This window comes from Proteus penneri, assembly GCF_003144535.1.
Lineage (GTDB): Bacteria > Pseudomonadota > Gammaproteobacteria > Enterobacterales > Enterobacteriaceae > Proteus > Proteus penneri.
The window spans coordinates 57,672-115,342 of the sequence record NZ_PHFJ01000009.1 but is presented as its reverse complement, the minus strand read 5'-3'; the positions used below and the strand labels follow the sequence as shown (position 1 = coordinate 115,342).

Annotated in this window: 51 protein-coding genes, 1 tRNA gene, 1 pseudogene and 1 riboswitch (2 of these 54 cut by a window edge); of the genes and pseudogenes, 31 read left to right on the top strand and 22 right to left on the bottom strand. The window is 38.4% G+C overall.

Going from position 1 to position 57,671, the window contains the following annotated elements; translation table 11 throughout:
• The 6 genes and pseudogenes from CUB63_RS17990 to nudF all read right to left on the bottom strand — a co-directional run.
• Positions 1 to 226 carry the 5' portion of a DNA gyrase C-terminal beta-propeller domain-containing protein gene (locus CUB63_RS17990; RefSeq protein ID WP_228766790.1) on the bottom strand. 224 nt of this gene lie to the left of the window's left edge, so only the first 226 of its 450 coding nucleotides appear in the window; the start codon lies at positions 224 to 226; its stop codon lies off the left edge, out of view.
• 327 nt (positions 227 to 553) lie between these two features.
• A pseudogene (gene parC, locus CUB63_RS11695) lies at positions 554 to 2,734 on the bottom strand (DNA topoisomerase IV subunit A); the annotation flags it as partial.
• Between the two features lie 31 nt (positions 2,735 to 2,765).
• Positions 2,766 to 4,661, bottom strand: a complete 1,896-nt coding sequence (parE, locus tag CUB63_RS11690; RefSeq protein ID WP_072064300.1) for a DNA topoisomerase IV subunit B — start codon at positions 4,659 to 4,661, stop codon at positions 2,766 to 2,768.
• A gap of 123 nt (positions 4,662 to 4,784) precedes the next feature.
• Positions 4,785 to 5,360 carry an esterase YqiA gene (gene yqiA, locus CUB63_RS11685; protein WP_006535999.1) on the bottom strand — a complete coding sequence of 192 codons (576 nt, stop codon included), beginning with the start codon at positions 5,358 to 5,360 and terminating at the stop codon, positions 4,785 to 4,787.
• Between the two features lie 3 nt (positions 5,361 to 5,363).
• Positions 5,364 to 6,203, bottom strand: coding sequence for a 3',5'-cyclic-AMP phosphodiesterase (gene cpdA / locus CUB63_RS11680; RefSeq protein ID WP_072064302.1), 840 nt, complete (start codon positions 6,201 to 6,203; stop codon positions 5,364 to 5,366).
• Between the two features lie 226 nt (positions 6,204 to 6,429).
• Positions 6,430 to 7,065, bottom strand: coding sequence for an ADP-ribose diphosphatase (gene nudF, locus CUB63_RS11675; RefSeq protein WP_109848094.1), 636 nt, complete (start codon positions 7,063 to 7,065; stop codon positions 6,430 to 6,432).
• Positions 7,066 to 7,278: 213 nt separating this feature from the next.
• Between nudF and tolC the strand changes: the two genes are divergently transcribed.
• From tolC to CUB63_RS11660, 3 genes are all read left to right on the top strand, one after another.
• Complete coding sequence (gene tolC / locus CUB63_RS11670; RefSeq protein WP_072064304.1) at positions 7,279 to 8,676, top strand: outer membrane channel protein TolC; 1,398 nt, start codon at positions 7,279 to 7,281, stop codon at positions 8,674 to 8,676.
• A 329-nt stretch (positions 8,677 to 9,005) separates the two neighbouring features.
• The gene (locus CUB63_RS11665; protein WP_072064305.1) at positions 9,006 to 9,734 is read left to right on the top strand and encodes a DUF1190 family protein; all 729 of its coding nucleotides are present in this window, start codon (positions 9,006 to 9,008) and stop codon (positions 9,732 to 9,734) included.
• 8 nt (positions 9,735 to 9,742) lie between these two features.
• Positions 9,743 to 10,906, top strand: coding sequence for a glutathionylspermidine synthase family protein (locus tag CUB63_RS11660; RefSeq protein WP_072064306.1), 1,164 nt, complete (start codon positions 9,743 to 9,745; stop codon positions 10,904 to 10,906).
• Between the two features lie 151 nt (positions 10,907 to 11,057).
• Here the strand turns inward: CUB63_RS11660 and ygiD are convergent, their stop codons facing one another.
• On the bottom strand, positions 11,058 to 11,843 hold the full coding sequence (gene ygiD / locus CUB63_RS11655) for a 4,5-DOPA-extradiol-dioxygenase (protein WP_109848093.1): 786 nt from the start codon (positions 11,841 to 11,843) through the stop codon (positions 11,058 to 11,060).
• Positions 11,844 to 12,018: 175 nt separating this feature from the next.
• The gene (ribB, locus tag CUB63_RS11650; protein WP_006536009.1) at positions 12,019 to 12,672 is read right to left on the bottom strand and encodes a 3,4-dihydroxy-2-butanone-4-phosphate synthase; all 654 of its coding nucleotides are present in this window, start codon (positions 12,670 to 12,672) and stop codon (positions 12,019 to 12,021) included.
• Positions 12,673 to 12,796: 124 nt separating this feature from the next.
• Positions 12,797 to 12,956: riboswitch (FMN riboswitch) on the bottom strand.
• Positions 12,957 to 13,157: 201 nt separating this feature from the next.
• Here ribB and ubiK point away from each other — a divergent pair.
• Positions 13,158 to 13,478, top strand: coding sequence for a ubiquinone biosynthesis accessory factor UbiK (gene ubiK, locus CUB63_RS11645; RefSeq protein ID WP_072064308.1), 321 nt, complete (start codon positions 13,158 to 13,160; stop codon positions 13,476 to 13,478).
• 98 nt (positions 13,479 to 13,576) lie between these two features.
• Here the strand turns inward: ubiK and CUB63_RS11640 are convergent, their stop codons facing one another.
• Positions 13,577 to 14,899 carry a 6-phospho-alpha-glucosidase gene (locus CUB63_RS11640; protein ID WP_109848092.1) on the bottom strand — a complete coding sequence of 441 codons (1,323 nt, stop codon included), beginning with the start codon at positions 14,897 to 14,899 and terminating at the stop codon, positions 13,577 to 13,579.
• Positions 14,899 to 16,527 carry an alpha-glucoside-specific PTS transporter subunit IIBC gene (locus CUB63_RS11635; RefSeq protein WP_109848091.1) on the bottom strand — a complete coding sequence of 543 codons (1,629 nt, stop codon included), beginning with the start codon at positions 16,525 to 16,527 and terminating at the stop codon, positions 14,899 to 14,901. Before CUB63_RS11635 ends, CUB63_RS11640 begins: the two co-directional genes overlap by 1 nt.
• Positions 16,528 to 16,828: 301 nt before the next feature.
• On the opposite strand from CUB63_RS11635, the gene CUB63_RS11630 reads away from it, so the two are divergent.
• Positions 16,829 to 17,533: a GntR family transcriptional regulator gene (locus tag CUB63_RS11630; protein ID WP_109399982.1), complete on the top strand. Its 705-nt coding sequence runs from the start codon at positions 16,829 to 16,831 to the stop codon at positions 17,531 to 17,533.
• Between the two features lie 74 nt (positions 17,534 to 17,607).
• Here the strand turns inward: CUB63_RS11630 and hldE are convergent, their stop codons facing one another.
• The 3 genes from hldE to CUB63_RS11615 form a co-directional block, all read right to left on the bottom strand.
• The gene (gene hldE / locus CUB63_RS11625) at positions 17,608 to 19,032 is read right to left on the bottom strand and encodes a bifunctional D-glycero-beta-D-manno-heptose-7-phosphate kinase/D-glycero-beta-D-manno-heptose 1-phosphate adenylyltransferase HldE (RefSeq protein WP_072064312.1); all 1,425 of its coding nucleotides are present in this window, start codon (positions 19,030 to 19,032) and stop codon (positions 17,608 to 17,610) included.
• A gap of 96 nt (positions 19,033 to 19,128) precedes the next feature.
• The gene (gene glnE, locus CUB63_RS11620) at positions 19,129 to 21,969 is read right to left on the bottom strand and encodes a bifunctional [glutamate--ammonia ligase]-adenylyl-L-tyrosine phosphorylase/[glutamate--ammonia-ligase] adenylyltransferase (protein WP_109848090.1); all 2,841 of its coding nucleotides are present in this window, start codon (positions 21,967 to 21,969) and stop codon (positions 19,129 to 19,131) included.
• Positions 21,970 to 21,995: 26 nt separating this feature from the next.
• Positions 21,996 to 22,919, bottom strand: a complete 924-nt coding sequence (locus CUB63_RS11615; RefSeq protein WP_109848089.1) for a CYTH domain-containing protein — start codon at positions 22,917 to 22,919, stop codon at positions 21,996 to 21,998.
• 219 nt (positions 22,920 to 23,138) lie between these two features.
• Here CUB63_RS11615 and CUB63_RS11610 point away from each other — a divergent pair, with 219 nt between their 5' ends.
• Together CUB63_RS11610 and CUB63_RS11605 are read left to right on the top strand one after the other, a co-directional pair.
• Positions 23,139 to 23,759 (top strand): TIGR04211 family SH3 domain-containing protein, encoded by a 621-nt coding sequence (locus CUB63_RS11610; RefSeq protein ID WP_072064315.1) that lies wholly within the window; start codon positions 23,139 to 23,141, stop codon positions 23,757 to 23,759.
• A gap of 27 nt (positions 23,760 to 23,786) precedes the next feature.
• Positions 23,787 to 25,025 (top strand): multifunctional CCA addition/repair protein, encoded by a 1,239-nt coding sequence (locus tag CUB63_RS11605; RefSeq protein ID WP_109848088.1) that lies wholly within the window; start codon positions 23,787 to 23,789, stop codon positions 25,023 to 25,025.
• On the opposite strand, the gene folB is transcribed toward CUB63_RS11605, so the two are convergent.
• Entirely contained in the window at positions 25,026 to 25,376 is a 351-nt protein-coding gene (folB, locus tag CUB63_RS11600; RefSeq protein ID WP_072064317.1) for a bifunctional dihydroneopterin aldolase/7,8-dihydroneopterin epimerase, read from the bottom strand.
• A 104-nt stretch (positions 25,377 to 25,480) separates the two neighbouring features.
• On the opposite strand from folB, the gene plsY reads away from it, so the two are divergent.
• Positions 25,481 to 26,137 carry a glycerol-3-phosphate 1-O-acyltransferase PlsY gene (gene plsY / locus CUB63_RS11595; protein ID WP_006536028.1) on the top strand — a complete coding sequence of 219 codons (657 nt, stop codon included), beginning with the start codon at positions 25,481 to 25,483 and terminating at the stop codon, positions 26,135 to 26,137.
• 101 nt (positions 26,138 to 26,238) lie between these two features.
• On the opposite strand, the gene tsaD is transcribed toward plsY, so the two are convergent.
• Positions 26,239 to 27,261, bottom strand: coding sequence for a tRNA (adenosine(37)-N6)-threonylcarbamoyltransferase complex transferase subunit TsaD (gene tsaD, locus CUB63_RS11590; protein ID WP_109396238.1), 1,023 nt, complete (start codon positions 27,259 to 27,261; stop codon positions 26,239 to 26,241).
• Between the two features lie 340 nt (positions 27,262 to 27,601).
• Between tsaD and rpsU the strand changes: the two genes are divergently transcribed.
• The 11 genes from rpsU (at position 27,602) to CUB63_RS11535 (ending at position 38,823) form a co-directional block, all read left to right on the top strand.
• Positions 27,602 to 27,817, top strand: coding sequence for a 30S ribosomal protein S21 (gene rpsU, locus CUB63_RS11585; RefSeq protein ID WP_001144069.1), 216 nt, complete (start codon positions 27,602 to 27,604; stop codon positions 27,815 to 27,817).
• A gap of 112 nt (positions 27,818 to 27,929) precedes the next feature.
• Complete coding sequence (gene dnaG, locus CUB63_RS11580) at positions 27,930 to 29,678, top strand: DNA primase (protein WP_109848087.1); 1,749 nt, start codon at positions 27,930 to 27,932, stop codon at positions 29,676 to 29,678.
• Between the two features lie 187 nt (positions 29,679 to 29,865).
• Complete coding sequence (rpoD, locus tag CUB63_RS11575; protein ID WP_072064321.1) at positions 29,866 to 31,722, top strand: RNA polymerase sigma factor RpoD; 1,857 nt, start codon at positions 29,866 to 29,868, stop codon at positions 31,720 to 31,722.
• 319 nt (positions 31,723 to 32,041) lie between these two features.
• A tRNA-Ile gene (locus CUB63_RS11570) sits at positions 32,042 to 32,118 on the top strand.
• Positions 32,119 to 32,323: 205 nt separating this feature from the next.
• Positions 32,324 to 32,875: a fimbrial protein gene (locus tag CUB63_RS11565; protein ID WP_109848086.1), complete on the top strand. Its 552-nt coding sequence runs from the start codon at positions 32,324 to 32,326 to the stop codon at positions 32,873 to 32,875.
• Positions 32,876 to 32,935: 60 nt separating this feature from the next.
• Positions 32,936 to 33,460 carry a fimbrial protein gene (locus CUB63_RS11560; RefSeq protein WP_109848085.1) on the top strand — a complete coding sequence of 175 codons (525 nt, stop codon included), beginning with the start codon at positions 32,936 to 32,938 and terminating at the stop codon, positions 33,458 to 33,460.
• 23 nt (positions 33,461 to 33,483) lie between these two features.
• Positions 33,484 to 35,994 (top strand): outer membrane usher protein, encoded by a 2,511-nt coding sequence (locus CUB63_RS11555; protein WP_109848084.1) that lies wholly within the window; start codon positions 33,484 to 33,486, stop codon positions 35,992 to 35,994.
• 27 nt (positions 35,995 to 36,021) lie between these two features.
• Positions 36,022 to 36,762 (top strand): fimbria/pilus periplasmic chaperone, encoded by a 741-nt coding sequence (locus CUB63_RS11550; protein WP_109848083.1) that lies wholly within the window; start codon positions 36,022 to 36,024, stop codon positions 36,760 to 36,762.
• Positions 36,762 to 37,391 (top strand): fimbrial protein, encoded by a 630-nt coding sequence (locus tag CUB63_RS11545; RefSeq protein WP_157955983.1) that lies wholly within the window; start codon positions 36,762 to 36,764, stop codon positions 37,389 to 37,391. Before CUB63_RS11550 ends, CUB63_RS11545 begins: the two co-directional genes overlap by 1 nt.
• Before the next feature lie 11 nt (positions 37,392 to 37,402).
• Positions 37,403 to 37,951, top strand: coding sequence for a fimbrial protein (locus tag CUB63_RS11540; protein ID WP_109848081.1), 549 nt, complete (start codon positions 37,403 to 37,405; stop codon positions 37,949 to 37,951).
• Positions 37,952 to 37,962: 11 nt separating this feature from the next.
• Positions 37,963 to 38,823, top strand: coding sequence for an MrpH family fimbial adhesin (locus tag CUB63_RS11535; RefSeq protein WP_109848080.1), 861 nt, complete (start codon positions 37,963 to 37,965; stop codon positions 38,821 to 38,823).
• Positions 38,824 to 39,087: 264 nt separating this feature from the next.
• Here the strand turns inward: CUB63_RS11535 and CUB63_RS11530 are convergent, their stop codons facing one another.
• On the bottom strand, positions 39,088 to 40,611 hold the full coding sequence (locus tag CUB63_RS11530) for a methyl-accepting chemotaxis protein (RefSeq protein WP_109848079.1): 1,524 nt from the start codon (positions 40,609 to 40,611) through the stop codon (positions 39,088 to 39,090).
• A gap of 547 nt (positions 40,612 to 41,158) precedes the next feature.
• Between CUB63_RS11530 and CUB63_RS11525 the strand changes: the two genes are divergently transcribed.
• Positions 41,159 to 41,839, top strand: coding sequence for an HAD family hydrolase (locus CUB63_RS11525; RefSeq protein WP_109848078.1), 681 nt, complete (start codon positions 41,159 to 41,161; stop codon positions 41,837 to 41,839).
• Between the two features lie 67 nt (positions 41,840 to 41,906).
• On the opposite strand, the gene CUB63_RS11520 is transcribed toward CUB63_RS11525, so the two are convergent.
• The 6 genes from CUB63_RS11520 to CUB63_RS11495 form a co-directional block, all read right to left on the bottom strand.
• Entirely contained in the window at positions 41,907 to 42,482 is a 576-nt protein-coding gene (locus tag CUB63_RS11520; protein WP_006536042.1) for a TerD family protein, read from the bottom strand.
• Positions 42,483 to 42,563: 81 nt separating this feature from the next.
• Positions 42,564 to 43,142, bottom strand: coding sequence for a TerD family protein (locus CUB63_RS11515; protein WP_006536043.1), 579 nt, complete (start codon positions 43,140 to 43,142; stop codon positions 42,564 to 42,566).
• A 53-nt stretch (positions 43,143 to 43,195) separates the two neighbouring features.
• Positions 43,196 to 44,236, bottom strand: coding sequence for a TerC/Alx family metal homeostasis membrane protein (locus CUB63_RS11510; protein WP_109399997.1), 1,041 nt, complete (start codon positions 44,234 to 44,236; stop codon positions 43,196 to 43,198).
• A gap of 34 nt (positions 44,237 to 44,270) precedes the next feature.
• Complete coding sequence (locus tag CUB63_RS11505) at positions 44,271 to 44,726, bottom strand: tellurite resistance TerB family protein (RefSeq protein ID WP_072064327.1); 456 nt, start codon at positions 44,724 to 44,726, stop codon at positions 44,271 to 44,273.
• A gap of 25 nt (positions 44,727 to 44,751) precedes the next feature.
• On the bottom strand, positions 44,752 to 45,930 hold the full coding sequence (locus CUB63_RS11500) for a TerD family protein (protein WP_109848077.1): 1,179 nt from the start codon (positions 45,928 to 45,930) through the stop codon (positions 44,752 to 44,754).
• Positions 45,931 to 46,515 (bottom strand): TerD family protein, encoded by a 585-nt coding sequence (locus tag CUB63_RS11495; RefSeq protein ID WP_072064329.1) that lies wholly within the window; start codon positions 46,513 to 46,515, stop codon positions 45,931 to 45,933.
• Positions 46,516 to 46,838: 323 nt separating this feature from the next.
• Between CUB63_RS11495 and CUB63_RS11490 the strand changes: the two genes are divergently transcribed.
• From CUB63_RS11490 to CUB63_RS11440, 11 genes are all read left to right on the top strand, one after another.
• Positions 46,839 to 47,906 (top strand): ATP-grasp domain-containing protein, encoded by a 1,068-nt coding sequence (locus tag CUB63_RS11490; RefSeq protein WP_109848076.1) that lies wholly within the window; start codon positions 46,839 to 46,841, stop codon positions 47,904 to 47,906.
• 2 nt (positions 47,907 to 47,908) lie between these two features.
• Positions 47,909 to 49,057, top strand: a complete 1,149-nt coding sequence (locus CUB63_RS11485) for a phosphoribosyltransferase domain-containing protein (protein ID WP_109848075.1) — start codon at positions 47,909 to 47,911, stop codon at positions 49,055 to 49,057.
• Positions 49,050 to 49,820: an HAD family hydrolase gene (locus CUB63_RS11480; RefSeq protein WP_109848074.1), complete on the top strand. Its 771-nt coding sequence runs from the start codon at positions 49,050 to 49,052 to the stop codon at positions 49,818 to 49,820. The genes CUB63_RS11485 and CUB63_RS11480 overlap by 8 nt, the downstream gene beginning before the upstream one ends.
• A 2-nt stretch (positions 49,821 to 49,822) precedes the next feature.
• Entirely contained in the window at positions 49,823 to 50,899 is a 1,077-nt protein-coding gene (locus tag CUB63_RS11475) for a cysteine protease StiP family protein (protein WP_109848073.1), read from the top strand.
• Entirely contained in the window at positions 50,899 to 51,843 is a 945-nt protein-coding gene (locus CUB63_RS11470) for an HpcH/HpaI aldolase/citrate lyase family protein (RefSeq protein WP_006536055.1), read from the top strand. The genes CUB63_RS11475 and CUB63_RS11470 overlap by 1 nt, the downstream gene beginning before the upstream one ends.
• 282 nt (positions 51,844 to 52,125) lie before the next feature.
• Positions 52,126 to 52,617, top strand: coding sequence for a hypothetical protein (locus tag CUB63_RS11465; RefSeq protein ID WP_006536056.1), 492 nt, complete (start codon positions 52,126 to 52,128; stop codon positions 52,615 to 52,617).
• 524 nt (positions 52,618 to 53,141) lie between these two features.
• The gene (locus CUB63_RS11460) at positions 53,142 to 53,780 is read left to right on the top strand and encodes a vWA domain-containing protein (protein ID WP_109848072.1); all 639 of its coding nucleotides are present in this window, start codon (positions 53,142 to 53,144) and stop codon (positions 53,778 to 53,780) included.
• 17 nt (positions 53,781 to 53,797) lie between these two features.
• The gene (locus CUB63_RS11455; protein ID WP_109848071.1) at positions 53,798 to 54,439 is read left to right on the top strand and encodes a TerD family protein; all 642 of its coding nucleotides are present in this window, start codon (positions 53,798 to 53,800) and stop codon (positions 54,437 to 54,439) included.
• Entirely contained in the window at positions 54,439 to 55,077 is a 639-nt protein-coding gene (locus CUB63_RS11450) for a vWA domain-containing protein (protein ID WP_072064336.1), read from the top strand. The genes CUB63_RS11455 and CUB63_RS11450 overlap by 1 nt, the downstream gene beginning before the upstream one ends.
• A gap of 105 nt (positions 55,078 to 55,182) precedes the next feature.
• Positions 55,183 to 56,223: a TerY-C metal binding domain-containing protein gene (locus CUB63_RS11445; RefSeq protein ID WP_109848070.1), complete on the top strand. Its 1,041-nt coding sequence runs from the start codon at positions 55,183 to 55,185 to the stop codon at positions 56,221 to 56,223.
• Positions 56,223 to 57,671: the 5' portion of a PP2C family serine/threonine-protein phosphatase gene (locus CUB63_RS11440; protein ID WP_109848069.1), read on the top strand. It continues 48 nt past the right edge of the window; the window shows 1,449 of its 1,497 coding nt (coding positions 1–1,449); its start codon is at positions 56,223 to 56,225; its stop codon lies off the right edge, out of view. The genes CUB63_RS11445 and CUB63_RS11440 overlap by 1 nt, the downstream gene beginning before the upstream one ends.

The following is a 57,671-nucleotide window of genomic DNA, read 5'->3' as shown; positions in this document are numbered from 1 at the left end:
GATTTCCTTTTCCTTTTACCATAGTTGGTAATTCCGATGCTTCAAAAATCAGCATTCTACCACCTTTAGTAATGATCATAATGAGATCAGTGAGCTCATTGTTCAAGCGCTGTGGTGGTAATGGTAATGCATTTTCAGGTAAAGTCAGTAATGATTTTCCTGCTTTATTTTTAGAAGTTAAATCATCAACCTGACAGATAAAACCATAACCGGCATCAGATGCCATGACGATCTTATCGGTATTTTCGCCCATAACAACATGACGCAATTGCGCACCTTTCTGAACTTTTAATCGTTCAGTTAGCGCATCACCTTTGCTACGACCAGAAGGTAATGCATCAACATCAACAGTATAACTTTGACCTGTGGTATCAATTAAGTGTACTGGTTGATTACTCATCCCTCCAACAGCATCAAAATAATCATCACCAGATTTAAAACCAACCGATTTAGCATCAATACTATGTCCTTTTTGACAACGAATAAGCCCTTTTTCAGACATAATGACGGTAACTGCTTCAGGATGCAGATGTTTTAACGGAATAGGTTCATCACCCGCATTACCGCTAAAATAGTTGATCTCTTCTGCTTTAAGCACTTCTTGCTGACCATCAACAGTAAAGATTAATGCTTCATCTTTTGGTGCAAACAACATTTGTTCAATCACATCACCTTGCTCTTTCCCTAAAGCAACAAGACGTGTACCACGCCCTTTTTTATTCATTTCATTTAGTTGTTCTGCTGAAATGGCTAAAATACGTGTTTTATCAGTGATGATAATAAACCAGTGTTGCTCATTTTTCTTTTGAGGATCAACTAAGAGCGGTGCTAATAATTCAGTCTCTTCAGAAACAGTTAGTAGACCTTTACCTGTCTTATTCTTCGTTTCCATCTCATCGTAAGAGAGAACCGTGCCATAACCTTCTTTTGTTGCCAGTAAATATTCTTGTCCAGCACTTCCCGCTAACATGTATTTCACACTAGCTTCTGGTGGGAAAGTTAACTTACCGGTTAATGGTTCGCCTTGGCTACGTCCTGAAGGCATATCATTTGGGCTTAGAGTATAGCTTCGGCCAGTGGAATCAAGGAACAGAACAGGCTGATTACTCATGCCTCGAACTGCACTGTGATAACTATCTCCAGCGCGATAACTCATACCGCTAGGATCAATATCATGCCCTTTTGCATTACGTACCCAGCCCATTTCAGAAAGCACAATGGTGACAGACTCTGATGGCAACATATCTTGTTCATTAACCACTTTCGCCTCTTCTTGAGGGCGAATAGGAGAACGTCTGTCATCACCAAATTCTTTTGCGTCGGCTTCAATTTCTTTTTTCAGTAAAGTATTTAAGCGTCGTGGTGAACTTAATAATTTCTCAATACTATCGCGTTCTTTTTCAAGCTCATCACTTTCACCTTTTAGTTTCATCTCTTCAAGTTTGGCTAAATGACGCAAACGTAACTCTAAAATTGCTTCAGCTTGAATATCAGATAACTCAAAGCGACGCATTAATTCTGCTTTTGGCTCATCTTCATGACGAATGATCTCAATCACTTCATCAATATTGAGATAAGCAATTAATAAACCTTTGAGGATCTCTAAGCGACGTAAAACTTTTTCTAAACGATGATTTAGACGATTTGTGACTGTTTGGCGACGATAAACTAACCATTCGTTTAAAATAGTCAGTAATCCTTTTACTGCTGGGCGGTTATCTAACCCAATCATATTTAGGTTAACGCGATAACTTTTTTCTAAATCGGTATTTACGAACAAGTAGTACATCACTTGCTCTAAATCAACACGATTACTACGAGGAACAATCACAAGTCTGGTTGGATTTTCATGATCGGATTCATCACGCAAATCTTCAACTAAAGGCAGTTTTTTTGCTCGCATCAAGGCTGCAATTTGCTCAAGTACTTTGGCACCAGAGACTTGATGAGGTAATGCAGTGATCACCGCACATCCTTCTTCTTTCTGCCAAACAGCTCGCATTCTGACCGAACCACGACCCGTTTTATAGATTTTTTTGATATCGTCTTGAGCCGTAATAATTTCAGCTTCAGTTGGATAATCAGGGCCTTGGACATATTGCATCACGTCAGATAACCCCGCATCAGGATTATCTAAAAGCATCACTAAAGCTTGTCCTATTTCACGTGCATTATGCGGTGGAATGTCCGTTGCCATCCCAACAGCAATACCCGTTGTGCCATTAAGCACGATATTAGGTAAGCGTGCTGGCAACATTTTCGGCTCTTGCATCGTGCCGTCAAAGTTAGGGATCCAATCTACCGTACCATGTCCTAATTCACTCAATAATGTTTGTGAATATTTGGAAAGGCGTGATTCGGTATAACGCATTGCGGCGAAAGATTTTGGATCATCCGGCGCCCCCCAGTTACCTTGTCCATCAATTAACGGATAACGATAAGAGAACGGCTGAGCCATCAGTACCATTGCTTCATAACATGCACTATCACCATGCGGGTGATATTTACCGAGCACGTCACCAACAGTACGGGCTGATTTTTTAAATTTAGCGGTATTACTTAAACCTAGCTCTGACATCGCATAAACAATACGACGTTGCACAGGTTTTAGCCCATCTCCAATAAAAGGCAATGCACGATCCATAATGACGTACATGGAATAGTTGAGATAGGCATTCTCTGTAAATAAGTGGAGCGGTTGGCGCTCTACACCATCATGAGTCAATTCACTCATTCAATTTTTCCTCAGACTCTTGTGGTATCCATTACACTTCGATGTCAACTTCATCGCCCTTCTCTTGTAACCAATTTCGGCGATCTTCAGAGCGTTTCTTCGCTAACAACATATCCATCATGCCTAGGGTTTCTTGATAATTTTCATCATCAATCACCAATTGCACTAAACGACGCGTATTAGGATCAAGCGTTGTTTCACGCAGTTGAAGCGGGTTCATCTCACCTAAACCTTTAAAGCGCTGTACGTTAGGCTTTCCTTTTTTACGACTTAAACGTTGTAAAATGGCATTTTTTTCTGATTCATCAAGGGCATAATGAACTTCTTTACCTAAGTCGATACGGTAAAGTGGTGGCATCGCCATATAAACGTGCCCTTCCTTAACAAGAGCTGGAAAATGGCGCACAAATAAAGCACACAATAAAGTTGCGATATGTAAACCATCCGAGTCCGCATCCGCAAGAATACAAATTTTACCGTAACGCAGTTGGCTTAAATCATCGCTATCAGGATCCATACCAATTGCAACCGAAATATCATGGACTTCTTGTGACGCTAACACTTCATCTGAAGAGACTTCCCATGTATTTAGGATCTTACCGCGCAAAGGCATAATCGCTTGATATTCACGATCTCGAGCTTGTTTAGCAGAACCTCCTGCAGAGTCCCCTTCGACCAAAAATAGCTCGGTGTAACGTAAATCTTGAGAAGTACAATCAGCCAATTTACCCGGCAATGCTGGCCCTGAAGTGAGTTTCTTTCTCACCACTTTTTTAGCTGCTCGCATACGACGTTGCGCGCTACTAATCGCCATTTCAGCGAGTAATTCGCCGACTTGAACGTTTTGATTTAGCCATAAGCTAAAAGCGTTTTTTACCGCATTTGCAACAAATGCACTGGTTTGTCTTGAAGAAAGTCGCTCTTTGGTTTGCCCTGCAAATTGAGGATCTTGCATTTTCACTGATAATACATAAGCGCAACGCTCCCATGTATCATCCGCGGTTAACTTAAGACCTCTTGGTAGCAAATTACGGAATTCACAAAATTCGCGCATTGCATCTAACACACCTTGGCGTAAACCATTTACGTGTGTACCACCTTGAACCGTCGGAATTAAGTTAACATAGCTTTCAGTGAGTAGATCGCCACCTTCAGGTAGCCATAACATAGACCATTCAACGGCTTCATTATCCCCTTCAAATTTGCCTGTAAACGGCTCTTCAGGAAGGCGAACAAATTCAGCAACAGCTTCACTTAAATAATCGGTTAAACCATCAGCGTAGCACCAATTTTCTTGAGTATTGTTTACTTTATCGACAAAAGAAACATTCACGCCCGGGCATAATACCGCTTTAGCTTTTAATACATGAGATAAGCTTTTAGAAGAAAAACGAGGAACATCAAAATAGGCGCCATCAGGCCAAAAATGCACACTCGTTCCTGTATCTCGTTTTGCACAGGTGCCAATCTCATGCAACTCTTCAACTTTATCGCCATTTTCAAAGGCAATTTGGTAAATTTTACCATCACGACGAACAGTTACTTCAATACGCTTTGAGAGGGCGTTAACAACCGAGATCCCCACACCATGCAACCCGCCAGAAAATTGATAGTTTTTATTAGAGAATTTTCCTCCGGCGTGAAGGTGAGCAAGGATTAACTCGATAGCAGAGACCTTAAGTTCTGGGTGAATATCGACAGGCATTCCTCGCCCATTATCGATAACTTCGATAGATTGATCTGCATATAAAATGACATCGACCTTCGATGCGTGTCCCGCAAGCGCCTCGTCCACGCTATTATCGATCACTTCCTGTGCCAAATGGTTCGGTCTTGTTGTATCTGTATACATCCCTGGACGGCGACGTACAGGCTCTAGACCATTAAGAACCTCAATATCCTTTGCGTTATAACTTGATTGAGTCATTGTTTTAATCTGCGGTTCGCTGTTAGAAAATACTGTTTATAATAACAGGTGTTTGCGGCAATATGATATTAATTTTCGGATAGATACATCAACCTACGTTTTACAGGTTAATTAACCGAAAGACTAAATTATCTTTAAAAATTGAATAATTTTCGGAAAAAAACGTTCAAAACCCACAAATGCGTGATTTCCATCCGATTCTACGGTTTGCCTACACGCGCCAAGATATGAGACAGCTTGACGATAATCAAGTATTTCATCTCCAGTTTGTTGAAGCAACCAAATAAGTTCGGGTGATGTAATTACGGGAATACGCAAGGCAAGTAACTCATCCATATGATGAGGTTCTAATCTATACTTTTGATGTGTATAGGGATTTTCGTTTTCGCCCAAGAAATTTTGTAAGAGATCAAAAGGACGGATCGCAGGATTAACAACAACAGCGGGTAAATTAAAACGTTGAGATAGCCAGATCGATAAGTAGCCACCTAATGATGAGCCAATTAATCCAAGCTTGTCATCTACGCACTCTTTAGCTAACGATTCAATTAACTGAGCGGCTTCTTGAGGGTAAGGTGGCAATTGAGGTACTAACAATTCAATTTCAGGATGTGTTACTTCAAGCCATTGACGAAAAGCCTGTGCCTTTGCTGATTTTGGTGAGCTATTAAAGCCATGTAAATAGAGAATACGAGGCATAACTTAATAGCCATCCGAATCAAGGTCAGGACAAAATTCAGTCCCCTCTAAACGGTAAACTTGTGTTTCAATTCTGCCCTTCTCATCAGATAAAAGTGACATTTCCAAATAACGCCAGCCCGGAGAAACAGTATCTAATGTAAAATTAGTACAATGAGGGCGAAATTGAATGCACGTAGAAGGTGTTGCCAACAAACGAATACCATTCCACATTTCATCCATTTCTTGATGAATGTGACCACAAAGCATCATTTTTACTTGAGAGTGCTCTCTTAAACGCTCAGCCAATTCTTGAGAATTTCTTAAGCTGTGTTGATCTAACCATGTACACCCTGACGGCATAGGATGATGATGCAACAAAATAATCGTATCTCTGTGCTTTTGACTTTCGAGACAGCGTGTTAGCCAATCTAATTGACAATCTGATAATTCACCATGAGGAACACCTTGAATTTGGCTATCTAATAACAGCATTTGCCAATTATCACCAATCAACACTTGTTTAGCTGACAAAACGCCTGCCTGATTTAAAGCATCAATCATCGCAGGTTGATAGTCATGATTACCTGGCAACCAAACACAAGGTGGTGTTAACGTTGCAATGCCATCTGCAAAATGCTGATAAGCTTCAAAGGTTTGATCTTGAACTAAATCACCTGTTGCTACAATCAAGTCAACATCAAGACCCTGCTCTCTAATCGCATTTAATACCGCATGGTAGCTACGATAAGTATTTATGCCCAGCAAAGTGTCTTCCACATTAGCAAAGAGGTGGGTGTCTGTGATTTGTAATATTCTTACGGTGTTTTTGTGTTTCACCGATAATTCAAGCTGGCTTTCCAAAAGGTTTCCTTGTTTCACTCTCATTAGCCGTTATGTTAACGTATTTTCGTAGTAAAGATCTGCCAACCAATACACATTTCAAAAGATTAGTGAGAAATATTCTCGCTTTCAATCACGTTTTTTTCACTTCTTTTTACAATTTAATTCATTTGATATCGTACACTTAGAGATAGTTACTCTACTTGATAATATTACTAAAAACACCCTTTAAAGATTGATTAATATATTAAATTACCGACCAACGCTTTCTTAACTCAATATGATGAAGTTGTAACCATTGAAGTGCAATGACCGATGCAGCATTGTCAATCACGCCCTCTTCAACCCAACGATAAGCTTGTTCTCTGCTAACAACATGAACACGAATATCTTCATTTTCACACGCTAATCCATGAATACCTTTTGCTGTTGTTGTATCAACTTCACCGACATAAACATGCATTCTTTCGCTGGTGCCACCAGGACTAGAAAGATAACTAATAATTGACTCGCATCGCCCAACAACAACGCCCGCTTCTTCTTGGGCTTCGCGTCTAACAACGTCTTCTGGGCTTTCGCCTTGTTCAACCATACCCGCAATCACTTCTAGCAACCAAGGTGTCTCACTGGTTTCATACGCAGGAATACGAATTTGCTCAATTAATACCACTTCATCACGTTTAGCATCATAAGCTAACAAAACACTCGCATTGCCTCGCTCAAAGACTTCACGTTTGACTTCTTCACTCCATCCGCCTTCAAAAAGGCGATGTTTAAAGCGGTACTCAGTCATACGGAAAAAGCCTTTATATAAATCTTTTTGATTGAGCAATTTCACGTCTTCACGGCCGTATAAAAATGGTGTATTTTCCCTTTTCTTCATACAATGTTCCTTAAGTTATATTTAAGAGTCTTTTTATTGCTTATGTTTAATACAGATTTAAAGAAATTTGCCAACAATTCATGTAAAGTTAATCTAAAATAAAAGGATATGGCACAAATGGCTACCCCTACTTAGGGAAACAATCTGCTAGAATTATCCCCAATCAAGATTAACAGAGGCAACTCAGCGAAACTGTTGCAACAAGGAATTAAAATGAAAAAACTGCTCTCTCTTTTGGTCACGATGAGTTTGGCAGGATTCAGCACTGCAAGTCAGGCTGAGGATCTGCTTCAAGTTTATCAAAAAGCAAAGGACAGTAACCCTGAGTTACGCAAGTCATTAGCTGAAAGAAATCAAGCTTTTGAAAAAATTAATGAAGCTCGTGGCTCATTATTACCCCAATTAGGATTAGGTGCCTCTGCCGATTATAAAAGCGGCTACCGCGATAATAACAACACCGAATCCAATTCTATTGGTGCAAGTTTAACGCTAACTCAAAGTGTGTTTAACATGTCATTATGGCGCCAGTTAAACATTCAAGAAAAAACTGCGGGTATGAGCGATGTGACTTATCAAACAAGTCAGCAAAAGCTGATTTTAGACACCGCGACCGCTTACTTTGATGTTTTACGTGCTATTGATTCATTATCATTTATTGAAGCGCAAAAAGAACAAGTTTACCGTCAGTTAGATCAAACAACTCAACGTTTTAACGTAGGTTTAGTGGCTATTACTGACGTACAAAATGCGCGTGCAAATTATGATAGCGTACTGGCACAAGAAGTGGTTGGCCGTAACCAATTAGATAACGCATTAGAGAAACTACGCCAAGTCAGTGGTATTTATTACATTAATCTGGCATCACTCAATATCAGCCGTTTTTCAACAACATCACCAGACTCTATTGAGAAACTGTTAAAAGATGCCGAAGAACGTAACTTAAGTTTATTAAGTGCACGTTTAGGCCAAGATTTAGCGCGCGAAAATATTCGTTTAGCGCAATCTGGTCACTTACCAACCGTAGATTTAAATGCATCAACTGGCGTATCCAATAGCCATAGTCACGGTAGCGCATTACCTCCTGTAACGCCTAACACTAGTCGCAATAGTTACAGTGGTCAAAATAGTATTGGTCTGTCTGTTAGTATTCCTCTGTATACAGGTGGCAGAACAAGCTCACAAGTTGAACAAGCACAATATGGTTTTACGAGTGCAAGCGAACAATTAGAATCGGTTTATCGTTCTATTGTCCAAATCGCACGTTCTTCTTATAACAATATTTCTGCATCAATCAGTAGCATCAAAGCGTATCAACAAGTTGTTGTTTCTGCACAAAGTTCATTAGATGCAACTGAAGCGGGTTATCAAGTGGGTACTCGTACTATTGTTGATGTGTTAAATGCCACAACAACACTTTATGATGCAAAACAAAAATTATCCAACGCACGTTATGACTATTTAATTAACCAACTAAATATTGAATATGCACGTGGCACATTAAATGAAAATGACTTAATTCAGTTAAATAACACACTGGGTGCAGAAGTTTCTACTTCACCAGATAGTATTATTCGCTCGTTAACAAGCCCTGCTCTTAACGTTGCTCCGTGATCGTGAATTAAGAATTTAGCCACTTATAAAAAACCGCTTTCAGCAATAAACTGATAAGCGGTTTTTTTATGCTTATTCTTAACATTACAATATCATGTTATGGCTTAAATTAAGATCTCAACAATATCTATATTCTTGTATTAACAAATAGCTTAATCACAATTAGGTTAAAAAGAGAAGATTCACCTAATTTCATTATTCTTAACCTTATAAAGATCACAAATTTCTGGTTATCCCTGATGATTAGGCGTTTCTTATTTATTTTCTAGACTATTTAACCTATCCTAGCTTTTATTTTGAACGTGTTACCTTTTATGGATCTTACCAATATGCCAATGAAACGTACCAAATCGATTAATCGAGATGCTTTCCGTAAAGCATTCCGTCCTTATCGTCTGGCGCCTGTTGCAATCGCCATCACTGCTGTATTCGCGCTTTCAGGATGTGAAGAGAGCGATGAGACAGTTTCACTGTATATGAATGCACAAGAATGTGCTCAAGCGAATCCTTCACAAGCAGCACAGTGTGAAGACTCTTATCGTACTGCATTACAAGAGGCACAACGTACAGCACCTAAATACGCAACATTAGAAGATTGTGTAGCTGAATTCGGTGACGCTCAATGTACACAAACAGCGTCGATTGATGGACAAGCTGTGAGTACTGAAAATGCCAATAATTTAAACCCAGACAGCTCACAAATGGCCCAAGCTAACTCCGGTGGTAGCTTCTTTATGCCATTAATGGCGGGTTATATGATGGGTCGCTTAATGGGGGGTGGCGCACCAGCACAACCACTGTTTAGTTCGCGTAATCCAACAAGCCCTGCAAACGGTAAATTTGTGGATGCGACAGGTCGTAACTATGGTCCTGCGGTTGGTGGGCGTCAAATGAACGTACCAAAAACAGCCATGACACCAAAACCATCAACAACCTCAACAATAACACGTGGTGGCTTTGGTAATACGGTTTCAAGACAAGCTGCGGCTCAACGTACCAATGCTACGAATAATAACCGTAGCTCAACCGGTTCATCTTCTTATCGTTCAGGTGGTTAATTAAAACCATGAAACGCGAAAATATCATTGAACGCCCGGATTGGCGTGAAAAAGCAACTGAATTTGGCTTTAACTTTCATACAATGTATGGCGAACCTTATTGGTCTGAAGATGCTTATTATCAATTCTCAATGGAAGAGGTTGAAACGTTAGAAGAAACGACAGAAGAGCTGCATCAGATGTGTTTACAAGTCGCTGATAAAGTGGCTAATAGTGAAGAGTTGCTGACTCGTTTTCAAATCCCTCGTCACTGTTGGGATTTTGTACGTGATTCATGGAAATCGTCTCAACCTTCGCTCTATTCACGTCTTGATTTAGCGTATGACGGTAAAAGTCCCGCAAAACTGTTAGAAAATAATGCAGATACACCAACTTCACTATATGAATCTGCTTTTTTTCAATGGATCTGGCTTGAAGATCAAGTCAATGCAGGTCGTTTACCGCAAAATGCCGATCAATTTAATAGCATACAAGAAAAGTTGATTGATCGTTTTGCAGAGCTTCGTGATCAATACGGAATGCGTTATCTGCATATGTCTTGTTGCCAAGATACGCAAGAAGATCGTGGTACCGTTCAATACTTACAAGATTGTGCTGAAGAAGCAGAAGTCACAACTGACTTTGTCTTTATTGAAGATCTAGGTTTAGGTGAACGTGGTGAATTAACTGATCTGCAAGATCAGATAATCAGCAACATGTTTAAGCTTTACCCTTGGGAATTTATGTTCCGCGAAGACTTCTCAACTAAACTGGCTGATGCGGGTATTCGTTGGTTAGAGCCTTCTTGGAAGAGCATTATCTCAAATAAAGCATTATTACCCATGCTTTGGGAAATGTTCCCTAATCACCCCAATCTGCTACCTGCTTATTTTTATGAGGGTAAAGCGCCTGATTCATTATCACGTTATGTTATCAAGCCACTGTTTTCACGCGAAGGTGCAAATATTCGCATTGTTGAAAACGGCAAAGATATTGCTGTCGCAGATGGTCCTTACGGTGAAGAAGGCTTTATTGTTCAGGATTTCCACCCACTGCCAAAATTTGGCGATAGCTATACATTAATTGGTAGCTGGCTGGTTAACGACCAATCTGCAGGTATTTGCATCAGAGAAGATAGAGAGCTTATCACGCAAGATCTTTCACGCTTCTATCCACATATTATTTTAGATTAATAGAAATCTTAAAATTATATTGAGCACCTTATTGCTGATAAGCAGTAAGGTGTTTTTTATTCAAAATAGGTTTCGTTATTAGTAAAAAAGGCTAAATCCCATAAAATGAATTTAGCCTTTTACTTATATCAATAGGTTTTATTGGATGGTTTTATCCAATTTGAAACGTCATCATACTTAATGATTTATTCACAATATCATTATTCAACACTGTTACCTTTTCACCCGCTTGTTTTAAACCTAATAGATACAAAGCAGGCAAAAAATGATCGGGAGTAGGATGTGACAATCGCCCTTCTTCTGTTGATAAAATCGTAAATAACGCTTCTGGTACCTTATCGCTTTGTAAACTATTTTCGACTACCTCATTAAAAGCCAATGCCCAAGGATAAGGCGTTGCGTCGCTGTTTTGCCAATCCATCATTCTTAAATTATGAACGATATTACCGCTACCAATAATTAAGACACCTTCTTTACGCAATTCAACCAGCTTTTGCCCTAATTCATAGTGCCATTGTGCCGATTGACGTGCATCAATGCTTAACTGAACAACTGGAATATTTGCGTTGGGATACATTTTTTCAAGTATTCCCCAACTTCCATGATCTAATCCCCATTGATCCATATCGAGTTTTAATTTAATCGGATCAATCAGATCTTCAATCAGTGCGGCTAAACCTATCGAGCCTCGCGCTGGATATTCTATTGCATACAATTCTGGTGGAAATCCATAAAAATCATGAATTGTCTTTGGTTGCGACATTGCCGTTACATACGTTCCATCGGTATACCAATGGGCTGAAATCACTAAAATCGCTTTAGGTTGAGGAAGCGTTTCCCCTAATTCTGACCAGAGGCGAGTATATGTATTATCTTCTAATACATTCATTGGGCTACCATGCCCAATAAACAGTGCTGGCATCATTTTTGTTTCCATAACCACCTCTATGGCAAGTGTTCTTATCGTATAAGCATACTGCCTTATTACTTGAAATATAGTCAAAGAAGTATGAAATAGTTATTCAAAAAATATGAAAAAAGCCACCTAAGTTTCCTTAAGTGGCTTAAATAAGTGTGTGTGTGTTTTCAGTGTCGGTTATAACATGTTAATTTCAGCCAGCTTTTTTCTCCTTACGAAGACGATAAGCCACTAAATCTTCAATAGTTAACACTGGCATATTGTGCTTTTTAGCAAAAGTAATCACTTCTGGTGCTCTTGCCATTGTGCCATCGTCATTGGTTAATTCACATAACACTGCAACAGGTTTAAAACCAGCTAAAGTTGCTAAATCAATTGATGCTTCTGTGTGTCCGCCACGCGTTAACACACCACCAGGTTGAGCACGTAATGGGAATACATGACCTGGGCGATTTAAATCACTTGGTTTTGCATTGTCAGCGGCGGCTGCACGTACTGTGGTTAAACGATCAGATGCTGAAACACCTGTTGTTACGCCTTGTGCTGCTTCAATCGTTACTGTAAATGCCGTATGAAAATGACTGGTGTTATTCTCCACCATCATAGGCAAATCAAGTTGTTGACGACGTTCTTCTGTAATGCATAAACAAACAATACCACTACCATGACGAATAGACATCGCCATTTGTTCTGTAGTCATTGTTTCTGCGGCGAAAACCATATCGCCTTCATTTTCGCGATTCTCGTCGTCGAGCACCATCACGCCTTTACCCGCACGAAGGGCTTCTAGAGCAAGTTCAACACGCTCAAATGGATTACCGAATTCGGAAAGTAGCGTCTGATTCATGGTAAAAAAACCTCAATAATTAATGAAAGTTACCAGAATCAGGGCAGTCTTAGGAGTGGATCTCTGCTTAATAAAAACACAAGCAGAAACAGCAGGAATGGATACAATGATCCTACTGATGCTATTTTATTCTCTCCCATCCAGACTTTAACTGTCGGCTCCAGAATTACACTGGATCTGCTGACCTTTGCATTACAATAGCAACACAAAGCGCTCGCGGGCTTTACCTATGTATTCAGGTATCTACCGCCGGTGGGGACTTTCACCCCGCCCTGAGATTAACGGTGAAACTATACGCTTTAAAATTATAAGAGGCAATCATCAATCGGCGACAATCTTTGTTTCATCACATAATCATTTTATGACATACGGTTATTTAACGATTTATAATAAAAAGTAACAATAATCTTGATATCTAGTTTTATTCCCTCTGTCCTCATATTACACTTAACCTCAGCTTTCTATTTTATTTGTGAGGATTTCCCATGTTGGACCCGAAAAAACTTGAACAAGTCGCGCGCCAAATCCAAAACGTACTGCCACAAGGCGTTAAAGATTTTGGTGATGATATTGATAAAAAAATCCGCACTGTTCTGCAATCTCAATTAAACAAATTGGATTTAGTCAATCGCGAAGAGTTTGATGTACAAACTCAAGTCTTATTACGCACTCGTGAAAAACTTAATCGTTTAGAACAACGTTTAAATGAGCTAGAAGCGAGTCTGCAGGCAAAACCTCAAGCTGAAGTTGCCCAAGTTGAAGAGGTTGAAATTGTGGTAGAAACTCCAGCAGAAAATAAAGCTTAGCCAATGACTTTATTGCTTATTTAAGCCATAAAGCAAAAACCCTGTATCTCATAAAGACACAGGGTTATTTTTTATCTACTAAATATCGTTATTAACAACTATTTTAATTCTGGCCAATAGTCTTTATTCGCTTCAATTAAATCATCTAAAATTGCTTTTGCAACAGTCGCACTAGGTACTGTTTTAGACATTGTAATCGCCTGCCAAAGTTTCAAATAAGATTTTTCAATCCATGCTTCTACTACTAATTTTTCAACTGCAACTTGTTGGCCCATCATCCCTTTTTGGAATAATGGAATTTTACCCATGACTAAAGGCTCTGGCCCATGGCTTCCGACAATACAAGGGATCTCCACCATTGCTTCAGGATCAAAGTTAATAATTGAACCGTTATTAGGAACGATCAGCAACATTCTTTCTTGAGTATTAAACGCGATAGCCGTTGCAAGATCGACAATATAAGAGGCATGTTCATCTATTTCAAGATGACCTGCTGATGATTTACCAGCGGCTGTAATGGCTCGACAAGCGCTAAATACATTCTTTTCTCTGTGCTCCATCACTTCATTCGCACGAGTATGATGAGGATCAGAATGCGCAACGACATAATCTGGGAATAGATAATACTTCAAGTAAGTGTTTGGCATCGTTGATGGATCTAACGCCCACACATCTTTTGCTTTACCGAATGTATCATTCCAACTTGCTTCAACCGGCTCACCTGCCACTTTTGGAATATATCCATGTTCGGCAACATGTTTACGAATAACCGGCAGTAAATCATTACCTTGCAAATCTTCGACCTGAGTCCACCAACCAAAGTGATTTAAACCGTAGTAACGGACTCGCATCTCTTTGCGTGATTTTAATCCTGCAATTTGTGCCATACGTGATTCAATGCCAATTGGCATATCACAAATATTTAAGATCTTCGCATTAGGTTTTAAACGGCGAGTAGCTTCAGCGACAATTGCTGCTGGGTTAGAATAATTTAGCATCCATGCATTTGGTGAATATTTTTCCATATATTCAACCAATTCCAATACTCCACCAATAGAGCGCATACCATAAGCGATACCACCAGGCCCACAGGTTTCTTGTCCTAATACGCCATGGCGTAAAGGAATTTTTTCATCTTTTTCACGCATTGGATATTTACCAACACGAATATGAGCCATAACAAAATCAACATCCGTGAAAGCAGTTTTAGGATCTGTGGTATAGCAAAATTCAATTTCAGGTGCTTTTTCAGTAAGAATTATTTCACAAGCTTTAGCAATGGTTTCTTGCCGCTCGGCATCATTGTCATAAAATTTGATGGCTCTTAATGGAAAACGTTTTAAATTTTCCAGTAGCATCAAAATAATACCGGGTGTAAATGTACTACCGCCACCTGCAATTACGACTGAGAACTTCTTCATTATATAGCCTCCGACAAGGTGATATTTTGTGTATCTTCTTTCATAAGTTGTTCAATTTTGTCTCTCACTTGAGAAACGTGTAGCCCGATAATGATTTGTAATGCATGACCTTTACGCACCACACCATGTACACCGAGCCCTTTAAAATAGGCATCCGTTTCAACTATCTCGTTATCTATCACTTCAATACGTAAACGTGTTGCACAGTTATTTAAAGATTTGATATTTTTACTTCCCCCTAGGCCTTCAAGAATGCCTTTAGGAAGGGCGAGTTTGCGGTCTTCTTTTTCTGTTTTTGAACTATCTGAAGTTTGTGACTTTTTATTTTTATAATCTTGTTTGCTATAAAGCTTGATCTCTTCATCATCTTCTTCACGACCTGGTGTTTTTAAATTAAGTTTGATAATTAATGTTCTAAACACCACAAACCAAATCATTGTAAAAATAAGGCCTATGACTATTTGTGTAATAATCATCCCGTAATGGTTATGGAACATAGGGATCCAATTCATAGGCAGGAAATTATCGATGATCCCCCCACCCATATTTCCGACAACACCAAAGTGATAAAGCGTTGTCGCTAATGTGGCGGCTAACACGGCATGAATGGCAAACAATAACGGAGAGATAAATAAGAATGTAAACTCTAACGGTTCTGTTATTCCCACAAATACCGCGGTCAATGCAGAGGGTATAAGTAAACCTGCAATTTTGGCTCTATTTTTAGGTGCAGCAGTAAAATAAAGAGCAAGTGCTATACCAATAGAACCAAAGACTTTGCTGTTGCCATGTAAAGCAAAGCCACCTTCAGGAAATAACTCTTTTAAAGATTGGGTGCTTTGACTGAAATATTGCATATTTTGAGCCCAATCAACTTGAATACCATGTTCAGTGACAGCGGGACCAAAAATAAAAGGACCATAAATAAAGTGATGCAAGCCAGTAGGAATTAAAATACGTTCAAGAAAGGTATATATCCAAACACCTAAAGAGCCAGATTCAACCATAAATACTTGCAAAGATTGAATACCAATTTGCACTTTAGGCCAGAAAAATAATGTTATCCACGCTAAAGGTAACATCACAAAAAAACTAATTAATACAACATAAGATGTTCCTTGAAATATACCTAAAAAGACAGGAAGTTGTTTATCGAAATAACGATTATGAATACCGGTAACTATACCCGCAATAATAATTGCTCCAATAATACTGGTATCTAATGTTTTAATTCCAGCTATCATTGTTAAGCCACTATTTCCGCCGATTTCATTTGTAAAATCTACGCCGAAATAACTGCCCCAAACTATTCCCATTGCATTAATAAAATAATTCCAAGTGAGAAAACTTACCATTACAGCAAGACAAGCTCTTGCTTGTGCAGTTTTAGCTAAACCAATTGGTAAGCCAATTGCAAAAATAAGAGGCATATTACGAAAAACAGTCCATCCCCCTTCTTCAATAATATGAACAATTTGGGAAAATAAACTATCGGGTCTTAATAAATCTTCACTAATAAATAATGGATTCTGTAATAGAATTGCAATGCCTACAACAATACCTGCAAATGGAAATAGCAGGACAGGAGTAAACATGGCTCCACCAAATCGTTGTATTTGACTGAGCATAAAAATATCCTCTTATTTACTGCTACTGAAACGATATGCTATTTAATTCATTTTTTTTCTGTAAATTCAGATTAGATTCTTTTCTCTTTATTCTCTCATCTGAAATGAGTTATTCGTGATCTGATTCATACTAATCTTTCAGTCAAAGTGATCTCATTTTTAGTCAAAAGGCAGATCACTTTTTATTTTTTGATAACGTTCACATTTTAGAGTTATAAATGATTTTCTTATATATCAAAAAATTATATTCAGATAGATTAAATAAAAAGAGCCGATTTTAAGAGTGAAAAGAGGTATAAAAGTGATCTACAAAGACATTGCAAAAAGCCTAAGAATTCAAATAAATTCGGCTGGATACCAAATTGGTGACCCTTTACCAGCAGAAAAATCATTAGCACAACAATACAACGTATCGAGAATGACAATACGTAAAGCGGTGGATTTATTAGTGACCGCAGGATTATTAGAACGAAAACATGGCTCTGGTACTTATATTAAAGAAAAAGATGTTCATCATGAAAATGCTAGCCTAAAAGGCTTTGTCGAATTAATGGCAAATACAGGCCACAATGTAAGAAGTGAAGTGATAGAATTTAGCGTTATTCCCTGTCCTTTATCTATCGCCAGTAAACTACGAATTAATTCAAATGAACGTATTTTTTATTCAAGGAGAATACGTTACGTTGATAATAAACCACTTATTGTTGAAGATAGTTATATGCCTGTTAAATATTTTCGTAATTTAACCTTAACCCATTTAGAAGGTTCTAAATTTGATTTTATTGAAAATATTTGCCAAATAAAAATAGCGGGAAGTTACGAGACATTTCACCCTATAATACCAGACAACAATATTTGTCAATTATTAAAAATAGAGAATAACATTCCAATATTAAGACTCAGCACATTATCATACAGCACCAATGGTGATTATATAAATTATTCAATAATGTATAGAAATACCCAAGATTATATTGTTGAGTATCATTTAAAACGAGAGCAATAGTTATTAATAATAAATAATCGCTATAGCAAAAAGCACCCCGTAGAGTGCTTTTTAAACTTAATAAAAGAGCTTAATTATTTCTTTTTAATCGCATTAATAATATTTGTTGTAGAAATGCCATCTTCAAAGTTTAGCACTTTTACTTCACCGCCTGCAGCCCAAACTTCTTTACTACCCGCGATATCTTCAGGTTTATAATCACCACCTTTCACTAAGATATCCGGTAAGACAGAAGCGATTAAACGCTGTGGTGTATCTTCTTCAAATGCAACAACCCAGTCTACTGCACCTAAAGCGCCAAGCACTGTCATACGTTGCTCTAATGGATTAACAGGACGAGTTTCACCTTTTAAACGCTTTGTTGAAGCATCGCTATTTACAGCAACAATCAAACGATCACCTAATTTTCGTGCATTGGCTAAATAACTAACATGGCCTGCGTGAAGAATATCAAAACATCCATTAGTCATCACAATACGCTCACCGCGCTGACGTGCTAATTCAACTGCTTGTTTTAATTGTTCTTCTTCCATTATACCAAAACCGTTGTCAGCACGACCACGAATGGCGTTTTCCAGTTCAATAGGTGATACTGTCGATGTTCCTAATTTACCGACAACAACACCCGCTGCTGCATTAGCCAGGAAACAAGCTTCACTTAAAGGTTTGCCAGCAGCTAAAGAGGTGGCTAATACACCAATTACCGTATCACCAGCCCCAGTAACATCATAGACTTCTTGTGCTTGGGTTGGTAAATGCAATGGCGCTTCATTTGCACGAAGTAAGCTCATTCCACGTTCTGAACGAGTGATCAGCAACGCTTCAAGATCTAAATCTCGAACTAATTGAGTCCCTTTTTCCACCAGCTCATCATCGGTTTTACATACCCCAACGACTTGTTCAAATTCAGACATATTTGGCGTTAATAGCGTCGCACCACGATAGCGTTCAAAATCAGATCCCTTAGGATCAATTAATACAGGTACACCCGCTTTTTTTGCCAGTTGGATCATCTCTTGAACATGAGAAAGTGCGCCTTTCGCGTAATCTGATAAAATCAGAGCGCCAATAGAAGGCAACGCTTGTTGAATTCGTTCATAGATAGGTTGAGGATCAACGTTGCTAAACCCTTCTTCAAAATCAAGGCGAATTAATTGCTGATTACGAGAAAGAACACGTAATTTTGTGATCGTTGGGTGTGTCGCAACAGAGACAAAATCACAACGCACATTGACCTGATTTAATGTATTACTCAATGCTTTTGCGGCTTCATCAATACCTGTTAAACCCACTAAACGCGAATTAGCACCAAGAGACGCAATATTCATTGCAACGTTTGCGGCACCGCCTGGTCGCTCTTCTGTGGTATCGACTTTAACCACTGGCACTGGGGCTTCTGGTGAAATTCGACTTGTTGGGCCATACCAATAGCGGTCTAACATGACGTCACCGACAACCAACACATTGGCCTTATTAAAATCCGGCAGCGTTACTTTCATCCCATACTCCACATTTATTTTCAAAATAAGCCGAAATAATACCATAACTTGTTAGGCAAAAAGAGATACACATAAAGACTTCATGCTAACAAACCATTACTCTTGTTCACCAAGCCACTTCAGTTTGCTTTTTAATACACACTCTCGCTCTGCGATAAAACAATGATTATCCACAATGGCAGGTAATGCTTGTAACGCCAGATGATGTAATTCATTACGCAAAGTGACATAAGCATGTGTTAAAGCGAGAGCTTCATCTTCATCCATTACTTGATGCTTTGCCATTAGCTCAAAAATACGCACATTATCAGACCAACGAGTTAAAGCAGGGTATTGATGAGAAAAACGCAATACTAAATATTGCGCGATAAATTCAATATCGGTAATGCCGCCAGATGAGTTTTTTAAATCAAACTTGTCTGCTTGTGTTGGTGCAAGATGTTGCACCATTTTTTTACGCATATCGCGGACTTCATTTTGTAACACATCAGCATCACGAGAAAGGCACAACGTTTCATGACGAATACGTGAAAACATCTGTTGTAGTTGCTCGTCTCCGTAAATCATTCTGGCGCGAATTAAGGCTTGATGTTCCCATGTCCAAGCTTCATTTTTCTGATATTCATCGAAAGCTTGGATCGTACTTACTAACATTCCTGATTCACCCGAAGGGCGTAAACGCGCATCGACTTCATACAATACGCCAGAGGAGGTTCGGGTACTAAATAAATGGATAATACGCTGTGCTAAACGAAGATAAAATTGGCGGGCATCAATCTGTTTTGCTCCAGTTGTCATGATATTCATTGGACAATCTAATAAAAAAACCAAGTCCAAATCTGAGCTATAGCCTAATTCCCATCCCCCCAATTTACCGTATCCAATCACCGCAAAGCCCAATCCATCACGATGAGATAAATGTTCAGGCTCACCATAACGTTTCACCATATATGACCAAGCTTGATGCACAACCGCATGAATAATAGCTTCAGCTAAATAGGTTAAATGATCGCTAACTTTCATCACCGGTAATACACCTGTGATATCTTCCGCAGCAATGCGCAACAGTTGGGCTTGCTTAAATTGGCGCAGTGCTTCTAATCGTTGCTCTTCATCTTCTTCTGGTACACGTAATAAATATTGACGTAATTCATCACGATAGGCATCTAAAGGTAGTGGCTGATAGAGTGAATTAGGATCAAGTAATTCATCTAACAATAAAGGATGAAGCGCTAATTGTTCTGCGATCATCGGAGATGCTGCACATAATCGAATAACGTGTGTTAAAACTTCATCAGACTCTTGCATCAACTCTAAATATGTCGTGCGACTGACAATGCTTAATAGTAATGGAGTGATCCGTTTTAACGTGACTAATGTTTGAGGTTGCTGGCAAATTTTAGCCAATAGTTTTGGCATTAAGGCGTCAAGAACATCGCGTCCTCTCGGCCCAATAGTTCGCTTGCCAATATCTTGGCGAAAAATCTGCAACGTCTGATTTATAGCCTCAAGCGCTTCAATGGTTAATGTTTCATGAAATAATGACGACGTTTCAGGTAAGCGTCCAAGTAACCAAAGACGTTTAAATTCAGAGATATCATCTTCATCATCGTTCTCGTCTTCTTCACCAATTAATTGCGTGAAAATCACGGAAACAGCCTGCATCTTGTGGTTAATCTCTTGATAAAGCGTATCCCAATGATCAAATCCCATTGCGAAAGTTAACCGTGCTTTATCTTCTTCACTTTCAGGTAAAGTTTGGGTTTGTTGATCGCCAATAGATTGCAGTAAGTTTTCTAATCGACGAAGGAAAAGATAACTATCAGACAATTGGGCGGTTTCTTGTGACGTTAACAGTTCAAGTTTGGTAATAACATTAAGCACTGTTAATAATGAATTGTTTTGTAACTCAGGCTCCCTTCCTCCACGAATTAACTGGAAAACCTGAGTAATAAATTCGATTTCACGAATACCACCAGAGCCTAATTTTATATTATCAATCATGCCACGACGACGAACTTCACGACTTATCATGGATTTCATATTTCTAAGTGATTGAATAACACTAAAATCAATATAACGACGATAAACGAAAGGACGCAACATTTGCCGTAAAACTTGGCAATACTCTCTCTTTTCTGCACCTAAAACACGCGCTTTGATCATTGCATAGCGCTCCCAGTCTCGCCCTTGCTCTTGGTAATAATCTTCCAGCGCCGCAAAGCTCATCACCAAAGGCCCACTTTCACCAAAAGGGCGTAGTCGCATATCAACACGATAGACAAAACCATCAATGGTATGCTGATCCAGCGCTTTAATAAGCTTTTGACCTAAGCGAGTAAAAAACTGTGCGTTATCTAATTCTCGACGTCCACCTTGCGTAAATCCATTTTCAGGATAGGCAAAAATTAAGTCGATATCAGAAGAAAAATTAAGTTCAAATCCACCTAATTTCCCCATGCCTAAAATCAGTAATGGCTGAGGTTTACCTTCACTATCACAAGGCGTCCCCCATTGTTGGCAACATTGCTGATAAAGCGTATCTCTCGCGACACAAATTAATGTTTCAGCCAATACACTCAAATGTTTTAGCACACAAGGAATATCGCCTAATTGAAAAAATTGTAACCATGCAATTCGCACTAATTGTTGATGACGAAATTGGCGTAAGATCCGCATCACATCATCTTCATTATCAATATTGGCTAATTTTGCCGTTAATTGAGATTCATAACTCTGCCATTCGACACAAGTTGGTGGATTTTGCCTGATATCAGTCAACCATTGAGGATTAACCCGAAAATGCTCGGTTGCAAAGGGACTAAATGCAAGAAATTGTTGTTCTTGTTCACTAAAAGGTGCCAGCGCATTAAGTTGAGAAGAAAAACCACACTGTGCTTTATCCCACAATGATTGAAGTACACTGATAACAGACATAAATAGATTCTCACGTTGTCAGGAAATTAAGCAATAGACAGTAACCACGACGTAGAAGATAACTTAAAGTTCAACCATAAAACATGATAATAGTCGGTTGCAGTTGTAAATGTTAACGGTGAAATTGCATTGAGTGACTGTTGCATAAATTCAGGCAGATCTGACTGTTTTTTACACCAATCTGAAAATAATGCCAACATCGCTGGCATAGTTATTGTCGGAGGTGTTGGATTAGCAAAAATAGCTTCTTCTAATGCCTGTATTGCACTTAACCATTTTGTCAGTTGTTGTGCCGTTGTATCACTAGGAGAAAGATTTACGACACTCAACGATAACGCAGGCTTATCTTTTGCCAGATAATAACCTCGAGCCGCTTTACTGCGAGAGGCAAGACGTAATCCGCCTTTTTCACCTAAATACGTCGCTAATGCAATAACGTCTGACACCTTACCTTTTTTAAGTTCTAGCTCAAACTCTTCGATGGGTAATTCATATTGCTCAGTACGAATAGCACCTTGATCTAAGACCACTTCTATTTGACTGTCTTGATACTCAACAAGCCAGATTTCACGATAAAAATCGGTATGAAATAACACATTAAGCTGGGATTCTAATAAAGTGAGATCCGTTTTTTCTGGCCAGATTTCCGCAGGAAAGCGAGCCAAATCTAATTTAGGTTGTATTAATTCAACGTTATATTCTGGACGTTGATGCAAACCTGCAACAACTTTACCCGCTGTTTTAATTGTCATTTCATAACGTTCATCAACACCACGAATACGCAACCCCATATCCCAACGACGAATTTGATTATCTGTCGTCTCAAAGTAAAGATTAGTCAGCTTTTTGGGGGCAGCGTGCTGATGTGGTAGAGTCAGAATGCGCTGAATAATGTGAGGAATAGCGGCAGGTATGGCACTCATTTTGAGTTCGGTTTCTAATTGGCTCATTCTATTTCCCTTAAGTAAATCAATTGATTAGTAAAATATTTAACGCATTTTCATTTAGCAAGTGATAGCCTAATAACAATAATGAATAAAAGGCAGATTATCCCTATATTCTACCAGTTAAGAGTGTTCTCATTCTGGTTTACTATTTGCTTACGCAAACTTTACTCTTTAGTATCAGTAAAAATATTCTCTTGTATAGATAAAAAAGTTGAAAACATAATGCGAAAATTACCCTTACTTTTTCTTTCCTTACTTGGCTTAGGTGTTTCTCTGAGCTCACACGCAGAAACTCGCTATGTTTCCGATGAATTATCCACTTATGTACACAGTGGACCTGGAAATCAGTATCGAATTGTTGGCTCTTTAAATTCGGGCTCAACCGTGACTGTACTTTCTCGTAATGCAGCAACGGGTTATGTACAGGTTAAAGATGATAAAGATCGTACCGTTTGGTTACCAGAAAACCAACTCAGCACACAGCCAAGTATGCGTACTCGCATCCCTGCTATGGAAAAAGAGATCCAAACACTGCGTGATAAACTGGCAAATATCGACCAAAGCTGGAACCAACGCACCATTGATATGCAAAATAAAGTTTCAAACAGCGATGACATCATCAATGGTTTGAAAAAAGAAAATGAGCAAATGAGAACAAAGCTCGCTGTCGCAGAGAAAAAACTCGATTTTGCTAATCAACAGTTAGATGACCGACAACGTGACATCATTTTACAGTGGTTTATGTATGGTGGTGGTGTTGCTGGTGCAGGTCTGATTTTTGGTCTGATCCTTCCGCATATCATTCCTCGTCGTCGTAAACGCAACGATCGTTGGATGAACTAATATTCAGCCAAAAGGAATCATGATCCCGTGAATATATACCTTGTTGGTGGCGCTGTGCGTGATCAATTATTACAGATACCTGTAAAAGACAGAGATTGGGTTGTTGTTGGCGCAACACCCGAAGAACTGTTACAACAAGGCTATCAACAAGTCGGCAAAGATTTTCCTGTTTTTCTTCATCCTGATACACATGAAGAATATGCACTTGCACGTACGGAACGAAAATCTGGATCAGGTTACACGGGATTTACTTGTTATGCCGCTCCTGATGTCACATTAGAAGACGATCTTGCACGTCGCGATCTCACTATAAATGCCATAGCGCATTCTGCAAATAGTGAATACATTGACCCTTACCAAGGTATAGATGACATCAATGCACGATTGCTTCGCCACGTCTCCGATGCCTTTTCAGAAGATCCTTTAAGAGTTTTGCGGGTTGCACGTTTTGCGGCTCGATTTGCGCCTTTAGGTTTTAGCGTAGCACCAGAAACACTGCAATTAATGAAGACAATGGCACAAAGTGGCGAACTAAATGCACTAACGGCAGAACGCGTTTGGAAAGAGACTGAAAAAGCCCTTGAGAGCCATGCCCCTCAGGTTTACTTTGAAGTTTTACGCCAGTGCGGTGCTTTAAAAGTTCTTTTCCCCGAAATTGATGCCTTATTTGGCGTACCAGCTCCTGAAAAATGGCACCCAGAAATCGATACGGGTATTCATGCCATGATGGTACTGAATATCGCCAGTCAATTAACAGACGATATTGCGGTACGCTTTAGTGCCTTATGTCATGATCTAGGAAAAGGATTAACGCCTCCTGAAAATTGGCCTCATCATCACGGTCATGGCCCTGCTGGTGTACCTTTAGTTGAAGCATTGTGTCAACGATATCGTATTCCAAATCACATTCGTGATTTGGCTCGTTTAACAGCAAAATTTCACGATCATATCCATCGTATCGATAGAATGCGCCCTTCTAAAATTATCCGCTTATTTGATGCTATTGATGCATGGCGAAAGCCTGAACGTGTTGAACAATTAGCAATGGTCAGTGAAGCGGATGCTAGAGGACGTCTCGGGTTAGAAAACCGAGCTTATCCACAACACGCATTTTTTTGCCAAGCTTTCGCCGTTGCAAATAATGTGGATATTAAGCCAATCATTGAAAGTGGATTAAAAGGAAGTGCAATACGAGATGCGCTAACCAAGCAACGAGAAGTTGCGATTATTAAATGGAAATCGCAACTTAATCGAGAAAGTGAGTAATTAAGCTTTACGCTCAATAATCACACCCACATTTGTCGCTTGTGCAATAGCTCCCGGTTTCGCTAATTTAATTTTTACTCTTGGTACAGCAAATTGCGTTATCAATAGCTGTGCCACTTCTTCAGCTACTCGTTCAACTAATTCAAAACGTCGACTCTCGACATAATCAATGATTGCATTGCTCACACTGGCATAATCTAAACAATGAACAACATCATCAGTTTGGGATGCGCGTTTGTTATCCCATTCCATTTCGATATCGAACACTAATTTTTGTTTTATGGTTTTTTCCCAATCATAAACACCGATTGTAGTTATTACTGATAATTGCTCAATAAATACGATATCCATCACGTCATCTCTTATTTTTTCTGTTCATCGGATACCACTTCCGATGAAATATGCGTATTATCCATACATGCCTAACGAACTTACATAAACATTGGAGAATACAAATGAGTGCTAACGCACTTGGAATGATCATCTTCGCCTACTTGTGCGGCTCAATCTCCAGCGCGATATTGATTTGCCGACTGGCAAGATTACCTGATCCAAGAAAATTTGGCTCTGGCAATCCCGGAGCGACCAACGTCCTACGTATTGGTGGAAAAGTAGCCGCAGCAGCCGTTCTTATCTGTGACGTCCTAAAAGGGATGATCCCTGTTTGGCTCGCCTATTACTTAAATGTGCCTCCTTTTTACCTCGGCATTGTTGCCATTGCCGCATGTCTTGGGCATATCTACCCTGTTTTTTTCCACTTTAAAGGAGGAAAAGGGGTTGCAACCGCCTTTGGTGCCATTGCCGCAATTGGCTGGGATTTAAGTGGTCTTATCGCAGGAACGTGGTTACTCACCGTATTACTTAGTGGCTATTCATCACTTGGCGCGATTATCAGCGCATTACTCGCCCCTTTTTATGTTTGGTGGTTTAAACCAGAATTCACTTATCCCGTTGCGTTATTATCATGCCTTGTACTTTACCGCCATCATGACAATATTCAACGTTTATGGCGTGGTCAAGAGAGTCGGATTTGGCAAAAATTGAAGAAAAAAACGGAAAAAACAGAAAAAGAGATCATTCAAGAAGCAAAAGAACAAGAAAAAGAAGATTAATTACATTACGCTACGCTTCAAATAAACACCAAAAACAAAAAGCCACTTTTGAAAAAAAGTGGCTTTTTAACAAAGGAATAAAATCTAAATACTCAAATAAATTATTGCTTATCAAGCGCAGGTAATTCAGCTAAAGGCCAACGTGGTCTTACCGTCACACTTAATGGGCCTTCTGTACCACCTTTAAAACGGATCATACCTGCCAATGCAATCATTGCGCCATTATCTGTACAAAGCTCAGGGCGAGCATAAAAGACTTCTCCACCGATTTGCTTCATAACAGCTTCCATTTTTGCACGTAATGTGCGGTTTGCACTCACTCCACCCGCCATGACTAAACGCTTAAAACCTGTTTGTTCTAAGGCTCGACGACATTTTATTGCTAACGTATCAACAACTGCATCTTCAAACGCGCGTGCGATATCCGCGCGCGTTTGGTCTGTATCATCATTTTGACGAATAGTATTAGCCGCAAAAGTTTTTAAACCTGAGAAACTAAAATCAAGTCCCGGCCTGTCTGTCATTGGACGAGGAAAAACAAAGCGGCCTTCTGTACCTTGTTGCGCCATTTTCGATAATACTGGACCACCAGGGTAATCTAATCCCAACAGTTTTGCCGTTTTATCAAAAGCCTCACCAGCAGCATCATCTATAGATTCACCCAATAAGGTGTATTCACCAATTCCTGTCACACTAATTAACTGTGTATGACCACCAGAAACCAGAAGTGCCACAAATGGAAACTCGGGGGTTTTTTCTTCAAGCATTGGTGCTAATAAATGGCCTTCCATATGATGAACAGGAATAGCGGGAACATCCCACGCAAACGCTAATGAACGCCCAATAGTTGCACCTACAAGTAATGCGCCTACAAGACCAGGTCCCGCAGTATAAGCAACCGCATCAATATCTTTTGCAGTCAGATTTGCTTCTTTAAGCGCGGCTTGAATAAGTGGCACTGTTTTACGGATATGATCTCGTGAAGCCAACTCAGGAACCACACCACCATAATCGGCGTGCAATTTAATTTGGCTATAAAGTTGATTTGCTAATAGACCGGCTTTATCATCGTAAATTGCGATACCGGTTTCATCGCAAGATGTTTCAATACCTAAAACTCGCATGACGCTTCCAAATTCTTCATCGCTGATCCGCGTAATAAGTCAATTGTATCATTATTTCGGTGATTTTATACGCCTTCACGACATCTTTTACATACCAGCATGTGACAAATTCCTTTTTCTGGTCTATAATTATCCACCTATTTTAAGTGATTTAAATGTGTGGTTAGCGACTTTCGCTTTTTGTGCTTATTAAAAAGACACAAAAGTGAGAGTTTGCGTTTCAATTTTGTGCATCTCTTTACAAAGTGCCCTGCTTTGAAGTAAAATTCCGCACCATTTTAAATGTCGGCTGGCTTAAATAATGCCAGCGCAAACCGATTTCTATTGAGGTGAGAGGCACATGCCGGTAATCAAAGTACGTGAAAACGAGCCATTTGACGTTGCTCTTCGTCGTTTCAAACGCTCTTGTGAAAAAGCAGGCGTATTAGCAGAAGTTCGTCGTCGTGAGTTTTATGAAAAACCAACGACTGAACGTAAACGTGCTAAAGCATCAGCAGTAAAACGTCACGCTAAAAAATTAGCTCGCGAAAACGCACGTCGTACTCGTCTGTACTAATATATTGCGGCTTATACCGCAACATATGCAGACACAGTAGTCGCAGTTAAAGGCCGTGCTTTCTTTCGAGAGCGCGGCTTATTCTCGTTCAACAACAGGCGTAAAAGGGCTTATGGCTGGACGAATTCCACGTTCATTTATCAATGATTTGCTAGCTCGAACCGATATCATCGATCTTATCGACGCTCGCGTGCCGTTAAAAAAACAAGGCAAAAATCATTCAGCGTGTTGTCCGTTTCATAATGAAAAAACGCCCTCTTTTACAGTAAATAGTGACAAACAGTTTTACCACTGTTTTGGTTGTGGCGCGCATGGCAATGCTATTGATTTTTTGATGAATTACGACAGGCTCGATTTTGTCGAAACCATTGAAGAGTTAGCAGCAATGCATGGGTTAGAAGTTCCTTATGAATCAGGAACAGGCAGTAGCCCTATTGAACGACATATAAGACAAAATCTCTATCAAGTGATGGAGAGATTGAATCAGTATTATAGTAACGCTCTCAATAAACCTGATGCACAGGAAGCAAGAAACTACCTTGCGCATCGTGGGCTTAGTGAAGAAATTATTACCCGTTTTTCTATTGGATTTGTGCCAACTGGTTGGGATAACGTCCTAAAACGTTTTGGTCAAGATGCCGATAATAGAGCCTTACTTCTTGAAGCGTGTATGGTAATCACTAACGATAATGGTCGCACTTATGATCGTTTTCGCCAACGCGTCATGTTTCCTATCCGAGATAGACGTGGCCGAGTTATTGCCTTTGGTGGGCGTGTTTTAGGTGATGATTTACCTAAATACTTAAACTCACCAGAAACAGAGATTTTCCATAAGGGCCGTCAACTTTACGGACTTTATGAAGCACAACAATCTAATAATAACGTCACAAAGCTATTAGTTGTTGAAGGTTATATGGATGTTGTGGCATTAGCACAGTTTGGTATTGATTATGCCGTTGCCTCATTAGGAACCTCCACCACAGCAGAACATATCCAGTTGCTTTTTCGAACAACGGATAACATTATTTGCTGCTATGATGGAGATAGAGCTGGACGTGATGCCGCATGGCGAGCATTAGAAACCGCCCTTCCTTTTTTAAATGATGGCCGCTCTTTACGTTTTATGTTTTTACCCGAAGGTGATGATCCCGATTCTCTGGTTCGTCGTGAAGGTAAAGAATCTTTTGAAAAACGTATGGAACAAGCACATTCATTATCAGAATTTTTATTTGATTCACTCGTTCCTCAAGTGGATCTGAGTACTCAAGAAGGCAATGGTAAGCTATATAGTTTAGCCAGACCATTAATAGATAAGATCCCAAGTGAAACTTTACGTCTATATTTATTAAGAGAGCTTGGAAGCTTAACGGGAAATCCCGATATTGAGCAGATGGATCGATTATTTGGCAGAACGCCGGTTAATCACGAGTTATCGTATCAACCGACAAAATTACGCACAACACCGATGCGTATATTGATTGCCCTATTGATACAAAACCCAGAATTCTCTAAATTAGTGCCCCCTCTCGAGGGATTAAGTACAGAAAAAATCGCAGGTTTATCGCTTTTTATTGAATTAGTTTCTGTTTGCCAAGCACAACCAGGCCTGAATACAGGACAGATTATCGAACTCTATAGAGAGAATAAATTCGGTAAACAGCTTGAAAAATTGGCAATGTGGAACGATATAGATATAGATGAGATTGCAGAAAAAACCTTTACAGACACGTTAGATCATATTTTTTTAACCGCAATGGACGAACGTTTAAACGCGCTTATTGCGAAAGAGAGAACAGAAGGTCTAACGCAAGATGAACGCGAAGAAGTCCAATTGATAATACAGGCACGCGTTAAAAAGTAAATACAAAATTAAGATTAAAAACACGGCTTAATTGCCGCTATCGGTAGGTACTAAAAACCTACATTTGCTACGCTGAGGGGATCGTAGCAATCGACAATGAAAATGCCCCTCCGTAGTTATTGTTGGCTAAACAGTTATCGCCGACCCGACACCAACCCAAATTACTTTGAAGTGTGGATACCGTCTTATGGAGCAAAACCCGCAGTCACAGCTGAAGCTACTTGTTACTAAAGGTAAGGAGCAAGGCTACCTGACCTATGCTGAGGTCAATGACCATCTGCCGGAAGATATCGTCGATTCAGATCAAATCGAAGACATCATCCAGATGATTAACGACATGGGCATTCAGGTTATGGAAGAAGCACCTGACGCCGATGATCTGATGCTGGCAGAAAATTCAAATGATACTGATGATGATGCTGCAGAAGCCGCAGCTCAGGTACTTTCTAGTGTAGAATCTGAGATTGGCCGTACAACCGACCCTGTGCGTATGTATATGCGTGAAATGGGTACAGTTGAACTGCTCACCCGGGAAGGTGAAATTGATATCGCAAAACGCATTGAAGATGGTATTAATCAAGTTCAATGTTCCGTTGCAGAATATCCTGAAGCAATTACTTATCTTCTTGAACAATATGATCGTGTTGAAGCAGGCGAAGCACGTCTTTCAGACTTAATTACTGCATTTATTGACCCTAATGCCGAAGAAGTGGCAGAAAGTGAAGATGTCAATTTAGGCAAAGAAGATGATGAAGTTGCCAATGACGCTGAAGACGAAGATGAAGATGAAGACGAAGATGGCGACAATGACAGCGATAGCGATGACGATAACAGCATCGATCCTGAATTAGCACGTCAGAAGTTTACTGAGCTTCGTGAGCAATACGAAAAAACTCGCCAAACTATCAAGGCGAAAGGTCGCAACCACAAAGATACAGAGCTTGAAATCTTATTGTTATCTGAAATTTTCAAACAGTTCCGTTTAGTACCGAAACAGTTTGATTATTTGGTTAACAATATGCGTGAAATGATGGACAGAGTTCGTACTCAAGAGCGTCACATCATGCGTCTTTGTGTTGATCAAGTTAAGATGCCTAAGAAAAACTTCATTACGCTGTTTACAGGTAACGAAACTAATGACACATGGTTTACTGCTGCTCGAGCAATGAATAAGCCTTGGTCTGAAAAGCTAGCAGGCATTGAAGAAGAAGTACAACGCAGCTTACAAAAACTGCAACAAATTGAAGTTGAAACTGGATTGACAATCGAACAGGTTAAAGATATTAACCGTCGCATGTCTATCGGTGAAGCAAAAGCACGTCGTGCGAAAAAAGAGATGGTCGAAGCGAACTTACGTCTCGTTATCTCTATCGCGAAAAAATATACCAACCGTGGCTTACAGTTCCTTGACCTAATTCAGGAAGGGAATATCGGTTTGATGAAAGCGGTTGATAAATTTGAATACCGTCGTGGTTATAAGTTCTCAACTTATGCAACATGGTGGATCCGTCAGGCAATTACTCGTTCAATCGCTGATCAGGCGCGTACAATCCGTATCCCTGTTCATATGATCGAAACGATTAATAAACTGAACCGTATCTCTCGTCAAATGTTGCAAGAGATGGGACGTGAGCCTTCACCAGAAGAGCTTGCAGAACGCATGTTAATGCCTGAAGACAAGATCCGTAAGGTACTAAAAATCGCTAAAGAACCTATCTCCATGGAAACCCCAATCGGTGACGATGAAGATTCACATTTAGGTGATTTTATCGAGGATACAACTCTCGAATTGCCACTGGATTCTGCGACATCAGAAAGCTTACGCTCAGCAACTCACGAAGTGTTAGCTGGCTTAACACTGCGTGAAGCGAAAGTCTTGCGTATGCGTTTTGGTATTGATATGAATACAGACCATACCTTGGAAGAAGTGGGTAAACAGTTTGATGTTACCCGTGAACGTATTCGTCAGATTGAAGCGAAGGCACTGCGTAAATTACGCCACCCAAGCCGTTCTGAAGTGTTACGTAGCTTCCTTGATGAGTAATCAACTTCCCTCTCAATAAAAGTTATAATGAACGCCTGTGATATCACAGGCGTTTTTTTATGAGGATTTAGATACGATATCTACAATCTCTTTAAACTACGATAGATTTCACCTACATATATTTATAAAAAATAGCCTTATTATTTATATTTTTGTATCTGTACGCATGCTTATTAATGATATCGTTACGCTATCTTATTGATATCATAGTTATTCTCTGTTTTATTTTTTTATTGTTTAAATTGAACATAAATTGCGCATACAGTCATTCAAAGGCTAGACCTAGTGCCAAATGGCACGTATAATCACACTCCATTAAGGCCCCTTAGCTCAGTTGGTTAGAGCAGGCGACTCATAATCGCTTGGTCACTGGTTCAAGTCCAGTAGGGGCCACCAAATTTAGCTGTTAAATCAGCGCATTAAGCTAAAAATTTATTTCATTAGTTTTTCCCTAATGAGTAAACATAATATTCCTTTATTTAAAATTAAAAGGAATATTATGTTTATCTTATTATGGAAATAAGATACCTATGTCCATCATTTTTAAAAGTGCTCATCCGTTAGAGTCAATAAGATGTTACTTATATTATAGAGGAAAAGTATGAAAAAGGTTATTGTTGCTACTTTAATTACTACTGCCGTAGCTTTAAGCTCATCAGCATTTGCTGCTGGTGGACAAGGTCAAGATTCTGGTCAAGTGAAGTTCCACGGCTATATTATTGATGCTCCATGCTCAATAGAATCAGAAAACCCAATCGAAGTTGATTTCGGCCAAATATCTCGTAAGGAACTAGCTGCTAATAGTAACACTGGTGAAAGTCATGTTAAAACATTTAGCATTGAATTAGCTGACTGTGATATCTCTGACTTAACTGATAAACAAGTTACTACTACATTTAGCTTCACTGATGCTGGTAAAGATACCAACTTAATTGGATTTGATGGCAAAGAAGGAATGGGTGCTGGTATTGCAATTGTTTCTGGTGACAGCAAAGTAGTGAACAACGTTGCCACTAAACCACACCAATTAAGTACTGGTCCTAACACTCTACAATTCGCTTCTTATGTGAAAGGTCTTGGTGGTACAGGTGATGAGGCTATTAAAGTCGGTGAATTCTACGCAACCGCTAACTTTACTTTAGCATACCAATAAGAAATAGCAGGTCAGTTTTATTAATATAAAACTGACCTGTTCTACTAATTGGAACTATTAATGAAAAAATTGATATCTCTTTTATCATTATTATTAGTCACTTCATATACGTATTCGTCCACAGAACAAGGACATGGTCGAGTTGATATGAGGGGAACTATAGTTGAAACACCTTGCTTAATTGATACGGGAAGTGCAGATCAATCAATAGATTTAGGTATTATTCCTATTTCATATATGTCCCAATATGGTTCATCTCCAGAAAAAGAGTTTTCAATTAAATTGATAGATTGCCAGTTGGTGTCAACAGCAAAAGAAAACTTTCAATGGGAAAGTTTCGATGTAACTTTTGATGGAGCTAATAATGGTAATTATTATACCGTCAATGGAGACGCAAGAGGCGTTGTTTTACAAATAAAAGATACCAGTGAGCAGTTAGCTATACCAGGGAAGAGTATGGATAAAATACAAATCTCACCTGGGGATATGTTTTTAAATTATAAATTAAGACTTATTGCTGATGGCTCTGATATAAGAGCAGGTGATTTTCATACTATTATTATTTATAGAATCAGTTATTACTAATTCTAGTTATTCGGATAATCATAATGTTATTATTGAAAATAAAAAATGTATTAGTAAGAAAGCTGATCATAATAAGTGCCTTTTTTATTTTTAATCCGGCTTATTCAAACACATTTGAATTTAGTTCAAATATGTTTAATTTAGAAGATGGCGAAAATATTGATGTCACCCAGTTTTCAAAGTCAGGGTATATTCTACCAGGAACCTACACATTAAAAATTCAGCTTAACCAAAATGTTATTGCTGAACAACCAATCACTTTTTATGCTGATGAATCTCGAGAAACAGGTAGTTCAGTCTGTTTATCACCAGAACAAGTTTCATTATTAGCCCTAAAACCAGAAATATTGAAACAAATCACTTGGCTAAATGATGAAAGTTGCCTTGATTGGAGTTCACTCCCTGGTGCAACTTATACTGGTGATCTTGGTACATTGACATTACATATTAGTATGCCTCAAGCCTATATCGAATATTCAGATGCAACATGGGAGCCAGCTTCACGTTGGGATGAAGGTATCTCTGGACTTATATTTGACTACAATATAAATGCTAAAACAAATAGACCTCATAAGTCAGGAAATAATACATATTCATTAAATAGTAATGGTGTTACTGGTATTAACTTAGGTGTTTGGCGTGTTCGTGGTGATTGGCAAGGACGTTTAAACCATGGTACAGGATCTGAAGAGACTGTAAATACAGATTTTAAGTGGAGCCGATTTTATGCTTATCGCGCAATTTCCCAGCTAAAAGCTAAATTAACGTTGGGAGAAGTTTATTTAGAATCTGATCTATTTGATACATTTAGATTTATTGGTGCGGTATTAGGTTCTGACTTATCTATGTTACCACCAAATTTACGTGGATATGCTCCAGAGGTTAATGGTGTCGCACAGACCAGTGCTCAAGTCATTATTTCGCAACAAGGACGAATTATTTATCAGACCCAAGTTGCCGCCGGACCTTTTAGCATTCAAGATTTAAGTAGTGCAGTTAGTGGTACTTTAGACGTTAGAGTTGAAGAGCAAGATGGACGTGTTCAAGAATATCAAGTTAATACTGCGACAATCCCTTATCTAACTCGTCCTGGACAAGTGAGATATAAAGTCGCTTTTGGACGCCCAGCAGATATGGATCACCGAGTTAATGGGGATGTGTTTGCCACAGGTGAGTTCTCATGGGGTGTAACAAACGGTTGGTCACTATTTGCAGGTAGTATTAATAGCCAAAATTATAATGCGTTTTCTGCTGGTTTTGGACGTGATTTACTTATATTTGGTGCACTGTCGTTTGATGTAACTCAATCTATTGCTAAGCTTTATAATGGTGGTAACAAAGATAAGTACCAAGGTCGTTCATATCGAATTAGTTATTCGAAAAGATTTGATGATATAGATAGCCAAATACAATTTGCTGGATACCGTTTTTCTGAACGTGATTTTATGAGTATGTCTCAATTTTTAGATGCTCAACAAAATAATGGTATTCGGGAAAATCACCAAAAAGAATTATATACCGTTACACTAAGTAAAAACTTTAGAGATTATCGACTTTCAACAGGTTTAAATTATCGTTACCAAACATATTGGAATCAGCCTGACCAAAACCGTTATGATTTCACTGCAATAAAATATTTTGACATCGGTAATTATAAAAATTTATCTTTATCATTAAGTCTATTTAGAAATAAAAGTAATTGGGGTAATGACCAAGGTGCTTATGTAAGTATGACCATGCCTTGGGGAACTGGTGGTAATTTAAGTTACAGTTCAAACATTGATAATGATAATAATATTTCAAATAGCGTTGGTTTCTTCAATCGTGTTGATGATAATACTTCATATAGAATAAGTGCGGGTAATCAACGTAAAGGTGGTCTTGCTAACGCTTATATTTATCATGAAACGAATAATGCCACGTTAAGCGGGACAGCTGCTTATGTTCATAATCAATATACTGCATTTGGTTTGAATGTGCAGGGTGGTTTGACTATGACAATGAATGGTGGGGCCATACATAGAAGTAGTTTACCTGGTGGTACACGTCTGTTAGTTGATACCGATGGTGTTGAAAATATTCCTGTTCAAGGATATAGCACTCCTGTCTATACAAATGCTTTCGGCAAAGCTATTTTACCTGAAGTGAATAGTTATTATAAAAATAAAATTAAAATTGATATTAATAACCTTCCTGAGGATGCCGAGGTTAATGACAACGTATTATTAGCAACGTTGACTGAAGGTGCTATTGGTTATCGTAAATTTGAAGTTAATTCAGGTATGAAATTAATGGTTGTTATTAGGTTAAATGATGGCAGTTATCCTCCTTTTGCAGCTCAAATAACGAATTCGAAAGATAGAAATACTGGCATAGTAGGTGAATTTGGTAATGCTTATATAACAGGTATTAATCCAAATGAATCAATGACTGTTAGCTGGGGTGGAAATAAAAAATGCCAAATTAATTTCCCTGATAAAATAGAAAACAATGGCCAATCTTTAATACTAGTATGTTCCAATGTTAATGAATAAAAATTTAATTCTAATAGAGCTGACGTTATGACTATTCTAAATAAAAATTTTTGTATCGGGTTATTATGTGTTATTTCCACGAGTGCACAAGCAGCACTTTCCTTAGACCGCACAAGAGTGATATTTGAAGGAGATAAAAAATCTGTTTCTTTGAATGTTGCAAATACAAGTGAAAAACTACCTTATCTTGCTCAAGCGTGGATTGAAAATGATAAGGGCGTTAAAATCCAGTCACCATTTGTTGTTGTTCCTCCTGTACAGCGAGTTGAACCTGGAAAACCGACACAAGTTAAAATAGAAGCTATTAATGTCTTACAAACATTACCACAAGACAGAGAAAGTATATTTTATTTTAATCTAAGAGAGATTCCACCTAAGAGTGAAAAAGCTAATGTTTTACAACTTGCGTTACAAACTAAAATTAAGCTTTTCTATAGACCAGAAAAGTTAATTATGAGTGGAACGGATATTATTAATAATCCATGGCAAGAAAAGGTAGTGCTACAAGAAAATAGTAGTAACTACACTGTTGAAAATCCAACGCCATATTACGTTACTATTGTTAATATGGCAAAGGATGAAAAAAGTAAAACAGATCCTAATTTCAATCCAATTATGTTAGCGCCATTTGGTAAAGATACTATAAATGTTAATCCATCAGTATTAGGTTCTAAACCTGTGATTACGTATATTAATGATTATGGTGGACGTTCTCAGGTATCTTTTTCTTGTGTAAGCAATAAATGCGCTGTAAAAGAAAAAGGCTAATGATGAAACTATCAAATTTTATTTTGTATAAAGTTGTTGGATTAGTTGTTTTCTCTTTATCTTTAAATGCAATGGCACAAAAAGATTCCAATCAAACACTATTCCGACCGTACACTAGTACTGAAGGTATTGATGGTGCTAAAGGGCAACTTTATGTTTATGGTTCTCTTGTTGAAAGTCCTTGCAAGTTGGCAATGACATCTAAATATCAAGAAATTGATTTAGGTATTATTGGTACTGCTGAACTTCAAAATATTGGGAAAGTCGATAAATCAATACCTTTTTCTATTGAACTAATAGATTGTATTAGAACACCAGCAAGTGCAATAAATAAAAAGTTGGGTACTTCTTTTTGGAGTCATATACAACCATCTGTTAAAATAAATTTTTATGCCAAAACAGTTCCTTTTTACCCTAATCTAGTTTCTGTTACTGGCGCAGAAGGTTTTGGTTTAGCTATTCTTGATAAAGATAAGAAAACAATATCGTTGAATGAATATACGACACCTGAGATTTTGCAGCCTGGGCAAAATATTTTGACTTATAATTTAGCACCTGTACGAATTTCTCAAGATTTAAAAGCGAGCAACTATACAGCGATTATTTACTTTTTACTATCTTATGAATAGAGATATTTATTATGAAAATGATAAAAGAAATAATTTTAATAATATTTGCTCTTATATTTATACCTAATATTTCCTATTCTGCTTCTTCAGGAAATAATCAGACTAATATCTATATTCATGGTTCAATATTAAACGCTCCTTGTAAAATAAGAAATAAGATTATAAATGTAGAATTTGGCGATATTATTGGCAAATATCTTTATATACACGATAGAACACGTAGTATCCCTTTTTCTATTGAATTAGATGATTGTAAAACTGATATAGCCAATTCTGTTATTGTTACTTTTACTGGAAAGTCTTCTTCCGGTGAGGGGTTAGGTGGTTTTCTTGCATTAGATAGCAGTAGTGTCGCCTCTGGAGTAGGGATTGGGATAGAAACAGATAATGGAAAATTTTTACCCCTAAATCAAAGCACAAAGGCTATGAATTTAATTAGTGGCTATAACGCTTTAGCTTTTAAAGCCTTTGTTAAAGGTGATGATAGAGTATTAAGGAATAAGTCACTAGGTTTTGGTGAGTTTTTGGCGACAGCTACATTCGAATTGGAATATCCATAAGGTCATATATTATGAGAAAGTTATTTGTATTTCTATTATTTTTCCCTATGCTATCTTTTGCTAATAATGCTTGGTATGTAAGTATTCCTAAATATAGAATTAATCCAAGTGCTCCACAAGGTAAACAGTTCGAATATACTTCAGTTTTATATTTAAGTGAAGAGGGTTTAAAATCGAAAGAACCCTTAAATGCTAATTGTTTGAACGGGTGTTGGGTAGGCATAAACACGCAGACTTTATCTCGTGGTCCTGATGATTTACGTTATCTTGATTCAGAACAAGAAAATATTTATTTTAAAGGTACAACTGTTGGTGACGCTTTAACTGCAATGTATGAGCGTTTGGGCTCCTACTATTATGTAAATCAAGCAACAGCACCAAATAGAACAAGCGAGGGTATCACATGGTGTGGAGCAATTGGTATATCTACATCAGGTATTAATATGTCATATAAAATAATGTCAGGGGGCGAGTGCAGTAGTCTACCTAATCCGCCTGATGTAGAATGTTCTTTAGAAACCGCTGGTATTGATTTGGATCACCGCGAACTCGTTGTAGATGAAGTTGCAGGAAATACTGTGTCTGGTGATTTTATCGTTCGCTGCAACCAAAACGCTGAGATGTATTTATCGTTAATGAGTCCTAATGAAGAAAATAGTAATCCTAATATAGGTACTAGAGTAAGATTAAGAGAAAATGAACTATATAGCATACTCACTATTAATGATAAACCAGCTGTAAATAGGACTCTGTTTAATCTATCTGCTAATGATAACAGATTTACGGTTACATCCACTCTTTTCACTCCTACAGGTCAAGTAGAGCCTGGACCATTCTCAGCTTTTGCTTTTGTTGTTATGTCGTATGTATAAAAAATTTTTATACATTTCATCTCGAGTGAGTTGTTGTGTAAAAGTTAAAAGAATTCTTTACTCGCACTCATCAAGGCAAATTCGTAATACGCGCTTTTTTATCTGATATACCGTATATTTTTATTCCTCACTATCAACTGATTATCTAGACTGATACAACAAAAAAGAAAAATACGCTTAAAAAAATAAAGCTCACTCTAATATCTCGATTAAAGTGAGCTTATTTTACATATAATATTAAGTGACTAATTTAACTTATTAGTCTTATTCTTTAACCTTAAAGATCGACACTTTATCAGTTAAGTTTTGTGCTTTTTCATCTAAAATCATTGTTGAAGTTGCACCTTGTTCAACTAAGGTCGCATTTTGCTGAACAACAGAATCCATTTGGTTAATAGCTACTGCGATCTGTTCAATACCCACTTTTTGCTCTTCTGATGCAATACTAATACCTTGCATGATATCGCTAACTTTAGTAATAGAAGAGACGATATCCTGCATATGCTCGCCAGTTCTATTTACTAATTCTCTACCATAAGCCACATCCGCAACGGATTCTCTGATAATTTGGTTAATTTCACGTGCAGCATCCGCACTTCTCGCTGCTAAATTTCTCACTTCTGTTGCAACAACCGTAAATCCACGGCCTTGCTCACCAGCACGTGCAGCTTCAACGGCGGCATTTAATGCCAGAATATTAGTTTGGCTTGCTATGTTATTAACCACATCATTGATTTCAGCGACTTTTAATGTTCCTACCTCAATTTTCTTCATTGAGTTAATCGCATCATTCATAATGTTAGAACCATCAATTGCTAAATCGCGGGTTTCTGCGGTAATCGAGTTTGCTAAAATCGCATTATCAGTATTATTTACTACTGCAATTTTTATCTCTTCCATACTTGCTGCTGTTTGTTGCAGAGCACTTGCTTGCTCTTCAGTACGTGAAGAGAGATCTTGGTTGCCAGACGCAATTTCTGCTGAACCTTTTTTGATCTCTAGTGCTTCTTCTTTAACAAGTTGAATAGTCGATGTTAGTGCAGTTTGCATGTCACCCACATTAGAGAACAAGGTGCCAAACTCATCATTTCGTTTCTTAGGTAGAGTAAAACTTAAATCTCCCTCTCCCACTTTCTGCAAAATGGCTGATAATGTATTCAAATTAAAGATAAACGTTTTATTGACCCAACGGATGACAATATAAAGAAGAACAAGAATGATCCCCAGTGCAATAATCGTTGTGTAAAGTGACAACTGTACCATCCAAACTTGCTGCGCTTTAATGTCATCATTCACACCTTTAGTGATAATAAGATATTCATCAAAGAGATCAGATAAGCGATTAAAATCATTGGAGAGGTTTGATTCTGTGTAATCTAGCGTATCGATAGGTGCAATCAGCTCATCGAGAAGATAATAGAATAGCACTGATAATTGTTCTGAATTACGTTGAGCATCAGGACTTATCTTCTTCACGCCTACCCAATGTGTAATCGTTGCTTTTGATTTTGTCGCCAGCTCTTTTGCTTCAGTAACAAGTGATTTAATTGTTTCTTGCTTATTCACATCCGTCATTGTTTTCAACAACATCAGGTAGTTGACGTGAGAACGAATGGTCGCTAATTCATACCTTGCTTCTTGTACACTATTCAATCTGGTATTCAAGGAATCCAATGATGCAAAGTTTTCTTGCATTCTATAAATAAAAAACGACGACAATACAGATGATAATAAGAAAAGAACTAATAGTATGATAGAACCTACTTTAGCTGATCTTTCAATACTCATGAAATAATCTACCCCGGCAATAAAATATTACAAATGTACTCATTTATCGGCACGAAATAGATTTTATTTACTCATTAATCAGAATTATCAATACAAACACTTATTACAATTCTCAATCCATGATATCCATTGGTTTTTTACTCTGTTTTTAAACAGTTAACGAAAATAATATACCGCAATGAAATAGTATTTCAGTGTTATTAGTTAGTAGGCAACTAAATTTTGACTTTAATTAAAACTAAAAATAAGTCAAAAATTTAAACGCAGAAAAAAACAATAAACATTGAATACTCTATAAATATAAAAGCGATAAATTAATATTTTTTAATAATACTAATCCATCAATAATTAATATCTACATTTAAAATAATCAGCGATTTGTTTTATAAGATATCTTTTTTATTAGTTACATAAATAATTTGTACTTGTACACATAAAAATTAGTGATTTTGAATAACCAATAGACACGCTGTCTCATTTTGAGAACAGTGATATAATAAGTTTAATGAACTTAAAAACTCTGATGATTTACGGAGCCTTACCCTGTATGCAACCCCAATTTGAAAACGCGAAAAACACCGTAAAAACGTTATCAGTGTTTGATTTTGATGGCACGCTAACCTATCACGACAGTTTTATCCCTTTTCTAAAATTCGCCTTTGGCAAACGTAAATTCTCACGCCGTTTGATTAAAATGGTATCACCAACATTACGTTGTTTTAGACGCAAACTCACGCGCGATGAGTTAAAAGAAGTGTTGATTAAAACCTTCCTAACCAATATTGATGAGCAATGGTTAAAAGAAAAAGCAGAAGAATTTTGCAAGCTTTACTGGAGCAAATTAATGCGTCCTACAGGCTTATTAGCTGTTGCTGAAGAAGTGAAGAATAATGCTGAAGTGACGATTTGCTCTGCATCACCTGCAATGGTATTACAGCCATTTGCTGACCGCTTAGGCATTAAATTAATTGGTACAACACTTGAAGTGGTTGAAGGTGTATTAACAGGTAAAATTATTGGTAATAACTGTCGTTGTGGTGAAAAAATCAAACGATTAGAAAATATTTATGGGGATTTGACACAATATCATTTAAGAGCTTGGGGAGACTCTCGTGGCGATCATGAATTGCTTTTTGCCGCACAAGATCCTCATTGGCGTCACTTTCATACAGATCGTCGTAAAACTAAAAATTCGCCAATCAAAATTACGACAAAAAAAGAGTCATAATAACTTACTCTTTTCTTATCAACACAAACCATAGCCCCCGCAAAAGCGAGGGCTATATGATAGAGTCTTAGATATTTACGCCGTGCTGTGATGCTAACGCACTTAAACCACCCGCAAAACCTTGACCAACTGCTTTGAATTTCCACTCTGTACCATGGCGATATAACTCACCAAAGATCATTGCAGTTTCTGTTGATGCATCTTCAGAAAGATCAAAACGTGCAATTTCAGTGTTATTGTCGTTGTTATAAACGCGCATAAAACTGTTGCTAACCATACCAAAGTTTTGTTTACGGTTTTCTGCATCATAAATAGTAACCGCGAATACTAGTTTTTTCACTTCAGCAGGGACTTTTGATAAAGTGATTTTGATTTGCTCATCATCACCGTCGCCTTCCCCAGTACGGTTATCTCCTTGGTGTTCAACGCTTCCACATTGACTCACTTTGTTATTAAAGAAGATAAAACTGGCGTCTGAAAGTACTTTTCCATCTTCACCTACCATGAATACTGACGCATCTAAGTCAAACTCTGCGCCATCTGTCACGCGGGCATCCCATCCTAGACCAACCATAGCAACCGACATTGTTGGTGCTTCTTTAGTCAGAGAAACATTACCACCTTTAACGAGGGAAACTGCCATATCAAAGCTCCTACTTTATTGAATAAACTGGCAATCACATCTTATGACTACCAGTGTAGTTAGTATTTTATCGATCCGCTATCAAGAGGCATTAATACCGTATTGAGCACAAACTGAACCTAAGCCCCCTGCATAACCTTGACCTACAGCACGGAATTTCCACTCTGTACCATGGCGATATAACTCACCAAATAACATTGCAGTTTCCGTTGAGGCATCTTCCGTTAAGTCATAACGAGCCACTTCGATTTGGTTGTCATCATTAACTAAACGAATAAATGCACCTGATACTTGGCCAAAGCTTTGGCGACGTGCTTGCGCATCATGGATAGTGACAACGAAGATAACCTTATCGACATCATTTGGGATCATGTCTAATTTGATTTTCAGCGCTTCATCATCACCATCGCCTTCACCAGTGCGGTTATCGCCAGTATGAACAACAGAACCATCAGCAGATCTTAAATTGTTATAAAAAATGAAATCGGCATCGCTACGCACTTTTCCATTTGCAGCTAACAAAAATACAGATGCATCTAAGTCAAAATCTTGACCATCTGTAGAACGGGCATCCCAACCAAGTCCGACAAGGACGTTTTTCATCGTTGGGGCTGCTTTGCTCAGAGAGACATTACCACCTTTAGAAAGAGAAACGCTCATTTTATAACCTCTTTAGTTTTGTTTTTAATATTCTGATTTCTCAAGAATATTTATTAATTTGTCTTACCTTGATCATCCTTTTTTTCTGGGAATACAAAACTTGCAATAATCCCCAGAGCAAGAACACCTAGCACAACAAATAAGCTAGTTGTCGCGGAAATGCTGTATCCATGTTGCCAGATATGGTCTGTTGCATTTAAACCTAGTTTTACGGCAATAAAGAACAACAACACAATAACCGCTTTTTCAAGGTAAACCAGATACTGTTTTAACGCTTCTAACACGAAGTAAAGCGTACGTAAGCCTAAGATTGCGAACATCATTGCACTATAAACAATAAGGGGTTCACGGCTTACTGCGATAATAGCGGGAACCGAGTCGAAAGCAAACATCACATCGGAAAGCTCTACAACAGCCACACACAACATAAGTGGTGTTGCATATAACGCAGCTTTTGTACCACGACCGATAGTAATCTCTTTGTTTTCTGGTTTTGCTAATTCAGCATCAACTTCTTTTTGTGTTAATAAGAAAGCGTGTCCAGTGATTTTTGGCCATATAGGGAAAAATCGTTTAACTAAGCGATAAGCAAGATGTTGTGAATAGTCTTCAATCTCTTCACTGTCATCACCGCTTTTCAGCATCATCACTGCCGTCCAAGCAACGATTAAGGCGAATACTATCTCAACATATGGTCCTAAACTTAGCAGTCCTGTACCGATGGCAACAAAGATCCCACGGAAAACGATAGCACCGATAATACCCCAATAAAGAACGCGGTGACGGAAGCGATCAGGTACCGCAAACCAAGAGAAAATCGCCATCATGACAAACAAGTTATCAACGGAAAGCACTTTCTCTAATGCATAACCTGTTACGAATAAGCTCGCAACTTCTGCACCATGGTGAATATAAAGGAATCCTGCGAATACCATTGCAATGGCAACCCAGAATATAGACCAAAAGATGGCATTCTTTAACGTTACTGGCTTATCTGCACGATGCATAAATAAGTCGATAAAAATAGCGCCAATCGCAAGTACAACAAAGACAATGACAGTTTCTGTCGGAAAACCAATATGTGTGGATACCATAATAATTCCTGAACGGTTCCCTATATAAAATTAATTACAAACCAAATTCTGCGGGCTGAAAGCCTAATGCAATGGCAATAGCACGCACAGCTTCTTTTTCATCATTGTCAAAATCACCATCACTTTTCGCAACAGCAATACCGACACGAATAGCTAATTGCGCAGCTTCTGGCTGATCTTTCATTGCCAGAATATACTTCATGGTTTCGCCTTTACCGACTTCAGTATCGAATTCGAAACTCAAGATTAGCTTATTAAAGAATTCGATAACTTCAGAAGTATCAAAAACTTTAAGTTCATCCGATGCTTTTAAAAAACCAAGCATCTTCTGTTTTTCTTCAGAACTGACACCGTCACTCGCAATGGCAATACGCGCACAAACTGCAACAGTACCTTGCATAAATTTTTTATTTTTAAAGCGACCAACTTGCTTGGCTAACTCAGAACGGCTTGTATTAAAACCTTCTTTTAATTTATTAAAAAAACTCATGTTATTTTTCCTTATATCTACTTGATCACTTAGAACCCGCTGTCCAGCGAAATCCCCACCCATACGCATTATCCATATCACGGTGGCCTTTAAAAAACTCATTGAGACGTTCAACTTTTATTGATCCGTTCTCATTAACTAGTCGGGCAATAGCACACATACCACGACCATTATTACCGTCAGTTAAGCGTGTTTCGATAGGTGGCTGATCAGGTACATGAATGGTAACCACACCATCCGTTTTGCTCCAATTCGGTACACCTTCATAAATAAACGCGAAAATAAGCACTTGCTTAATATTTTTCCATTCACGCCCATTCACAAAGATCCATTCACCACCAGCAACATCTCCGGTACGATCATCACCTTGCAATTCAACATAAGGAATTCGATTGAAATCGCCAAACCCGTTTCCTAATGCTTGAATAACGGACTTATGTCCTTGCTGAAGTTCAACAAATGCACCAATATCTAAATCGATACCTTTGTTGCCACCGAACAAACCACCTAATAACCCAGAGCCCCCACTTTTACTTTCGCGGTGCCAATCAAGGTTGATTCGAATTTTACCGAAGTCATCTTTCTTCGTTAGGCTGATTGCTGGTTTCTCTTTAGTTAAAGAAACTTTACTTAAGTTCACCGAATTTGGCGCTGGAGCAGGAGCTGGTTTCGGTGCTGGTGCTGGTGCTGGTGCTGGTGCTGGTTCAGAGTCTGCAATATCAACACCAAAATGTTCAGCTAATGGCTGTAAACCACCGTTAAATCCTTGAGCGATAAAACGGAACTTCCAGCTACCATTACGACGATATAATTCACCTAAAATTAATGCTGCTTCAGAACGACCGTTAATATCAACATTACCATTCGCGACAACTTCATTATTAGCATCAACTTGAATTGATAATCGTTGTAAATTTGCAATAGTTTGTTGACCGTCACAAGTCGCTGTAAACGCGATTTTTTCAACATCTGGACGTAAACGCGTTAAATCTACAGTAAAAGATGTGCTGTTTCCTGCTGTTGCATAGATAACCGTACGATCATCATTAGCAGTCTGTCCATAAAACACCATATCGGTGTCGCCTTTCACTTTACCGGACGCATAAAGCCTAAAAGCAGACACATCAACAGGAGCACCTGATTGAATTCTAATGATTAATGTCTGATTAGGAACAGGTAAGTTCCCACCTGGAGTCATATTCATTTATCGCACCACCGTAGCCACAATATCGGGCATCATGTCGTTAATAACACGACCTTTACAAGGCGCACCAAACGCAGTGAAATCCCATTGACCATGATTACGTTGCAAAGAAGCAATCACGATACCGGTATGAGAGCCTTGCTCTGTTAAGGTATAACGCACCAGTTCTTTGTTAGTTGTTTTATCAACAACACGACAGAATGCGTTTTCAACTTCATTAAATGTTTGTCCACGGAAACTGTTTACTGTGAATACCAAGTATTCAACATTTGTTGGTAAACGGTCTAAATCAACGAAAATTGTTTCATCATCGCCATCACCGTCACCCGTTAAGTTATCACCAGAGTGAATAACTGATTGACAACTTGATTTTAATTTTCTAAACCAAATGGTATCGATTTGATTGCCACTTGCGTCAAGCAATACGCAACTTGCATCTAAATCAATAGAACCACCACCACCAAAAAGACCGCCTAATAATCCTTTTTTCTTAATCGGATCCCAGCCCAAACCAAACATTAAATGGCTCAGTGTAGGTGCTTGTTTACTGAGAGAAACTGTTTGATTCTTGCTTAATGAAACCATAATTAAATTCCTTCAGAGGTAGAGTGAAACAATAATGCCATTTGTGATTAATTCCATATCGTGAAAATCATCATATCATGATGAAGTACATGAGCAAGACTATTTTTACCGCCAGAATATAAAGTTTTGTCAATTAATTGATTTTGTTTGTATTTTTATGAGAGAAAATTATAAAAATACAAAGTAATCATAATAATAACGCTATTTTTTAGTCTAATTTAAACCAAAGTCAAATAAATCATATTATGATTGACACAGTTCTTCGAAATCTTCATGATTATAAGCATTGAACCCTACACTTTTATTTCACGGTATACAGAGTAATGAATAACACAATTTGGTTTATGGAAGGTTTATCATCACAACGCGATATAATTCAAAGTGTTAAAGACTTTGCAAAACAGCAGCACCAAGAAATCTTTGTGCTCGCTTCTCATCGTCATACTCGAAATGAGATTTTATCGCTTGCTGATGGGGCTTTTTATGAACCTCTTGAAGAGACATTACGCTTAAAATTTATCGCTGATGTTGTAAAACAACATCAAGTCAGAGCCATTCATACTGGGCGCAATAGCGCATGGTTTGAATTACACCGCCAAGAAATTGAGTCATTAGGGGTAAAATTAACCACAGGTGCAACTGAGCTAGGACAACTGCAATTAGCTGATAATAAAGTCGCTTTTGCACAAGCTATGGAACAATGCGGTCTTCCTGTTGTACCTTCCATTTACATTGACTCAATCGATGAATTGGAAAAACAAATAAAAAATCCACCTTTTGGTGAGATCCCTTTATGCATTAAGCCAATAAAAGGCATTTATGGAATGGGCTTTTGGCGCTTTGATAATCAGGTTTCACCAATGGCACTGTTTAATCACCCAGAAAATCGCCAAGTCAATCCTCAACAATATCTTGATGCATTAAAAACAGTTGAACACTTTGAACCATTAGTGCTCATGCCTTATTTACCCGGCCCTGAATACTCTGTTGATATGGTGGTTGAACAAGGTGATGTTATTGCAGCTGTAGCTCGACGCAAAGAAGGTGCAATACAGCATTTAGAAATTTCAGGTGAAGCCTATGAATTAGGCAAAGCGTGTGCAACAGCGATGAAAGCCGATGGGCTGGTGAATGTGCAAACTCGAAATAATCATCAAGGTCGCCCGCTGTTACTTGAAATTAATATGCGCCCTTCGGGGGGAATTGGTTATACCCAACATTGTGGAATTAATCTTGCCGGTATTTTTGCTTTACGCCAATTAGGATTAATGAGTATTGAAGAGGCTCAAGCCCAAAATAACCATTTTACACCAACAAAAATACGCTCAATCACCGATTCTATTGTTTTCAATTCAACGTTAACAAATTTAATCAGTACGGATAATAATTAATAATGAAAAATAGTATAAGTGACTCAGCCGTTTATCGTCGCCCTCTTTCTTGTGGCACATTAAGTGTGACGCCAAATTGTTCTATTGAGTTACTTGATGAATTATTTGATATTGCAGAAAGACGCAATCCTAAGCGTGCATTTTTATTTGTCAGTAAAGTATTAGGCCGACATATCCCTGTTTCGCCGAAGAAAATGCGTGAAACCTACCAAAAACTTGCCAGTCAGTTTCCTGACTCACTCGAAGGCCCAGTTCTGTTTATTGGTATGGCAGAAACCGCTGTTGGTTTAGGTGCTGGTATTTTTGATGAAGTGAGAGATCGCTTTCAACAAGCGATTTATTTAACATCAACACGCCATCCTGTTGATAAAGGTGAGTTGCTATGTGAGTTTAAAGAAAATCACAGCCACGCAACTGACCATTTACTCTATTTGCCTAAAACAGCAGAGCAACGCCAATGGGTACAACAAGCAAAAACCGTAGTATTAATTGATGATGAAGCGACTACGGGTAATACCTTCATTAACTTGCTTTCAGCACTGCGTGAAGACGGTGGATTAACCCATATTAAGCAGGTTATTGCGGTAACCTTAACTGATTGGAGTGGTGACGCTATCGCTGAACGCTCCCCATTACCGATTAAAACCCTCTCCTTAGTACAAGGGACGTGGCAATGGGATGCCAATCCAAATGCGCCTTTACCTATTATGCCTAATGTCAATATCACAGCATCAGGGCAATTTGCGATCACGGGTAAACAGAGCTGGGGTCGATTAGGCATGACAACGCCCGCAAGCGATCTGGGTTTATCTATCAATGCTTCTTTGGGTGAAAAGATCCTTGTTTTAGGATCAGGAGAGTTTGTTTGGGAACCATTCTTATTAGCTGAACGTCTTGAAAAACAAGGGGCTATCGTAAAATATAGTTCGACAACACGTTCACCTATTTCAACCAATTTTGCCATTCAATCAGCAATTACATTTACTGATAATTATGGTTTAGGTATTCCAAACTTCGTCTATAACGTAGCACATCAACAATTTGATCGCATTTTGCTTTGTTGTGAAACACCAGCCGAAAGTATTGATAGCCAGCTGATTGAAGCCCTCAATAAAGTGGCACCTATTGTTGAGGTAATTAGTTATGACTAAACCTGTTATTTTAACTGATCTCGATGACACCCTATTTCAAACACGTCGTAAGATGGTGGATGAATTAGCACTAGAACCCTATAAAACTGGCGCACTAGATAGAAGTTTAGAACCTCGTAGCTTTATGACTCAAGAGCAAGCTATGCTGGTAGATTGGATGTTAGAGCATGCGGATTTAATTCCTGTTACTGCACGCGGAACGGAAGAGATTAGCCGAGTCACCATTCCTTTTCATTCTTGGGCGATCACCACACATGGGGCGGTAATATTAACACCTGAAGGTCATGCTGATGCACAATGGCAAAATCACATCACTCAAAGCTTAGCGCCCTATACACAACGTTTGTTGACTCTACAACAATCAATTACGCAATTAATGGCAGAACGAAATATTAATGGTTGGGCACGTATTAACTATGAATACAGTGATTTGCCTATTTATTTAGTCATGAAGCATAACGATAGCACTCGATTAGACGAGCTATACACCATAGGTGATGAAATAGAAAAAACATTCTCAACTGAAGGTTTTTATATTCATCGTAACAGTAACAATATTGCTTGGTTACCTGAGCCTATTGAAAAAGGCAAAGCCGTCACCTATTTGCTTAATAAATTAAAAGCAGAACGCGGCGTATTTCCTGTCATTGGTTTAGGCGATAGCCTAAGTGACCATCGCTTTATGAAATTATGCAGTTGGTATGGGCTTCCTCGTCAAAGTCAGTTTGCGGATGCGATCAACACAAAAATTTTTGGAGAATAAACATGATGGATCATAAACCTTTTTCAGGATCTTATGTATCAGGTGATGTCGATTTTCTACTTCAACCGGTTAATATTGAAATGACGCCCGTTGAATTAAAAGAAGAACTAATACAATCAGGTAAACGACACTATTCTGACATGCTAAGTCAAGAGCCAGAACCAACGACATGGCATTTAGATCTCTTTGAAAAAGCGCTAGAAACCGGTGCTACACGTTTAGCCACTGAAGTCATAATGTTAGCTAAATCATTGATTGAGCGTTTCGGTGATACCCCAATTATCTTGACAAGCCTTGTTCGTGCTGGTGTTCCTCTAGGTGTCATGCTGCAACAAACATTGCGCAAAATGGGAAAAACCTCTTATCACTATGGAATAAGTATTATTCGAGATAGAGGCATTGATAGTGAAGCGCTTTCATGGATAGAACAACGTCACGGCACAGAAGGTGTTGTGTTTGTTGATGGATGGACAGGAAAAGGCGCTATTACGGGTGAACTTATTCGTTCATTATCAGGACGAAAAGGCTATCCAGCCCAACCTCGTCTTGTTGTCCTCGCTGATCCTTGTGGTTGTGCATGGTTAAGTGCTAGCGATGAAGATTGGCTTATTCCATTTGGGATCATGGGAGCACCTGTTTCAGGATTAATTTCACGTTCTATTTGGACTGAAGAAGGCTTTCACGGTTTTGTAGATTGCCAGCATTTAAAACAGTATGAATGCAGCCGTTACCTTGTTGATACTGTAGGACAATTTGTTGATATATTAATCAATAACGATATTCCATTAGCTACATTTAAAGAACAACAGTCAGACTTAAAAAGACTGAGCGAAAACGTCGTTAGTTCACTTGCAAACAAATATGATATTTCAAATATCAATCGTATAAAACCGGGTATTGCTGAAGCCACACGCGCTGTTTTACGCCGTGTACCTGATCATGTCCTTGTAAGAGAAAGAACCGATCCTGATGTCGCGTTACTGGTTTATCTTGCACAGGAAAAAAATATTGCTGTTATTGAAGCAGGGCAAGCGCTTGGTCAATATCGTGCAGTGACTATCATTAAAAAGGTGAAATAATGATTGAACGATTATCCCCATGGAACTTAGGGGCAACACTTTATATGCCGGCAACACGGACAGATATCGCGACGACAATTATTAACCAGAAAATTGAAGGGTTACGCTCTTTAATTATCTGTTTAGAAGATGCGGTGAGTGATGCGGATATTCCTGTTGCATTAGAAAACTTGGCAGTATTATTAAATACTTTAGCAGAACACAAAAAAAACAGTGATTGTAGCCATTGGCCACTGCTGTTTATTCGTCCTCGCCATACTGAAATGGGTCAATGGATCACTGAAAACCTTGATGTCAGTGCCATCGATGGCTTTGTTTTACCTAAGTTTACGCAAGCTTCTCTGCCAGTTTGGTGGAAGATTATTGAAAATACGCAGTTATGTATGATGCCAACACTTGAAACAGAAGAAGTGTTTGATGTTATCCAAATGACAGAACTTGCAAATCACCTACTAACTCACCCTTGCCATAACAGAATTATTGCATTACGTATTGGTGGCAATGATTTAATGAATGTTATTTCTCTTAGACGTAATCGCCAATTAACACTTTATGATGGCCCAATGGGTTACGTGATAAAAATGTTGGTTGCTGTCTTTGGTGCTCGTCAATTTGCCCTCACAGCACCTGTTTGTGAACATATTGATGATCACCATATTATGGATAAAGAGCTTGCTCTTGATATTGCCAATGGTCTTGTCGGTAAAACGGCGATACATCCAAAGCAAATTCATAAAATTGAACAAGCTCTGATGGTTTCTCAATCCGACCATTCAGATGCATTGCGTATTTTAAATTCAACGCAAGCCGTCTTTAAATCACAAGGTGCGATGTGTGAACCTGCAACACATCGTCGCTGGGCATTGAGTATTTTAACCAGAGCTAAAATTTATGGTATTATTCCTAATCAACAAAATAATGCTCAGCGTTTTAACGCAACATAAAATATTCTATAACAGAGCTGTAATCTCTATGAGATAAAATAATTATCTTATATTGATTTCAATTTATAAGTTTCTAGTTAAAGCATGTTATCTTTAACTAGAACTTATAAGAATAACGCGAATTTTTTTATTTAAAAAAGTACATTTTTATTTCAATTATTAATTTATACTACATTTAATAGGAAGCTTATCTTATTTACTCTTGTCCACACAGAACAAGAATAATAAATATTATTGCTGACTATTTTAACACACAAATAACAGAATAAGTGGTAACTAAGCATGCAATTAAGCACCCGTCAGGTCAGAGTCTTTACACTGGCAATCCTTTTAAGCTCAGGAAAAAAGGTTCCAACTATTAAGATTATTTCTGCTCTTGAATGCTCAGAGCCTACATTAACTCGCGTATTAAAAGAGATAAGAGATTCTTATGGTGCTGAAATAAAATACAGCAAAGCCTCTCGCGCGTATCAAATGACTGAACGAGGCCAACTCGATAGTAAGGCATTACGTCGTATGCGTGAGGCATTATCCGCCAGTGAAGAGCTTCGTCACAATGGAATGACAAGCAAAGTTTATCTCGATAAAGATAAAAAGAAATCAGTTTCACTTTCATTAAAAATGTCAGCATTACGCAAGATCGATAGATTATCTTATTTAAATAATTCCACACGTAGTGAAGCTGTAGAATTATTAGTTGATCACTATATTGAAAATTTAATTCAATCAACACTCGCTGAAATAGCTGAGAAAGAAAAAGAAAAAAAGAATTAAAAGCAAATAATAAAAATTAACTTGATACTTCGGTATCAAGTTATTTTTTTAAAAATAAGAAAAATAAGAAAATATATAAAAACACTTATCCAATAAAGTTATTTTATATATTTTCAACACTTTTATTTTATTTTAAATATATTTAAAAACAAAAAAAACAAATATATTAATCAATTGAATTTATTAGCTTTTATAATTATTATTATTTTTAGTTGGAGTGCGTATTTATACCTAATCATTATTAACCATTCAATTTTTGTCATACTTATAAATACGGACTGAATAAAACAGGCTTTCTTTAATAAAATTATATCGCTTCGTCACTCGATTTAAGAGGGATAAACAGGCCAATTCCTCTTTTATTTTGCTTTTCATACTATCTTCATTCAGATTATTAATATTGGACAATCATCACTGCGTTTTTTCTCCAATTTAATTAAACTAAGCATAATCTCAATTGAACACCTTCATGAGTCGGTTAGTATATTAATCGCTTATTTCTATCTCACTCACAGGATAAATGCATGAGAAGATTGCCAGTTTACCTTTTACTTGATACATCAGGTTCTATGTATGGAGAACCTATTGCAGCAGTAAAGAATGGCGTTGAAATGCTCTTATCAACACTACGCCAAGATCCTTACGCTTTAGAAACCGCCTATATTTCTATCATCACCTTTAACTCAACCGCACAACAGATTGTGCCACTCACTGATTTAATCAATTTCAAAGTTCCTGATTTAGTCGCAAGTGGAACAACAGCATTAGGTTCTGCACTCACTTTAGTTTCTAATCGTATTGAAAAAGAAGTACAAAAAACTACGGCTGAGACAAAAGGCGATTGGCGTCCATTAGTTTTCGTGATGACAGATGGCGCCCCCACGGACGATTGGAAAAAAGGCGTTGAGAAATTTAAAGCAGCGCGCACTGGCGTTGTTATTGCGTGTGCAGCAGGACAATCAGCACAAACAGGTGTACTAAAAAATATCACTGAAATTGTATTACAGCTAGATACGGCAGACTCCAACACGATTAAGTCTTTCTTTAAGTGGGTTTCAGCCAGTATTTCTGTTGGTAGTCAAAAAGTCGATTTAACTAAGAAAGATATTAGTGATCTTGATGACTTACCGCCACCGCCCCCTGAGGTTAACGTTGTACTTTAAATAAAAAAGGAATGAATATGTCTGTTAGTTTAAAAAAAGGACAAGGTGTTAGTTTAAAGAAAAATGAATATGACCTTTCCTCTGTTACTATCGGTTTAGGCTGGGATATCAACGAAGAAAAACGCGGATTTCTTGGTGGTCTCTTTGGTAAAAAAAGCGAAGAATACGATTTAGATGTTATCGCCTTCTTATGTGGCGAAAACGGCAAAGTCAACGATTTGGGTAAAATCGAAGATGGACGACCTTCTCTCGTCAATGGCGATATTATTTTCTTTAATAGCCTACAACACAAATCAGGGCAGATTTGGTTAACAGGTGATAATCGAACAGGTGCAGGTGATGGAGACGATGAGCAGATCATCGTGAAATTAAACACACTTGATCCTAAATTTAGCAAAATCGTCTTTATTGTGCAGATTTACAATGGTCGAGAACGACAACAACACTTTGGTAAAGTACAAAATGCCTTTATCCGCGCCGTTGATGCCAAAAATATAGAAATGGCTCGTTTTGATTTATCTGGAGGCGAAGCCTTCAACAATCAACGTTCAATGCTGTTTGCTGAATTAGTCAGAGAAGAAAATGGCTGGAAACTTAACGCCATTGGTGAGCCTTCAAGTTCAGATAGCTTTATTTCTTACTTAAAGGACTTCACCTAATGAGAAGACTGCCTGTTTACCTGTTAATTGATACTTCAGGATCAATGAGAGGAGAATCAATTCATGCCGTTAACGTAGGGATACAAACTATGCTTAATGCATTGAGACAAGATCCTTACGCATTAGAAAGCGTTCATATCTCAATTATCACTTATGATAATGAAGCACGTGAATTTATCCCATTAACTGCATTAGAAGATTTCCAATTCTCTGATATCACCGTCCCTAGCTCCGGCGGTACTTTCACGGGTGCTGCGCTAGAATGTTTAATCCAATGTGTCGATCGTGATATTAAGCGTTCCGATGGTGACCAAAAAGGTGACTGGCGTCCTCTCGTCTTTTTGATGACTGATGGCACACCTTCTGATGCTTATGCTTATGGTGAAGCGATTAAAGAAGTGAAAAAACGTTCATTTGGTTCGATCATCGCTTGTGCTGTTGGCCCTAAAGCCAAACATGATCACCTTAAAGAACTCACACCTCAAGTGGTCGCTTTAGAAACACTAGACTCTAATGCCTTCTCTGGCTTTTTTAAATGGGTCTCTGCCAGTGTCGCATCAGGCAGTTCAAGTGCAGGAGTGAATACAGATAAAGATACCTTACCGCCACCACCTCCTGAAATCCAACTTGTACTGTGATCCGCAAAAGCAAAGTGCTCCAAAAGGCTTTGCTTTTATTTTATTCAGGCTTTGGTTTATCTACTCCAATACATAACAGCCACGATAAAGTAATAAGGTATAACAATGAGAAGGCTACCCATTTTCTTTGTTTTAGATTGTTCAGAATCGATGATAGGTGAAAACCTAAAAAAGATGAATGATGGTCTGACGACTATTATTAGCGATCTCAGGCGAGATCCTCACGCTCTTGAAACTGCTTGGGTTTCTGTTATCGCCTTTGCTGGCGTTGCAAAAACCATTGTTCCACTCACTGAAGTCGTCTCTTTTTATCCTCCTCAGCTTCCTTTAGGGGGAGGCACTTCATTAGGCAGTGCGTTACGAGAACTTACTCACCAAATCGATACTCAAGTTAGAAAAACCACAATTGAGCAAAAAGGTGATTGGAAACCTGTTGTTTATCTTCTTACTGACGGTAGACCAACCGATGATTACGCACAAGAGATAAAACGCTGGAAAGCCCACTACGCCAATAAAGTTAACTTAATTGCGATTGGATTAGGCTTAAGTGCTGACTTACACGCGTTATCACAATTAACTGAAAATGTACTGTTATTTACTGAAGCACAAGAAGGCGATTTCACCCGTTTTATAAAATGGATAACGATGTCTGTGGTTTCCCACAGTCGCAGTGTTGGCGAGGAAACACCTCCACTTTTAAGCAAAACCGAGCAAATTGTTCGCCTTGCCAAAGATGATGTAGCTCGTGCCTATGATGAATCTTGTGTCACATTTGTCGGCCGTTGTAGCCACACTCGATCGCCTTATTTAATGAAATATGAACGCCCACCAATGAAAGCCTCTGGACTTGATTTTAATCTCAACCTCAATGGGTTTAATTTAACGGGCTGCTACACCTTAAACGAAGATTACTTTGCATGGAGCGATCTCAGCGCTACGGCATATCAAGTGAATACCAGTGAACTTCATGGCACTCCTGGTTGCCCCTATTGTGGCAATGCCACCGCCTTCGCTGTTTGCCAATGTGGCAAATTACTCTGTGTAAATGGCCCAGAAACTGTTATTTGCCCATGGTGTGATAACAGCATCACCTTTGGAAATAACAGCAATCAATCTGACTTTGATGTCACTCGAGGTAAAGGCTAATGGATAAAAAAGCCCTACTCACAAAACTGATTATTGATGATACGCTAACTTCGCAACGCATTGCGATACATGAAGAACTGATTATTGCGTTATATGAAGATGCAGAAATCGCTCAATACATTGATTTTATTATTAGTAAAATCAAAGCAAAAACAGCAGAAAAAATTACACCACAAGATAAAGTACAACCTATTCTTCTGTTATTGCCACCCGCCCGTGATTTAGCCTCTGAAGAAATATCATTACCAGAAGAGTCCCCATTAAAACCGGGGCAAATTCCCACACACTCATCACCAATGCCAATAGAAAAACCGATTATTCACCGCCCTACGGCCAAAATTACCCTTTCTAATGCCAAAGTCGGTACAGCGTTCAATTCTACACTCAGTATCGAACTAGATACCCTCGAAATTGCCAAAATTGAAGCGGTTGATTTTCCAGAAGTAGTTGGAATAAGCTTTGATCCTGAAAGTTGTTGCTTAGTGGGTACGCCAACAAAAAGTGGCAATTTCACATTGATTGTCCATTGGTCTGTAAATGCCATTTGCTATCACGATGAAGTCTTATTAATCATCAACCCTGATCCTCGTAGCTTATGGCAAATCAATGAGCCTCCCGCCGATAGCCTTTACCCCAAAGCGCATATTGATAGCAAACTTATTCTTAAAGACAACATTCGTATCGCAGGTGCAAGTCGTCGCGGTCGCTCTCATGAACATGCAGGCACATTCCGTGATGACGATTTTTATATTCATCACGATAACCAAAGCCAATGGAATATTTTAATTGTTGCTGATGGTGCTGGCAGTGCGCGCTATTCTCGTGAAGGCTCTCGGATTGCTATCAATACCGTAAGCCACTATTTAAAATCGCAATTAAGTGTGGAGAATAAAGCACTTAAACCTCATCTTGAAACCATTCATCAATGGAATGACAATAACGCAATTAATCAATTGGGAAGCTTCTTTGCTCAACTCTTCCGTAATGCGGCTCAATTAGCGATTAATAACCTCAAAAACGAAGCCATTCATATTAATGAGCCAGTAAAATCTTTTTCTACTACGTTATTAGCCACCGTTTCTTTGCGTATCAATGACGAGCTATTTGCGGCCTCATTTTGGATGGGAGATGGTGCTATTGCCGCTTATGGCCCAGCGGGAAAAGTTCGCATTTTAGGTATTCCAGATAGTGGTGAATATGCAGGACAAACCCGTTTCCTTGATGATAGTGCGCTCAACGATGCTGAATTTAATCGACGCATTATTATTGGTAAATGGAAAGAAATTTCACACCTTATTTTAATGACAGACGGCGTTTCTGATCCGGTATTTGAAACGGATAATGGCTTACAAGATCCCAATAAATGGGCAGCGCTTATTGATGAAATATCGCCTTGTTTAGCCTCACCAGAAACCGCAGATCAAAAACTGGCCGAATGGCTAAATTTC

Bases quoted from the DNA above. Each gene is read 5' to 3' on its own strand.
- CUB63_RS11565 (WP_109848086.1), top strand. From the start codon at position 32,324: ATGAAAAAGGTTATTGTTGCTACTTTAATTACTACTGCCGTAGCTTTA.
- ygiD (WP_109848093.1), bottom strand. From the start codon at position 11,843: ATGGAAACAAAAATGATGCCAGCACTGTTTATTGGGCATGGTAGCCCA.
- CUB63_RS11635 (WP_109848091.1), bottom strand. From the start codon at position 16,527: ATGCTCAGTCAAATACAACGATTTGGTGGAGCCATGTTTACTCCTGTC.
- CUB63_RS11665 (WP_072064305.1), top strand. From the start codon at position 9,006: ATGCCAATGAAACGTACCAAATCGATTAATCGAGATGCTTTCCGTAAA.
- CUB63_RS11465 (WP_006536056.1), top strand. From the start codon at position 52,126: ATGCAATTAAGCACCCGTCAGGTCAGAGTCTTTACACTGGCAATCCTT.
- CUB63_RS11490 (WP_109848076.1), top strand. From the start codon at position 46,839: ATGAATAACACAATTTGGTTTATGGAAGGTTTATCATCACAACGCGAT.
- CUB63_RS11660 (WP_072064306.1), top strand. From the start codon at position 9,743: ATGAAACGCGAAAATATCATTGAACGCCCGGATTGGCGTGAAAAAGCA.
- CUB63_RS11510 (WP_109399997.1), bottom strand. From the start codon at position 44,236: ATGGTATCCACACATATTGGTTTTCCGACAGAAACTGTCATTGTCTTT.
- CUB63_RS11470 (WP_006536055.1), top strand. From the start codon at position 50,899: ATGATTGAACGATTATCCCCATGGAACTTAGGGGCAACACTTTATATG.
- CUB63_RS11545 (WP_157955983.1), top strand. From the start codon at position 36,762: ATGATGAAACTATCAAATTTTATTTTGTATAAAGTTGTTGGATTAGTT.
- folB (WP_072064317.1), bottom strand. From the start codon at position 25,376: ATGGATATCGTATTTATTGAGCAATTATCAGTAATAACTACAATCGGT.
- CUB63_RS11530 (WP_109848079.1), bottom strand. From the start codon at position 40,611: ATGAGTATTGAAAGATCAGCTAAAGTAGGTTCTATCATACTATTAGTT.
- CUB63_RS11540 (WP_109848081.1), top strand. From the start codon at position 37,403: ATGAAAATGATAAAAGAAATAATTTTAATAATATTTGCTCTTATATTT.
- CUB63_RS11495 (WP_072064329.1), bottom strand. From the start codon at position 46,515: ATGGTTTCATTAAGCAAGAATCAAACAGTTTCTCTCAGTAAACAAGCA.
- CUB63_RS11445 (WP_109848070.1), top strand. From the start codon at position 55,183: ATGAGAAGGCTACCCATTTTCTTTGTTTTAGATTGTTCAGAATCGATG.
- hldE (WP_072064312.1), bottom strand. From the start codon at position 19,032: ATGAAAGTAACGCTGCCGGATTTTAATAAGGCCAATGTGTTGGTTGTC.
- CUB63_RS11560 (WP_109848085.1), top strand. From the start codon at position 32,936: ATGAAAAAATTGATATCTCTTTTATCATTATTATTAGTCACTTCATAT.
- CUB63_RS11610 (WP_072064315.1), top strand. From the start codon at position 23,139: ATGCGAAAATTACCCTTACTTTTTCTTTCCTTACTTGGCTTAGGTGTT.
- CUB63_RS11640 (WP_109848092.1), bottom strand. From the start codon at position 14,899: ATGAAGAAGTTCTCAGTCGTAATTGCAGGTGGCGGTAGTACATTTACA.
- parE (WP_072064300.1), bottom strand. From the start codon at position 4,661: ATGACTCAATCAAGTTATAACGCAAAGGATATTGAGGTTCTTAATGGT.
- CUB63_RS11550 (WP_109848083.1), top strand. From the start codon at position 36,022: ATGACTATTCTAAATAAAAATTTTTGTATCGGGTTATTATGTGTTATT.
- yqiA (WP_006535999.1), bottom strand. From the start codon at position 5,360: ATGCCTCGTATTCTCTATTTACATGGCTTTAATAGCTCACCAAAATCA.
- CUB63_RS11615 (WP_109848089.1), bottom strand. From the start codon at position 22,919: ATGAGCCAATTAGAAACCGAACTCAAAATGAGTGCCATACCTGCCGCT.
- CUB63_RS11500 (WP_109848077.1), bottom strand. From the start codon at position 45,930: ATGAATATGACTCCAGGTGGGAACTTACCTGTTCCTAATCAGACATTA.
- CUB63_RS11480 (WP_109848074.1), top strand. From the start codon at position 49,050: ATGACTAAACCTGTTATTTTAACTGATCTCGATGACACCCTATTTCAA.
- CUB63_RS11460 (WP_109848072.1), top strand. From the start codon at position 53,142: ATGAGAAGATTGCCAGTTTACCTTTTACTTGATACATCAGGTTCTATG.
- CUB63_RS11450 (WP_072064336.1), top strand. From the start codon at position 54,439: ATGAGAAGACTGCCTGTTTACCTGTTAATTGATACTTCAGGATCAATG.
- nudF (WP_109848094.1), bottom strand. From the start codon at position 7,065: ATGAAGAAAAGGGAAAATACACCATTTTTATACGGCCGTGAAGACGTG.
- rpoD (WP_072064321.1), top strand. From the start codon at position 29,866: ATGGAGCAAAACCCGCAGTCACAGCTGAAGCTACTTGTTACTAAAGGT.
- glnE (WP_109848090.1), bottom strand. From the start codon at position 21,969: ATGTCTGTTATCAGTGTACTTCAATCATTGTGGGATAAAGCACAGTGT.
- rpsU (WP_001144069.1), top strand. From the start codon at position 27,602: ATGCCGGTAATCAAAGTACGTGAAAACGAGCCATTTGACGTTGCTCTT.
- ubiK (WP_072064308.1), top strand. From the start codon at position 13,158: ATGTTGGACCCGAAAAAACTTGAACAAGTCGCGCGCCAAATCCAAAAC.
- dnaG (WP_109848087.1), top strand. From the start codon at position 27,930: ATGGCTGGACGAATTCCACGTTCATTTATCAATGATTTGCTAGCTCGA.
- CUB63_RS11525 (WP_109848078.1), top strand. From the start codon at position 41,159: ATGCAACCCCAATTTGAAAACGCGAAAAACACCGTAAAAACGTTATCA.
- ribB (WP_006536009.1), bottom strand. From the start codon at position 12,672: ATGAATCAGACGCTACTTTCCGAATTCGGTAATCCATTTGAGCGTGTT.
- CUB63_RS11505 (WP_072064327.1), bottom strand. From the start codon at position 44,726: ATGAGTTTTTTTAATAAATTAAAAGAAGGTTTTAATACAAGCCGTTCT.
- plsY (WP_006536028.1), top strand. From the start codon at position 25,481: ATGAGTGCTAACGCACTTGGAATGATCATCTTCGCCTACTTGTGCGGC.
- tolC (WP_072064304.1), top strand. From the start codon at position 7,279: ATGAAAAAACTGCTCTCTCTTTTGGTCACGATGAGTTTGGCAGGATTC.
- tsaD (WP_109396238.1), bottom strand. From the start codon at position 27,261: ATGCGAGTTTTAGGTATTGAAACATCTTGCGATGAAACCGGTATCGCA.
- CUB63_RS11455 (WP_109848071.1), top strand. From the start codon at position 53,798: ATGTCTGTTAGTTTAAAAAAAGGACAAGGTGTTAGTTTAAAGAAAAAT.
- CUB63_RS11535 (WP_109848080.1), top strand. From the start codon at position 37,963: ATGAGAAAGTTATTTGTATTTCTATTATTTTTCCCTATGCTATCTTTT.
- CUB63_RS11475 (WP_109848073.1), top strand. From the start codon at position 49,823: ATGATGGATCATAAACCTTTTTCAGGATCTTATGTATCAGGTGATGTC.
- CUB63_RS11515 (WP_006536043.1), bottom strand. From the start codon at position 43,142: ATGAGCGTTTCTCTTTCTAAAGGTGGTAATGTCTCTCTGAGCAAAGCA.
- CUB63_RS11520 (WP_006536042.1), bottom strand. From the start codon at position 42,482: ATGGCAGTTTCCCTCGTTAAAGGTGGTAATGTTTCTCTGACTAAAGAA.
- CUB63_RS11485 (WP_109848075.1), top strand. From the start codon at position 47,909: ATGAAAAATAGTATAAGTGACTCAGCCGTTTATCGTCGCCCTCTTTCT.
- CUB63_RS11555 (WP_109848084.1), top strand. From the start codon at position 33,484: ATGTTATTATTGAAAATAAAAAATGTATTAGTAAGAAAGCTGATCATA.